A 57671-nucleotide genomic window follows, 5' to 3' on the forward strand; every position below is an offset into this window, starting at 1 on the left:
TTGGAAAATATCTCTGATTTATGGAATAGTGCCTTAAAAGAATTAGAAAAAAAGGTAAGCAAGCCAAGTTATGAAACCTGGTTAAAGTCAACAACTGCTCATAACTTAAAAAAAGATGTATTAACTATTACAGCTCCAAATGAATTCGCTCGTGACTGGCTAGAATCTCATTATTCGGAACTAATCTCCGAAACACTTTATGATTTAACAGGGGCAAAACTAGCTATTCGTTTTATCATTCCCCAAAGTCAGGCAGAAGAGGATATAGATCTCCCTTCTGTTAAGCAAAAACACGCACATGATGAGTCTAATCACTTACCACAGAGTATGTTAAACCCAAAATATACATTTGATACATTTGTTATTGGCTCTGGTAATCGATTTGCACATGCTGCTTCTTTAGCTGTAGCTGAGGCACCAGCTAAAGCCTATAATCCGCTCTTTATTTACGGGGGCGTTGGACTTGGAAAAACACATTTAATGCACGCAATTGGGCATTATGTAATTGAACACAACCCGAATGCAAAAGTTGTATATTTATCATCTGAAAAATTTACAAATGAATTTATTAACTCAATTCGTGATAATAAAGCTGTCGATTTTCGTAATAAATATCGTAATGTAGATGTCTTATTGATAGATGATATTCAATTTCTTGCTGGAAAAGAACAAACACAGGAAGAGTTTTTCCATACATTTAATGCGTTACATGAAGAAAGTAAACAAATTGTGATTTCAAGCGATAGACCACCAAAAGAAATCCCAACTTTAGAAGATCGCCTTCGTTCTCGCTTTGAATGGGGGTTAATTACGGACATTACGCCACCAGATTTAGAAACTAGAATCGCAATTTTACGTAAAAAAGCGAAAGCAGAAGGTCTTGATATACCAAATGAAGTTATGCTTTATATTGCAAATCAAATCGATTCAAATATTCGTGAACTAGAGGGTGCACTTATTCGAGTTGTAGCTTATTCATCTTTAATTAATAAAGATATGAATGCTGATTTAGCGGCTGAAGCGCTTAAAAATATTATTCCAAACTCTATACCTAGAATTATTTCTATTTCTGATATTCAAAAGGCTGTTGGGGGCGTCTATCAAGTAAAGTTAGAAGATTTCAAAGCAAAAAAACGGACAAAATCCGTTGCATTCCCTCGCCAAATTGCGATGTATTTATCACGTGAACTTACGGACTCATCTTTGCCAAAAATAGGTGAAGAATTTGGTGGCCGCGATCATACAACAGTAATCCATGCTCACGAAAAAATTTCGAAGCTATTAAAAACGGATACTCAATTACAAAAACACGTTGAAGAAGTTAAGGATATTTTAAAATAGTAGTAGCTGAATAGTGTGAATAACTTAGCTTATTTTACGCACAGTCTATCCACATGTAGATAGACTGTTTTTACATCTTTAAACAGGGTTATCCACATATCCACAAGCCCTATTACTATTACTACTACTTTTTTATCTTTATTAAATAAATAAAATCTTATACTTACCGGAGGTTTTTCGTTATGCGTTTTACAATACAAAAAGACTATCTTGTAAGAAGTGTACAAGATGTAATGAAGGCAGTTTCTTCTCGTACAACAATTCCAATTCTTACAGGGATTAAAGTTGTAGCAACTGAAGAAGGAGTTACTTTAACAGGTAGTGATGCAGACATCTCTATCGAATCATTTATCCCAGTCGAAGATGCTGGAAAAGAAATTGTGGAAATTGAACAATCAGGAAGTATTATTTTACAAGCAAAATATTTTAGTGAGATCGTAAAAAAATTACCTAAAGAAACTGTCGAAATTTCTGTGGAAAATCATTTTATGACAAAAATAAAATCTGGGAAATCAGAGTTCAACTTAAATGGTTTAGATGCTGCTGAATATCCGTTATTACCACAAATCGAAGAACATCATGTATTTAAGATTCCAACAGATTTACTAAAGCACATGATTCGTCAAACAGTATTTGCAGTTTCAAGTTCTGAAACAAGACCGATCTTGACAGGTGTAAACTGGAAGGTATATAACAGCGAGCTAACTTGCATTGCAACAGATAGTCATAGGCTAGCACTTCGTAAAGCGAAAATCGAAGGGTATAATATTACTGAGGAATTTCAATCAAATGTTGTTATTCCTGGTAAAAGCCTAAATGAATTAAGTAAAATTCTAGATGAGTCTGAAGAAATGGTAGATATCGTTATTACGGAGTATCAAGTATTATTCCGTACAAAACATTTATTATTCTTCTCAAGATTATTAGAAGGAAATTATCCAGATACAACGCGTTTAATTCCAGCTGAAAGTAAAACTGATATTTTTGTAAATACAAAAGAATTTTTACAAGCGATTGATCGTGCGTCGCTATTAGCAAGAGATGGTCGTAACAACGTTGTTAAATTATCAACATTAGAACAACAGATGTTAGAGATCTCTTCAAATGCACCAGAAATCGGAAAAGTAGTAGAAGAGGTTCAATGTGAAAATGTAGATGGAGAAGAATTAAAAATATCTTTTAGTGCAAAATATATGATGGACGCATTAAAAGCTCTAGATAGTACAGAAATTAAAGTTAGTTTTACTGGGGCGATGAGACCGTTCTTAATTCGTACAGTAAATGATAATTCCATTATCCAATTAATTTTACCAGTCCGTACTTACTAAGTAAGGATTAAGGGTTGCTAGTGTAAAGGTACTAGTGACCCTTATTTGATTTGTAGGGTATTACTTTCCTAATGCTAGTTTATTTAGTACAATGAAAGAATGAACACTTTCAGAAAGTGAGCGATTTTATGAAACTTATTAAGATTTCAACAGAATACATTACACTAGGACAATTTTTAAAGTTAGCTGATGTAATTGATACAGGTGGCGCTGTGAAATGGTTCTTACAAGAATATGAAGTATACGTGAATCAAGAACTTGAAAATAGAAGAGGCCGAAAGTTATATGCAAATGATATTGTTGAAATTCCGGGAAGCGGAACTTTCCAAGTTCAGGCATAAAGGGGGATCCCTTTGTTTATTACAGAAATACAATTAAAAAACTATCGCAATTATGAGCATTTGGAGCTTTCCTTTGAGGATAAAGTCAATGTAATTATTGGTGAAAATGCGCAAGGGAAAACGAATCTGATGGAAGCTATTTATGTATTGGCGATGGCTAAATCCCATAGAACTTCGAACGATCGTGAACTCATTCGTTGGGATGAGGATTATGGTAATATAAAAGGTAGATTACAAAGGCGAAATAGCTCATTATCCTTAGAATTAAATATTTCAAAAAAAGGTAAAAAGGCAAAGTTAAATCAGTTAGAACAACAAAAATTGAGCCAGTATATTGGTGAAATGAATGTTGTTATGTTTGCCCCAGAAGATTTAAATCTTGTAAAAGGAAGCCCTCAAGTACGAAGACGCTTTTTGGATATGGAACTTGGACAAATAGCTCCAGTCTATTTGTATGAATTAAGTCAATACCAAAAGGTACTCACGCAACGAAATCATTTACTTAAGAAGATGCAAGGGAATAGTAAAAATGAGGAAACGATGTTGGATGTATTTACACTTCAACTTATTGAGCATGGTGCAAAAATTTTGCGGAAACGTTTTGAATTTTTGCATTTACTACAAGAATGGGCTGCTCCAATTCATCGCGGAATTAGCAGGGGATTAGAGGAGTTAGAAATCGTTTATAAACCAAGTGTAGATGTATCAGAATCAATGGATTTGTCGAAAATAAAAGAAGTATACTATGAAAGTTTTCAATCTGTGAAACAACGTGAAATTTTCCGTGGTACAACTTTACTCGGTCCTCATCGTGATGATTTACAATTCTTCGTTAATAGTAAAAATGTTCAAGTCTTTGGTTCACAAGGACAACAACGAACAACCGCACTATCCCTGAAATTGGCTGAAATTGAATTGATATACTCAGAGGTTAAGGAATATCCAATCCTTTTACTAGATGATGTGTTATCAGAATTAGATGATTATCGCCAATCGCATCTGCTAAATACAATTCAAGGAAAAGTACAAACCTTTGTGACAACGACGAGTGTCGACGGAATTGAACACGAAACATTGAAAGAAGCGAAAACAATTCATGTAACGAACGGCACGGTAGATTGTGAAATAGACAGGAAATAATTTCTGTTTAAATGGAAAAGTAGGTGATCTTTGTGTCAATGGAACAAAAGCAAATGCAGGAAAATGCATATGATGAAAGTCAGATCCAGGTGTTAGAAGGGCTGGAAGCGGTTCGTAAGCGTCCTGGTATGTATATCGGTTCTACAAGTGGAAAAGGTCTTCATCACCTCGTATGGGAAATAGTTGATAACAGTATTGACGAAGCTTTAGCGGGATATTGTGATGAAATTAATGTCAGTATTGAAGAAGATAATAGTATTGTTGTAACAGATGATGGTCGTGGTATCCCTGTTGGTATTCAAGAGAAAATGGGACGTCCTGCTGTAGAAGTTATTATGACTGTACTCCATGCCGGTGGTAAATTTGGCGGTGGCGGTTATAAAGTCTCCGGTGGTTTGCATGGAGTAGGTGCATCTGTTGTAAATGCTTTATCAACAGAATTAGAGGTATTTGTACATCGAGATGGAAAAATACACTATCAAAAGTATGAACGTGGGATCCCGGCTGCGGATTTAAAAGTAATAGGTGAAACTGATCGTACAGGAACGATCACACGCTTTAAGCCAGATGCAGAAATTTTTACAGAGACGACAGAATACGAATTTGATACATTAGCTACTCGTATGCGTGAGTTGGCGTTTTTAAATCGTAATATTAAATTAACAATTGAAGATAAGCGTGAACATAAGCAAAAGAAAGAATTCCATTATGAAGGTGGAATTAAATCATATGTTGAACATTTAAATCGTTCAAAACAACCGATTCATGAAGAACCTGTATATGTTGACGGTTCAAAAGATGGGATTCAAGTTGAGGTTGCTCTTCAATATAACGAAGGCTATACAAATCATATTTATTCATTTACGAATAATATTCATACGTATGAAGGCGGTACACATGAGGTAGGTTTTAAGACTGCTCTAACACGTGTAATTAACGATTATGGTCGTAAAAATAATATTTTAAAAGATGCGGATAGTAATTTAACTGGTGAAGATGTTCGTGAAGGTTTAACAGCAATCGTGTCAATTAAGCATCCAAATCCACAATTTGAAGGACAAACAAAGACGAAACTTGGAAATAGTGAAGCGAGAACGATTACAGAGTCTGTATTCTCAGAGGCGTTTGAAAAGTTCTTACTAGAAAATCCCAATGTTGCACGTAAAATTATAGATAAAGGGACTATGGCAGCGCGTGCACGTGTAGCGGCTAAAAAGGCGCGTGAACTAACGCGCCGAAAGAGTGCTCTAGAAGTTTCAAGTTTACCAGGGAAGCTAGCTGATTGTTCTTCTAAAGATCCAGCAATTAGCGAAATTTATATCGTGGAGGGTGACTCTGCGGGCGGATCTGCAAAACAAGGACGCGATCGTCATTTCCAAGCGATTTTACCACTGAAGGGTAAAATTATTAACGTTGAAAAGGCACGTTTAGATAAGATTTTATCAAATGATGAAGTTCGTACAATTATTACAGCAATAGGTACAAATATTGGTGGGGATTTTGATATTGAAAAAGCTCGATATCATAAAGTTATTATTATGACAGATGCCGATGTTGATGGTGCGCATATTCGTACCCTATTATTAACGTTCTTCTATCGTTATATGCGTCAAATCATTGAGTGTGGTTATATATATATCGCACAGCCACCGTTGTTTAAAGTACAACAAGGTAAAAAAATTCAATATGCTTATAACAATAAAGAACTTGAAAAAATACTAGCTGAATTACCAGCTCAACCTAAGCCTGGGATTCAGCGTTATAAAGGTCTAGGGGAAATGAATCCAACTCAGCTGTGGGAGACGACAATGGACCCAGAAGTACGTTCATTACTTCAAGTTTCCCTTCAAGATGCAATTGAAGCGGATGAAACATTTGAAATTTTAATGGGTGATAAAGTAGAGCCGCGTCGTAACTTTATCCAAGAAAATGCAAAATACGTGAAAAACCTTGATATTTAAGTGAGTAATGACAGGAATCTAAGTATTCCTGTCTTCTACATATAAATCAATGTATGTGTAACGGAAATGTAAGAGGAGGTGCTCGTTGATGTCAGACAATCAACAACAAGCACGAATTCGAGAAATTAATATTAGTCATGAAATGCGTACCTCATTTTTAGATTACGCAATGAGTGTTATCGTGTCTCGTGCATTACCAGATGTTCGTGATGGATTAAAGCCGGTTCATCGTAGGGTTTTATATGCGATGAATGATTTAGGAATTACAGCTGATAAAGCATATAAGAAGTCGGCGCGTATTGTCGGCGAAGTAATTGGTAAGTATCACCCGCACGGTGATTCAGCTGTTTATGAAACAATGGTACGTATGGCGCAAGATTTTAGCCAACGTTACATGCTTGTTGATGGACATGGTAATTTCGGTTCTGTTGATGGAGATTCAGCGGCAGCAATGCGTTATACAGAAGCAAGAATGTCTAAGATTTCTATGGAATTAATACGCGATATTACAAAGAATACAATTGATTATCAAGATAACTATGATGGTTCTGAAAGAGAACCAGTTGTATTACCAGCGCGTTTCCCTAACTTATTAGTCAATGGTACGACGGGTATTGCGGTTGGTATGGCAACAAACATTCCACCGCATCAACTTGGAGAAGTAATTGATGGTGTGTTGGCATTAAGTCATAACCCTGATATCACTATCGCGGAATTAATGGAATATATTCCTGGACCAGACTTCCCAACATCAGGTTTAATCTTAGGGCGAAGTGGAATTCGAAGAGCTTACGAAACAGGTCGCGGTTCTATTATACTTCGTGCTAAAGTTGAAATTGAAGAAAGAGCAAATGGTAAACAAACTATTATCGTAACAGAACTACCTTATCAAGTTAATAAGGCGCGATTAATTGAAAAGATTGCAGAATTAGTTCGTGATAAGAAAATTGAAGGTATTACAGATTTACGTGATGAATCGGACCGAAATGGTATGCGTATCGTTATGGAAGTACGTCGTGATGCCAATGCCAATGTACTATTAAATAATCTATATAAACATACAGCACTTCAAACAAGTTTCGGTATTAATATGTTGTCTCTTGTAAATGGAGAGCCACAAGTCCTGAATTTAAAACAAAATCTATATTATTATTTAGAACATCAAAAGGTAGTAATTCGTAGACGTACTGCTTATGAATTAGAGAAAGCAGAAGCGCGTGCTCATATTTTAGAAGGATTACGAATTGCTTTAGATCATCTTGATGAAGTTATTACTTTAATCCGTAGTTCAAAAACAGCTGATATTGCAAAACAAGGTTTAATGGAACGTTTCGGCTTAAGTGAGAAACAAGCGCAAGCGATTTTAGATATGCGTTTGCAACGTTTAACCGGATTAGAGCGCGAAAAAATCGAACAAGAATATCAAGACTTAATGAAGATAATTGCGGAGTTAAAAGCAATCTTAGCAGACGAAGAAAAAGTTCTTGAAATTATTCGCGAGGAATTAGCTGAAGTAAAAGATCGTTTTAATGATAAGAGAAGAACGGAAATTACAATTGGCGGTATGGAAGCTATAGAGGATGAAGATTTAATCCCAGAACAAAATATCGCAATTACACTTACTCATAATGGTTATATTAAGAGGTTACCGGCTTCTACGTACAAAACACAGAACCGTGGGGGACGTGGTGTACAAGGAATGGGTACGAATGATGATGACTTTGTTGAACATCTATTAACAACGTCTACTCATGATCATATTTTATTCTTCACAAACAAGGGTAAAGTATACCGTACAAAAGGATATGAAATTCCAGAGTATAGTCGTACGGCAAAAGGCATACCAATTATTAATCTATTAGGGGTAGATAAGGGTGAGTGGATCAACGCTATTATTCCAATTCGTGAATTTGGTGACGACCAGTTCTTATTCTTTACAACGAAACAAGGTATTTCTAAGAGAACGCCGCTCTCATCATTTGCAAATATACGTACGAACGGTTTAATTGCAATTTCGCTTCGTGAAGAAGATGAATTAATTTCTGTACGTTTAACATCTGGTGATAAAGATATTATCGTAGGGACAAGCAACGGTATGTTGATTCGCTTCAATGAACAGGATGTACGTTCTATGGGCCGTAATGCAGCTGGTGTAAAAGCTATTACACTAGGCGAAGAGGACCAAGTAGTAGGTATGGAAATTGTTGAAGAGGATACGAATGTCTTAATCGTAACGAAGAACGGGTATGGTAAGCGTACGCCGGTTGAAGAGTATCGACTACAGAGTCGTGGTGGTAAAGGTCTGAAGACTTGTAACATTACAGACAAGAACGGTAAATTAGTAGCGGTTAAGTCTGTAACAGGTGAAGAAGACATTATGTTAATTACAGTAGCGGGTGTTATTATTCGTATGCCAGTTGATCAAATCTCTCAAATGGGGCGTAATACACAAGGTGTTCGTCTAATTCGATTAGGGGATGAGCAAGAGGTAGCGACAGTAGCAAAAGCACAAAAGGATGAAGAAGAAGAAGAAATTAGCGAAGAGGTTTCTTCTGAAGAATAAGAGTGGGGATTTCTCCCCCTCTTATTTTTTTATAATAATACTTGCATAGCAATAGTAAAGTGTATATAATAGGCAGAGTCAGCAAATGAGAGATACAAGTTATCGAAAAAAACTTGTTGACGAAAATAATATACTATGATATATTATGAAAGTCGCTGAAACGCGATGTTGAACTTTGAAAACTAAACGAAACAAACAACGTGAAACGTCAATTTTTATTTTTAGATGCTAGACAAACTAACTTTATTGGAGAGTTTGATCCTGGCTCAGGATGAACGCTGGCGGCGTGCCTAATACATGCAAGTCGAGCGAATGGATTAAGAGCTTGCTCTTATGAAGTTAGCGGCGGACGGGTGAGTAACACGTGGGTAACCTGCCCATAAGACTGGGATAACTCCGGGAAACCGGGGCTAATACCGGATAATATTTTGAACTGCATAGTTCGAAATTGAAAGGCGGCTTCGGCTGTCACTTATGGATGGACCCGCGTCGCATTAGCTAGTTGGTGAGGTAACGGCTCACCAAGGCAACGATGCGTAGCCGACCTGAGAGGGTGATCGGCCACACTGGGACTGAGACACGGCCCAGACTCCTACGGGAGGCAGCAGTAGGGAATCTTCCGCAATGGACGAAAGTCTGACGGAGCAACGCCGCGTGAGTGATGAAGGCTTTCGGGTCGTAAAACTCTGTTGTTAGGGAAGAACAAGTGCTAGTTGAATAAGCTGGCACCTTGACGGTACCTAACCAGAAAGCCACGGCTAACTACGTGCCAGCAGCCGCGGTAATACGTAGGTGGCAAGCGTTATCCGGAATTATTGGGCGTAAAGCGCGCGCAGGTGGTTTCTTAAGTCTGATGTGAAAGCCCACGGCTCAACCGTGGAGGGTCATTGGAAACTGGGAGACTTGAGTGCAGAAGAGGAAAGTGGAATTCCATGTGTAGCGGTGAAATGCGTAGAGATATGGAGGAACACCAGTGGCGAAGGCGACTTTCTGGTCTGTAACTGACACTGAGGCGCGAAAGCGTGGGGAGCAAACAGGATTAGATACCCTGGTAGTCCACGCCGTAAACGATGAGTGCTAAGTGTTAGAGGGTTTCCGCCCTTTAGTGCTGAAGTTAACGCATTAAGCACTCCGCCTGGGGAGTACGGCCGCAAGGCTGAAACTCAAAGGAATTGACGGGGGCCCGCACAAGCGGTGGAGCATGTGGTTTAATTCGAAGCAACGCGAAGAACCTTACCAGGTCTTGACATCCTCTGAAAACTCTAGAGATAGAGCTTCTCCTTCGGGAGCAGAGTGACAGGTGGTGCATGGTTGTCGTCAGCTCGTGTCGTGAGATGTTGGGTTAAGTCCCGCAACGAGCGCAACCCTTGATCTTAGTTGCCATCATTAAGTTGGGCACTCTAAGGTGACTGCCGGTGACAAACCGGAGGAAGGTGGGGATGACGTCAAATCATCATGCCCCTTATGACCTGGGCTACACACGTGCTACAATGGACGGTACAAAGAGCTGCAAGACCGCGAGGTGGAGCTAATCTCATAAAACCGTTCTCAGTTCGGATTGTAGGCTGCAACTCGCCTACATGAAGCTGGAATCGCTAGTAATCGCGGATCAGCATGCCGCGGTGAATACGTTCCCGGGCCTTGTACACACCGCCCGTCACACCACGAGAGTTTGTAACACCCGAAGTCGGTGGGGTAACCTTTATGGAGCCAGCCGCCTAAGGTGGGACAGATGATTGGGGTGAAGTCGTAACAAGGTAGCCGTATCGGAAGGTGCGGCTGGATCACCTCCTTTCTATGGAGAATTGATGAACACTGTTCGTCAATATAAGTTTCCGTGTTTCGTTTTCGTTTAGTTTTGAGAGTTCAATATAAGTATTGACTCTTAAATAGGAATATGATATAAATAAATTCCGCAATTTGTATGGGCCTATAGCTCAGCTGGTTAGAGCGCACGCCTGATAAGCGTGAGGTCGATGGTTCGAGTCCATTTAGGCCCACCATACATTTTACGGGGCCTTAGCTCAGCTGGGAGAGCGCCTGCCTTGCACGCAGGAGGTCAGCGGTTCGATCCCGCTAGGCTCCACCAAAAAGCTATTTTATATAGCAAATGGTATGTTCTTTGAAAACTAGATAACAGTGTAGCTCATATTTTTTTAATTTTAGTTTGGTTAAGTTAGAAAGGGCGCACGGTGGATGCCTTGACACTAGGAGTCGATGAAGGACGGGACTAACGCCGATATGCTTCGGGGAGCTGTAAGTAAGCTTTGATCCGAAGATTTCCGAATGGGGAAACCCACTATACGTAATGGTATGGTATCCTTACCTGAATACATAGGGTATGGAAGACAGACCCAGGGAACTGAAACATCTAAGTACCTGGAGGAAGAGAAAGCAAATGCGATTTCCTGAGTAGCGGCGAGCGAAACGGAATCTAGCCCAAACCAAGAGGCTTGCCTCTTGGGGTTGTAGGACATTCTATACGGAGTTACAAAGGAACGAGGTAGACGAAGCGACCTGGAAAGGTCCGTCACAGAGGGTAACAACCCCGTAGTCGAAACTTCGTTCTCTCTTGAATGTATCCTGAGTACGGCGGAACACGTGAAATTCCGTCGGAATCTGGGAGGACCATCTCCCAAGGCTAAATACTCCCTAGTGATCGATAGTGAACCAGTACCGTGAGGGAAAGGTGAAAAGCACCCCGGAAGGGGAGTGAAAGAGATCCTGAAACCGTGTGCCTACAAATAGTCAGAGCCCGTTAATGGGTGATGGCGTGCCTTTTGTAGAATGAACCGGCGAGTTACGATCCCGTGCGAGGTTAAGCTGAAGAGGCGGAGCCGCAGCGAAAGCGAGTCTGAATAGGGCGTTTAGTACGTGGTCGTAGACCCGAAACCAGGTGATCTACCCATGTCCAGGGTGAAGTTCAGGTAACACTGAATGGAGGCCCGAACCCACGCACGTTGAAAAGTGCGGGGATGAGGTGTGGGTAGCGGAGAAATTCCAATCGAACCTGGAGATAGCTGGTTCTCCCCGAAATAGCTTTAGGGCTAGCCTTAAGTGTAAGAGTCTTGGAGGTAGAGCACTGATTGAACTAGGGGTCCTCATCGGATTACCGAATTCAGTCAAACTCCGAATGCCAATGACTTATCCTTAGGAGTCAGACTGCGAGTGATAAGATCCGTAGTCAAGAGGGAAACAGCCCAGATCGCCAGCTAAGGTCCCAAAGTGTGTATTAAGTGGAAAAGGATGTGGAGTTGCTTAGACAACTAGGATGTTGGCTCAGAAGCAGCCACCATTTAAAGAGTGCGTAATAGCTCACTAGTCGAGTGACTCTGCGCCGAAAATGTACCGGGGCTAAATACACCACCGAAGCTGCGAATTGATACCAATGGTATCAGTGGTAGGGGAGCGTTCTAAGTGCAGTGAAGTCAGACCGGAAGGACTGGTGGAGCGCTTAGAAGTGAGAATGCCGGTATGAGTAGCGAAAGACGGGTGAGAATCCCGTCCACCGAATGCCTAAGGTTTCCTGAGGAAGGCTCGTCCGCTCAGGGTTAGTCAGGACCTAAGCCGAGGCCGACAGGCGTAGGCGATGGACAACAGGTTGATATTCCTGTACCACCTCTTTATCGTTTGAGCAATGGAGGGACGCAGAAGGATAGAAGAAGCGTGCGATTGGTTGTGCACGTCCAAGCAGTTAGGCTGATAAGTAGGCAAATCCGCTTATCGTGAAGGCTGAGCTGTGATGGGGAAGCTCCTTATGGAGCGAAGTCTTTGATTCCCCGCTGCCAAGAAAAGCTTCTAGCGAGATAAAAGGTGCCTGTACCGCAAACCGACACAGGTAGGCGAGGAGAGAATCCTAAGGTGTGCGAGAGAACTCTGGTTAAGGAACTCGGCAAAATGACCCCGTAACTTCGGGAGAAGGGGTGCTTTCTTAACGGAAAGCCGCAGTGAATAGGCCCAAGCGACTGTTTAGCAAAAACACAGGTCTCTGCGAAGCCGTAAGGCGAAGTATAGGGGCTGACACCTGCCCGGTGCTGGAAGGTTAAGGAGAGGGGTTAGCGTAAGCGAAGCTCTGAACTGAAGCCCCAGTAAACGGCGGCCGTAACTATAACGGTCCTAAGGTAGCGAAATTCCTTGTCGGGTAAGTTCCGACCCGCACGAAAGGTGTAACGATTTGGGCACTGTCTCAACCAGAGACTCGGTGAAATTATAGTACCTGTGAAGATGCAGGTTACCCGCGACAGGACGGAAAGACCCCGTGGAGCTTTACTGTAGCCTGATATTGAATTTTGGTACAGTTTGTACAGGATAGGCGGGAGCCATTGAAACCGGAGCGCTAGCTTCGGTGGAGGCGCTGGTGGGATACCGCCCTGACTGTATTGAAATTCTAACCTACGGGTCTTATCGACCCGGGAGACAGTGTCAGGTGGGCAGTTTGACTGGGGCGGTCGCCTCCTAAAGTGTAACGGAGGCGCCCAAAGGTTCCCTCAGAATGGTTGGAAATCATTCGTAGAGTGCAAAGGCATAAGGGAGCTTGACTGCGAGACCTACAAGTCGAGCAGGGACGAAAGTCGGGCTTAGTGATCCGGTGGTTCCGCATGGAAGGGCCATCGCTCAACGGATAAAAGCTACCCCGGGGATAACAGGCTTATCTCCCCCAAGAGTCCACATCGACGGGGAGGTTTGGCACCTCGATGTCGGCTCATCGCATCCTGGGGCTGTAGTCGGTCCCAAGGGTTGGGCTGTTCGCCCATTAAAGCGGTACGCGAGCTGGGTTCAGAACGTCGTGAGACAGTTCGGTCCCTATCCGTCGTGGGCGCAGGAAATTTGAGAGGAGCTGTCCTTAGTACGAGAGGACCGGGATGGACGCACCGCTGGTGTACCAGTTGTTCTGCCAAGGGCATAGCTGGGTAGCTATGTGCGGAAGGGATAAGTGCTGAAAGCATCTAAGCATGAAGCCCCCCTCAAGATGAGATTTCCCATAGCGTAAGCTAGTAAGATCCCTGAAAGATGATCAGGTTGATAGGTTCGAGGTGGAAGCATGGTGACATGTGGAGCTGACGAATACTAATAGATCGAGGACTTAACCATATAATATGAAGCAAATGTTATCTAGTTTTGAAGGAATATGCCTTCATAGTTTGGTGATGATGGCAGAGAGGTCACACCCGTTCCCATACCGAACACGGAAGTTAAGCTCTCTAGCGCCGATGGTAGTTGGGACCTTGTCCCTGTGAGAGTAGGACGTCGCCAAGCAAGATAAAAACACAAGTCTTTTGACTTGTGTTTTTTTATTTCCCATGAAATAGGCCCGGTTCTGTTAGTAAAAATGTTGAAATATAGTAAGGGATTTTTTGAGCAGAAATATTGAGAAACTGATAAATAAATGGATAATCTTCAGAGCCATAGCTTCCAAGTAAGTCATACCACCAATCTGTTTCGTACCTAGAAATCATGCTTAAATTATAGAGCAATAAATAGTGAACAAGGAGCTCAGGCAACACTGGTTTAGAGTTTCTAGGTTCGGTTGTAAGTGGTAAATAATAAGTGTCAGTAAGATGCTCGTAGTATAAAGGTGTACTATACATAGGATTCCATGATTGAATAGGTGCCGAAAAAAACAAATTTAATTCATTATTTTTCTCAGGTACGTGTTGTATTGATAAATGCTTACAAGTTGTTTCGATGTAACGAGAAAATCGCTCTTTAGTCATATGTAATCGATCTAATATATTGACTGAAAAGGAGAGCTCATTTTTATTTGTTGAATCGATCTTATATAAAGTTGATACTTTTTGACTATAGCGCAACAAATTTTGTAATTCAGGAATATTCCCCATTAGCTCTAACATATTAAACTTCTCCGCTTCTAAGTGTTTCATGTGAAACAGTTGTTCTGCAACGTGAGTAAACAATCCGTTTTTCTGTATTTTCACCTCATCTTCTAAAAATTGATACCCCTGTTTTTTTCGTTTACGAGTTGTAACGCCATGAGCTAAAACAGTAGTTGATTCTGGGTAGTTAGGATCAATAGTTAACAAGCAAGCTTTAAACAGTTGGCTAATTCCATAAAATAACAACATTGGCTGAATCGAAAAGGGGGCCACCTTATATAATTCATAATAATTTTTCCCGTGTTCTAAGTAGTAAATAAAGGGATAACAGTTTTCAAAACTTTTTTTTTCAGCATCTTGTATGGAGGATTTTTCATAACAACGGGCAAGATAACGTTGTACATTTTGAGATGAAAAAAAGAAACTTAATTGCTGCCAAGTGCAATGTGTTTGATGCATATATTACGCTCCTTTTATTGTCTAAAAATTCTAACATATATATACGTCCTTGACAGTATTTTAACCAATTGATAAGCTACTAATAATAATTTCTGGTATCATGGGGGGAACAATTATGTGGGAATCTAAATTTGTTAAAGAAGGTTTGACTTTTGATGATGTATTACTTGTACCAGCGAGGTCAGATATATTACCAAGAGAAGTAAGTGTTAAAACAGTTTTATCTGAAAGCTTACAGCTAAACATCCCGTTAATTAGTGCAGGAATGGATACAGTAACAGAAGCTGACATGGCTATTGCAATGGCTCGCCAAGGCGGTTTAGGAATTATTCATAAGAATATGTCTATTGAGCAACAGGCAGAGCAAGTTGATAAAGTAAAGCGCTCTGAAAGCGGCGTTATTTCAGATCCTTTCTTCTTAACTCCAGAACATCAAGTATATGATGCAGAACATCTTATGGGAAAATATCGTATCTCAGGTGTACCAGTTGTAAATAATTTAGATGAGCGAAAATTAGTTGGTATTATTACAAATCGTGATATGCGTTTCATCCAAGACTACTCAATCAAAATTTCTGACGTAATGACAAAAGAACAGTTAATTACAGCTCCAGTTGGTACTACACTGGAAGAAGCTGAAAAGATCCTACAAAAGTATAAAATTGAAAAGCTCCCTCTTGTTGATAATAACGGTGTATTACAAGGGCTTATTACAATAAAAGATATTGAAAAAGTAATTGAATTCCCAAACTCTGCTAAAGATAAGCAAGGACGCTTATTAGTTGGAGCAGCTGTTGGTGTAACGGCTGATGCTATGCTTCGTATCGATGCATTAGTAAAAGCTAGCGTAGATGCAATTGTACTTGATACAGCTCATGGGCATTCTAAAGGTGTTATTGAAAAGGTAAAAGAAGTTCGTGCGAAATATCCAGCACTAAATATTATCGCTGGAAATGTTGCTACAGCTGAAGCAACGAAAGCATTAATTGAGGCTGGTGCAAACGTAGTTAAAGTTGGTATTGGACCAGGTTCTATTTGTACAACGCGTGTTGTAGCTGGTGTTGGTGTACCACAATTAACAGCAGTGTATGATTGTGCAACAGAAGCTCGTAAACACGGTATTCCAGTTATTGCTGATGGCGGTGTTAAGTACTCTGGTGATATGGTTAAAGCTTTAGCAGCAGGAGCACACGTTGTTATGCTAGGTAGTATGTTTGCTGGTGTTGCTGAAAGCCCTGGAGAAACTGAAATTTACCAAGGTCGCCAATTTAAAGTATATCGTGGTATGGGTTCTGTTGGAGCGATGGAAAAAGGAAGTAAAGATCGTTACTTCCAAGAAGGAAACAAAAAACTTGTTCCTGAAGGTATTGAAGGACGCGTACCATATAAAGGACCTTTAGCAGATACAGTTCATCAATTAGTTGGTGGATTACGTGCAGGTATGGGATATTGCGGAGCACAGAATTTAGAATTCTTACGTGAGAATGCACAGTTCATTCGTATGTCAGGTGCAGGTTTACGTGAAAGCCATCCTCATCACGTACAGATTACAAAAGAGGCTCCAAACTACTCATTATAATGTCTTATATACAAATAGACAGAGATTTGATATCTCTGTCTATTTTTTTTTGATTATGTTAGAATAACGGTTATGTGAGTACATAGATATTGGGGGTAGCAAAAGTGAAAGGTATGTTTTGCAAAAGATTCATTGCGTTGGTAACAGTGCTTACAATAGCTTGTAGCATGCTTGTACCATATAGCAATGCATCAGCAGAAACAGGAGCCGCTTTAAACATTGAAGCAGGTGCGGCAATTTTAGTAGAAGCGAATTCTGGGAAGATTTTATATCAAAAAAATGCAGATGAGTTATTATCAATTGCTAGTATGACAAAAATGATGAGTGAATACCTAGTGAACGAGGCTATTGCGAAAGGGAAACTAAAATGGGATCAAAAAGTTAAGGTTTCCGAATATGCGTATAACATTTCGCAAGATCGTTCATTATCGAACGTGCCTCTACGAAATGGTGAATCTTATACAGTAAAAGAGCTATACGAAGCAATGGCAATTTATTCTGCTAATGGTGCAACGATAGCGTTAGCTGAAGCAGTTGCTGGAAAAGAAGTAGACTTTGTAAAAATGATGAATGATAAATCGAAAGAGTTTGGATTAAAAAATTATAAGTTTGTAAATTCTACGGGCTTAACGAACAAAGATTTAAAAGGACACCATCCTGAAGGGACAACTCCAGATGAAGAAAATAAAATGTCTGCGAGAGATGTAGCAATTTTAGCACAACGTCTTATTCAAGATTTCCCTAAAACATTAGACATAGCAAAAATTTCAAAAAAAGTATTCCGTGAAGGTACTCCGGATCGGATCGAAATGCCTAACTGGAACTGGATGTTAAAAGGGTTAATTAAGGAATACGAAGGCGTAGATGGTCTGAAAACAGGATCAACTCCAGAAGCAGGAGATTGTTTCACTGGTACGATTGAAAGAAATGGTATGCGTTTCATTTCTGTAGTTATTAAAACAAAATCTCACACGGCAAGATTTGATGAGACAAAGAAATTATATGATTATGGCTTTGCTAACTTTGAAATGAAGAAAATGTACGAAAAAGGTTCTTCGGTCAAAGGAAAAGAAACAGTAAGAGTTGAAAATGCGAAAGATAAAGATGTAGCAGTTCAAACGAAGCAAGCTGTTTCACTTCCTGTGCCAAAGGGAAGTAAAGACGTTTATAAAACAGAATTTAAAGAAGGAAATAAGGGACAAGAAGCACCTATGAAAAAGGGAGTTGCACTTGGCCAAATGGTTGTAACGTCTAAAGATAGTAATGATCCCGGATTTTTATCAGGAAAATCATTACAAGTAGACCTTATAACAAAATCTGAAGTAGAAGAGGCAGGCTGGTTCACACGTTCTATGCGCGGAATTGGTTCTTTCTTTAGTGGTATGTGGAATAGTGCTGTTGATACAGTAAAAGGTTGGTTTTAAAAGCTCCTCATTGTAGGAGCTTTTTCTTATTCCTATTTTTCATACCGACTTTATGAAAAAGTAGTGGACAAGCATCAGATAGTTAGTGGTAGAATGTAAGAGTATTCTTAATTTTCTTCTTTAACGGGGGAAAGCAATTCACCTAGGGGGGTTTTTGTACATGACAAATGTAACAGGGACAGAACGTGTAAAACGTGGAATGGCAGAAATGCAAAAGGGCGGCGTTATTATGGACGTAGTTAACGCCGAGCAAGCAAGGATTGCAGAAGAGGCAGGTGCAGTTGCTGTTATGGCATTAGAGCGTGTACCTGCAGATATTCGTGCAGCAGGTGGCGTTTCTCGTATGGCAGATCCAACAATTGTTGAAGAAGTTATGGGTGCTGTATCAATTCCGGTTATGGCAAAATGCCGTATCGGTCACCTTGTAGAAGCACGTGTATTAGAATCATTAGGGGTAGACTATATCGATGAGAGTGAAGTATTAACTCCTGCTGATGAAGTATACCATTTAAATAAACGTGATTACACAGTTCCGTTTGTATGTGGTTGCCGCGATATCGGAGAAGCTGCACGTCGTATTGCAGAAGGTGCATCTATGCTTCGTACAAAAGGTGAACCAGGAACAGGAAACATTGTAGAGGCAGTGCGTCATATGCGCCAAGTCAATGCAGAAATCCGTCAAGTTGCAAATCTACGTGAAGATGAGTTAATGACATATGCAAAAAATACTGGTGCTCCTTATGAAGTACTACTTGAAATTAAACGCCTTGGTCGCCTACCAGTTGTAAACTTTGCAGCAGGTGGTGTAGCAACACCAGCAGATGCAGCGTTAATGATGCAACTTGGTGCTGATGGTGTATTTGTTGGATCTGGTATTTTCAAATCAGAGAACCCAGAGAAATTTGCACGTGCAATCGTTGAAGCAACGACTCATTATGAAGATTACGAACTAATTGCAAGCCTTTCTAAAGGATTAGGTAATGCAATGAAAGGTGTCGAAATTTCAACGTTATTACCAGAACAACGCATGCAAGAGCGCGGATGGTAATTAAAGGAGATCTTTAAAATGGTGAAAATCGGTGTGCTAGGTCTTCAAGGTGCAGTTCGTGAGCATGTGAAATCAGTTGAGGCAAGTGGTGCAGAAGCTGTTGTTGTAAAGCGTATAGAACAACTTGAAGAGATTGATGGTCTTATTTTACCAGGCGGTGAAAGTACAACAATGCGCCGTCTTATTGACAAATATGCTTTCATGGAGCCTCTTCGTACATTTGCGAAGTCTGGTAAACCAATGTTTGGTACATGTGCAGGTATGATTCTTCTTGCGAAAACACTTATTGGTTATGAAGAAGCACATATTGGTGCTATGGATATTACGGTTGAGCGCAATGCGTTCGGACGCCAAAAGGATAGTTTTGAAGCTGCACTTTCAATGAAAGGTGTGGGAGAGGACTTTATTGGTGTATTTATCCGTGCTCCGTATGTTGTAAATGTAGCTGATGATGTTGAAGTACTTTCTACACATGGAGATCGAATGGTAGCAGTAAGACAAAATCAGTTTTTAGCTGCGTCATTCCATCCAGAATTAACGGATGATCATCGTGTGACAGCATACTTTGTAGAAATGGTAAAAGAAGCGAAAATGAAAAAAGTTGTATAAGTAACTTGCAACTTGTATAAGATTATAGTAAATTGATGATAACAATTTTATAAAATAAGCGTGTTGATAGGAAGTAGTAACAAATGTTGTTTCTTATAGAGAGTCGATGGTTGGTGGAAATCGATAGAAACAGTTTGTGAATCCATCCTGGAATGGAATGTGGAATATCTTTTGATTAGTAAGCATTCCCGGTGAAGAGCCGTTATTTCTACTTGAGAGGAAAGTAGTAATGCTTTCAACTAGGGTGGCAACGCGGGTTAACTCCCGTCCCTTTATATAGGGACGGGAGTTTTTTGTGTTTTATGAAATAAAAGGAGGAGTATATAATGCTTGATATTAAATTTTTACGTACAAATTTTGAAGAAGTAAAGGCAAAATTACAGCATAGAGGCGAAGATTTAACTGATTTTGGTCGCTTTGAAGAACTGGATACGAGAAGAAGAGAGTTACTTGTTCAAACAGAGGAACTAAAAAGTAAACGTAACGAAGTATCTCAACAAATCTCTGTATTGAAGCGTGAAAAGAAAGATGCGGAAGCTCTAATTCTAGAAATGCGTGAAGTTGGGGAGAAAGTAAAAGATCTTGATAATGAACTTCGTACAGTTGAAGAAGACTTAGAAAGATTAATGTTATCTATTCCGAATATCCCTCATGAATCTGCTCCAGTTGGCGAAACAGAGGATGATAATGTAGTAGCGCGTACTTGGGGAGAAGTGAAAGAATTTACTTATGAACCAAAACCACATTGGGATCTTGCTACTGATTTAGGGATTTTAGATTTTGAACGTGCTGGGAAAGTAACAGGAAGCCGATTTGTATTTTACAAAGGTGCTGGTGCAAGATTAGAGCGTGCTTTAATTAGCTTTATGCTTGATCTTCATACTGACGAGCATGGATATGAAGAAGTATTACCTCCGTATATGGTAAACCGTGCAAGTATGACAGGAACAGGACAACTTCCGAAGTTTGAAGAAGATGCATTCCGTATTGAAAGTGAGGATTACTTCTTAATTCCAACAGCTGAAGTACCTGTAACGAATATGCATCGTGATGAGATTTTAAGTAAAGAGCAATTGCCTATACGATATGCGGCATTTAGCTCATGTTTCCGTTCTGAAGCAGGTTCAGCTGGTCGTGATACACGTGGTTTAATCCGTCAGCATCAGTTTAATAAAGTGGAGCTTGTGAAGTTCGTAAAACCAGAAGATTCTTATGAAGAGTTAGAAAAATTAACAAATGATGCAGAACGCGTGTTACAATTATTAGAGTTGCCATATCGCGTTATGAGCATGTGCACAGGAGATTTAGGATTTACAGCAGCGAAGAAATACGATATTGAAGTATGGATTCCAAGCTATGGCACATATCGTGAAATTTCTTCTTGTAGTAATTTTGAGGCCTTCCAAGCGAGACGTGCGAATATCCGTTTCCGCCGTGAGCCAAATGGTAAACCGGAACATGTTCATACACTAAATGGATCTGGTCTTGCAATTGGACGTACAGTGGCAGCTATTTTAGAGAACTACCAACAAGAAGATGGTACAATTATAATTCCAGAAGTTCTTCGCCCTTATATGGGAGGAAAAACAGTTATTAAATAAGTTAAAACATTCATCGGTATGAGTGATTGGTAATTATGGGCGTTGTCAGCGGTGTCATAAAGGAGAGGGAAAGTAAAATTTTCCTTTCCTCATAATTTATTATAGTAGGGTTGACTAACTGTTTTTCTTTTGATATTATATTTGATGTCAATATGGAGGTATACCCAAGTCTGGCTGAAGGGATCGGTCTTGAAAACCGACAGGCGGCGAGAGTCGCGCGGGGGTTCGAATCCCTCTACCTCCTCCAGATATAATTGACAACAGCGCATATAAGTGGAGATTGGAGAACTCGTTACCAACACGTAACGAGTTTTTATTTTAAAACCAATCGTAAAGTATGATATAAGGATATAGTGTCCTTATTACACACTCATATTCCGATGATTATCTTCATAGATATGAAAGGAGTTAACATGGATCTTATTATACAAACGTTTCCTTTAGATGGAAAAACTTTATATTATGTACAATGTCCTGTCTGTAAGAACAATAGAATTTTAAACAGTGGTGCAAATGTGTCGCGCATTATAAGTGATGATACATTCCGTAAACTTTGTGGTTGCACTTGTGATGTGAAACAGGTTGCAAAAAAAGTAGAGGTGCCAAAAGAAGCTGAAAAACCAGCTGTGCAAAAAGAAGTAACTCCAAAACGTACAGGGAAATTACTAACAGCAGTAATTAATGGGAAAGAAATGACCGTTAAAGAGATTGCTGAAACATATGATATTAGTACGAGTACTGTTCGTCAGCGTATTAATGCTGGAAAGCCAGAGAGTGAAATTATTGCTCCAACGAAAAAGAAAAAGTAATTTCATAGGAAAACCCGTGCATATGCACGGGTTTTTTATTTTACAAGTTTACGTGTTTGTTTTAAAAAATGTCCAATTTTTTTAATGATTGGTTCGATTGAATCGCCATCTTTTAAAATATCGTATTCATTAATGTTTAATCGTAAAATAGGGCATGAATTAAAGTTATTAATCCAGTTATCGTAACGTCCATGCATCTCTTTCCAATACTCAATTGGTGTTTGCTGCTCCATTGGACGTCCTCGTTCTTGAATACGATCGACAATATCATCAAACGAACCTTCTAGGTAAATTAATAAGTCTGGATGAGGGAAGTAAGGAGTCATGACCATAGCATCAAATAAACCTTTGTATGTTTCATAATCAGTTTCAGTCATTGTACCTTTTTCGTGATGCATCTTTGCGAAAATACCAGTGTCCTCATAGATAGAACGGTCTTGAACAAAACCGCCACCATATTCGAAAATTCTTTTTTGTTCTTTAAATCGTTCTGCTAAAAAGTACACTTGTAAGTGAAAGCTCCAGCGTGTGAAATCAGCATAGAACTTGTCCAAATATGGGTTGGAATCTACTTTTTCAAAAGATGTACGATAACCTAAAGCGTTAGCTAATGCAGTTGTCATAGTGGATTTACCGACACCTACTGTTCCAGCAATAGTGATAACTGCATCATTTGGTATATCATATTTTTGCCTTAAATTCATTGTTATTTCGACTCCTTCAAGAGAGTATTTTGAAGAGCGGATAAGATGACATTTAAATCATCAGGATTTCTTACAAAATCCATATCGTCTCCATTAAATTTCAATACTGGAATATCTGGATGGTCCTTTTTGAAAGCATCCATTGCTGTTTCGTAATCTTTTGTAAGCTGTAGTAAGTAATTTGGATCCATATTTTTTTCGAATTCTCTTCCGCGCATCGCAATTCGTTTTTGTAATGTTTCTAGGCTCGCTGTTAAATAAACGATGACATTTGGTACAGGCATATCTTGCGTAAGAATGCGATAAATTTGCATGTACTTGTCATATTGAGAATCTTTTAATGTACGGGATGCAAAAATTAAATTTTTAAATATATGATAATCTGCTACTACAGGCTTCCTTTGATTTAAATACTTTATGTTAATATCCTCTAGTTGTTTGTATCTATTACAAAGAAAGAACATCTCTGTTTGAAAACTCCATTCGTCGATGTCTTCATAAAATTTTCCTAAAAAAGGATTTTCATCAACAATCTCTTTTAGTAAGTGGAGTTGCATGTGAGTTGAAAGTTCCTTCGCAAGTGAAGTTTTTCCAACACCAATTGGTCCTTCAACCGTGATAAATGGTACTCCGGTCACGCTGTTTCCTCCTTTCAATCAGTGATTTACCGTGACTACTAAAAACACAAAACAGAATTATTGTAGCACAAGAGGGGAGCCAGCGGACTAATTTGATATAAAAAGTTAGAAAATAGATATGTATTAATTAAATTTTATTTGGGATGACGGTACAATATTTGCCTTTAATGTGGCCTCCATTATTTTTAAAGCATGTTCATTATCTTGCTCGTTATTAGAAGCGATGCAATCCCGTGGTACATAAAGTGTATAATTTCTCATATGGGCATCATTAGCTGTAAAAAGGATGCATATGTTCCCGGCAATTCCTGTTAAAATGAGATTTTCGATTTTTAAATATCCTAATAAAGAATTCAAAGGTGTTTCATAAAAAGCAGAGTAATGTGGTTTAATAAAAATGTAATCGTCAGTATGCGGAGCAATGGCCTCGATAATATTTTTACTATACTTATTTGTACAATGAGTAATAAGTTGATTAATATCAGATCTCCAAAGTTGATAGTGATCATTGACATAAATTATTGGATAGCCCAATGATTTCATGGTGTCCTTTAATTGTAGAATGGGGTTCTTTATAATTTCACATTTCTGTGCCAGGATGGGTCCGTGGGAGAATTGAAAATCATTAATCATATCGATAATGAGTAAGGCAGTATTTTTCATATGTAATTCCCTCTCTTTCTTCTTTAGGTTGGATTGAATTTGCAAAAGTTATCCCACCTGCAAGAAATGAAAAAGTGTATTTTATTTTTGGTGAAAGGACTATATTATGGAGCGAGATATATATTTTATGCAGTTAGCAATAGAGGAAGCAAAGAAGGCAGAGGCAATACAAGAAGTACCAATTGGTGCTGTAATTGTGCTAGATGGTGAAGTGATTAGTGTCGCGCATAACTTAAGAGAAACTGAACAGAGATCAATAGCTCACGCCGAGCTCTTAGCTATTGATGAAGCTTGCAAAAAATTAGGGACATGGCGTTTAGAAGATGCAACGTTATATGTAACATTAGAACCTTGTCCAATGTGTGCAGGGGGAATTGTTTTATCGCGTGTAAAACGGGTTGTATATGGAGCGAGCGATCCAAAAGGTGGATGTGCAGGTACATTGATGAATCTTTTAACTGATGAGCGTTTTAATCATCAGTGTGAAGTAGTGGCTGGTGTACTTGAAGAGGAATGTGGTACGTTGTTAACGATTTTTTTTAGGGAGCTTCGTAAGAAAAGAAAAGAAGCGAAAAAACTAGAGAAAAGTAATGATAACTAACGTATTTGCATTTTGTAAAAAAACAAGTTATACTGATAATGCCTTATCCAAGGCAACCGAATATTGGTTTTAACTTTGCCGTGCTAAGCGGGGAGGTAGCGGTGCCCTATACTCGCAATCCGCTCTAGCGAGGCTGAATCCCTTCTCGAGGTTATGCTGCTGTAAGGTCTGCCTTAAGTAAGTGGTGTTGACGTTTGGGTCCTGCGCAACGGGACCCCGTGAACCTTGTCAGGTCCGGAAGGAAGCAGCAATAAGCGGGTTTTCTCGTGTGCCGCAGGAGTGCCTGAACCGAGCTAACTGCTTGAGTAACGCTTATGGTACGTAATCGACAGAAGGTGCACGGCAGTTATATATGTATACAAAACTCACCTTAATATAAAGGTGAGTTTTTTGTATGGAAAATAACTTTTGGAATCTATAAACAGAATGGGTTATAATAAATGAGATAATAACCTTTGAGGGAGGCCGTATTTTCGTGTCATACCAAGCGTTATACCGAACATGGAGACCGCAAAAATTCGAAGATGTAGTCGGTCAAAAGCACGTGACAAAAACGTTGCAAAATGCCCTTCTTCAAGAGAAAGCTTCACATGCTTATTTGTTTTCTGGTCCGAGGGGAACAGGGAAAACGACAATTGCAAAAGTATTTGCAAAGGCAATTAACTGTGAACACGCCCCGGTAGCTGAACCTTGTAATGAATGTCCTTCTTGTTTAGGAATTACACAAGGATCTATTTCAGATGTATTAGAAATTGATGCGGCTTCAAATAACGGTGTAGATGAAATTCGAGATATAAGAGATAAAGTAAAATATGCTCCAAGTGCTGTAGGATATAAAGTATACATTATTGATGAAGTTCACATGCTTTCTATGGGTGCCTTTAATGCGCTTTTGAAAACTTTAGAAGAGCCGCCAGGGCATGTTATTTTTATTCTGGCGACAACAGAACCGCATAAGATTCCAGCTACAATTATTTCACGTTGTCAGCGTTTTGAGTTTCGAAAGATATCAGTAAATGATATCGTTGAGAGGTTATCGACAGTCGTGACAAATGAGGGTACGCAAGTAGAAGCTGAAGCATTACAAATCGTAGCGCGTGCCGCTGAAGGTGGTATGCGTGATGCGCTCAGTCTTATCGATCAAGCTATTTCTTATAGTGATGAGAAGGTGACGAGCGAAGATGTTTTAGCTGTAACGGGATCTGTATCTCAGCGATATTTAGGTGACCTGGTAGAATGTATACGTGAAAATGATGTATCAAGAGCGTTACGTATTATAGATGAGATGATGAGTAAAGGGAAAGATCCAGTTCGCTTTATGGAGGATTTCATTTACTACTATCGTGATATGCTTTTATATCAAACTTCACCACAATTAGAACATATGTTGGAACGGGTAATTGTAGATGATCAATTCCGTACGTTAAGTGAAGAAATGCAACCGGAAGTAATCTATGAAATTATTCATACCCTTAGTAAGGGACAACAGGAGATGAAGTGGACAAACCATCCAAGAATATTCTTGGAAGTTGTTATGGTGCAACTGTGTCAGCAGTTTATGATGCAAGCAAACGGCGCAGATCGTTTACAAGCGATTATGAACAGGATGCAGCAACTGGAGAAAGAGTTAGAGCAAGTTAAAAAGAATGGCGTGCCAGCTGGTATGCAGCAGGAAGTAAGAGAGACGCGGGCAACACCAAAACCGGTACGAACAGGAAGTATGAAAATTCCTGTTGGACGTGTGAATGAAGTGTTAAAGCAAGCGAAGCGTCAAGATTTAGAACAGTTAAAAGCTGTATGGGGCGAATTGTTAGGAAGGCTCAAGTCACATAACAAAGTAGCATTTGCTGTTTTATTAGAAAATAGTGAACCAGTTGCGGCTTCGGATGATACCTATGTGTTAGCATTTCAATATGAGATTCATTGCAAAATGGCTAGTGAAAATCGAGAAGCGATGGATACATTGGAACAAACTCTTTTTGAATTGTTAAGTAAAAGGTTAAATATGATTGCTATCCCAAAAAGTGAATGGGGTAAAATTCGTGAAGACTTTTTACAACGCGAAGGCGGGGATTCTGAAGAAAGCCCAGAACAAAAAGAAGATCCTCTTATAGAAGAGGCTGTAAAATTAGTAGGGCCAGAACTTATTGAAATAAAAGAGTAATAATAATGAGGAGGAATTAATTATGATGCGTGGCGGAATGGGAAATATGAATAATATGATGAAACAAATGCAAAAGATGCAAAAAGACATGGCGAAGGCACAAGAAGAGCTTGGCGAAAAAACAGTTGAAGGTACAGCTGGTGGCGGAATGGTTACTGTTATCACAAATGGCCATAAGCAAGTTCTTGAAGTGAAAATTAAAGAAGAAGTTGTAGATCCAGAAGATATTGAAATGTTACAAGACTTAGTATTAGCTGCAACGAATGATGCACTTAAAAAGGTTGATGAACTTTCAAACTCTACAATGGGCAAATTTACAAAAGGCATGAACTTACCAGGTGGAATGTTCTAGGAGGATATTGATATATGCATTATCCAGAACCGATATCAAAATTAATCGATAGTTTTATGAAGTTGCCAGGAATCGGACCGAAAACAGCGGTTCGATTGGCATTTTTCGTGTTAGATATGAAAGAGGATGATGTACTAGGTTTTGCAAAAGCACTTGTGAATGCGAAGCGAGATTTAGCGTATTGTTCTATATGCGGGCATATCACTGACCGCGATCCTTGTTATATTTGTGACGATTCGCATAGAGATCAATCGGTTGTTTGTGTAGTACAAGAGCCGAAAGATGTAATTGCGATGGAAAAAATGAAAGAATATCAAGGTGTATATCATGTTTTGCGTGGTGCCATTTCTCCAATGGAGGGAATTGGACCAGAGGATATTAATATCCCGCAGTTATTAAAGAGACTACAAGATGAAACAGTACAAGAAGTGATATTAGCAACAAACCCTAATATTGAAGGGGAAGCTACAGCGATGTACATATCCCGCCTCTTAAAGCCAACAGGAATTAAAGTAACTCGTATTGCACATGGTCTGCCAGTTGGTGGAGATTTAGAATATGCAGATGAAGTAACGCTATCAAAAGCTTTAGAAGGCCGTAGAGAAATATAAGAGGAGAAGGGAAAATGTTCTTTCAAAAAAAGGGTAAGTTGCGTAAAGAGTATGACGATAAGTTAATTGTATTATTAGAAAAGGTAAAGAATGAATGGCTACGTCAGAAGAGACTGGTTGAACAAAGTGTTGAGCCGTCTCAAGATGTACTTTGTTCTTTAAAAATAGCAGAGGCGAAATATTTTTTCTTGTTAAAAGAAGCGAAACGTCGTCCGGTGAAAATGGAACAATGGTAAAAGGTCCTGCTTTTTAAAGCGGGGCCTTTTGCTTTTTATCGATTTACTTGTGAGTAACAGGGCTACTTTATTTTTGGGGTATAAAGAGGAGAAAGAAAAGGCGGGAATGGAATTAGTTGTATCTAATTGTTAGTGCTTAGAAGAAATATTACTGATTAAAGGTTATAAAGATGAAGTGATAGGAGTTATGTTATAGATGTTCTTTTTTATTGTCTTGTCCCATACAAATGGATATGTATAGGTCATTCATAAGGAGGAAAAAATGAATTCTACAATTATTATTATTGGCATTCTTGCTTTGGTTTTTATTTTTCTTATTTTTGGTGTTTCTGCTAAACCAATACGTTTTATAGGGAAAGCACTCTTTCATGTCACCTTAGGTATAGCGTTACTGTTCATTGTGAATGTTGCAGGGACATATTTTGATTTTCATATTCCAATTAACATAGGCACAGCTACAGTATCAAGTTTATTAGGGGTGCCAGGTGTTGCTGCAATAGTGATTATTAAGTTATATATAATGCCAAGATAAATTTATTTTGGCATTTTTTAAAAAAGCGTTGACTTATCGATTAGTAATATGATAAATTAATAAGCGTCGTCAGGAACGAAAGAAAAAAGTTGTTGACAGATTCAAGTCGAAATGTTAAATTATAAAAGTCGCTGAAACGTGACATTGAACTTTGAAAACTAAACGAAACAAACAACGTGAAACGTCAATTTTTATTTTTAGATGCTAGACAAACTAACTTTATTGGAGAGTTTGATCCTGGCTCAGGATGAACGCTGGCGGCGTGCCTAATACATGCAAGTCGAGCGAATGGATTAAGAGCTTGCTCTTATGAAGTTAGCGGCGGACGGGTGAGTAACACGTGGGTAACCTGCCCATAAGACTGGGATAACTCCGGGAAACCGGGGCTAATACCGGATAATATTTTGAACTGCATAGTTCGAAATTGAAAGGCGGCTTCGGCTGTCACTTATGGATGGACCCGCGTCGCATTAGCTAGTTGGTGAGGTAACGGCTCACCAAGGCAACGATGCGTAGCCGACCTGAGAGGGTGATCGGCCACACTGGGACTGAGACACGGCCCAGACTCCTACGGGAGGCAGCAGTAGGGAATCTTCCGCAATGGACGAAAGTCTGACGGAGCAACGCCGCGTGAGTGATGAAGGCTTTCGGGTCGTAAAACTCTGTTGTTAGGGAAGAACAAGTGCTAGTTGAATAAGCTGGCACCTTGACGGTACCTAACCAGAAAGCCACGGCTAACTACGTGCCAGCAGCCGCGGTAATACGTAGGTGGCAAGCGTTATCCGGAATTATTGGGCGTAAAGCGCGCGCAGGTGGTTTCTTAAGTCTGATGTGAAAGCCCACGGCTCAACCGTGGAGGGTCATTGGAAACTGGGAGACTTGAGTGCAGAAGAGGAAAGTGGAATTCCATGTGTAGCGGTGAAATGCGTAGAGATATGGAGGAACACCAGTGGCGAAGGCGACTTTCTGGTCTGTAACTGACACTGAGGCGCGAAAGCGTGGGGAGCAAACAGGATTAGATACCCTGGTAGTCCACGCCGTAAACGATGAGTGCTAAGTGTTAGAGGGTTTCCGCCCTTTAGTGCTGAAGTTAACGCATTAAGCACTCCGCCTGGGGAGTACGGCCGCAAGGCTGAAACTCAAAGGAATTGACGGGGGCCCGCACAAGCGGTGGAGCATGTGGTTTAATTCGAAGCAACGCGAAGAACCTTACCAGGTCTTGACATCCTCTGAAAACTCTAGAGATAGAGCTTCTCCTTCGGGAGCAGAGTGACAGGTGGTGCATGGTTGTCGTCAGCTCGTGTCGTGAGATGTTGGGTTAAGTCCCGCAACGAGCGCAACCCTTGATCTTAGTTGCCATCATTAAGTTGGGCACTCTAAGGTGACTGCCGGTGACAAACCGGAGGAAGGTGGGGATGACGTCAAATCATCATGCCCCTTATGACCTGGGCTACACACGTGCTACAATGGACGGTACAAAGAGCTGCAAGACCGCGAGGTGGAGCTAATCTCATAAAACCGTTCTCAGTTCGGATTGTAGGCTGCAACTCGCCTACATGAAGCTGGAATCGCTAGTAATCGCGGATCAGCATGCCGCGGTGAATACGTTCCCGGGCCTTGTACACACCGCCCGTCACACCACGAGAGTTTGTAACACCCGAAGTCGGTGGGGTAACCTTTATGGAGCCAGCCGCCTAAGGTGGGACAGATGATTGGGGTGAAGTCGTAACAAGGTAGCCGTATCGGAAGGTGCGGCTGGATCACCTCCTTTCTATGGAGAATTGATGAACACTGTTCGTCAATATAAGTTTCCGTGTTTCGTTTTCGTTTAGTTTTGAGAGTTCAATATAAGTATTGACTCTTAAATAGGAATATGATATAAATAAATTCCGCAATTTGTATGGGCCTATAGCTCAGCTGGTTAGAGCGCACGCCTGATAAGCGTGAGGTCGATGGTTCGAGTCCATTTAGGCCCACCATACATTTTACGGGGCCTTAGCTCAGCTGGGAGAGCGCCTGCCTTGCACGCAGGAGGTCAGCGGTTCGATCCCGCTAGGCTCCACCAAAAAGCTATTTTATATAGCAAATGGTATGTTCTTTGAAAACTAGATAACAGTGTAGCTCATATTTTTTTAATTTTAGTTTGGTTAAGTTAGAAAGGGCGCACGGTGGATGCCTTGACACTAGGAGTCGATGAAGGACGGGACTAACGCCGATATGCTTCGGGGAGCTGTAAGTAAGCTTTGATCCGAAGATTTCCGAATGGGGAAACCCACTATACGTAATGGTATGGTATCCTTACCTGAATACATAGGGTATGGAAGACAGACCCAGGGAACTGAAACATCTAAGTACCTGGAGGAAGAGAAAGCAAATGCGATTTCCTGAGTAGCGGCGAGCGAAACGGAATCTAGCCCAAACCAAGAGGCTTGCCTCTTGGGGTTGTAGGACATTCTATACGGAGTTACAAAGGAACGAGGTAGACGAAGCGACCTGGAAAGGTCCGTCACAGAGGGTAACAACCCCGTAGTCGAAACTTCGTTCTCTCTTGAATGTATCCTGAGTACGGCGGAACACGTGAAATTCCGTCGGAATCTGGGAGGACCATCTCCCAAGGCTAAATACTCCCTAGTGATCGATAGTGAACCAGTACCGTGAGGGAAAGGTGAAAAGCACCCCGGAAGGGGAGTGAAAGAGATCCTGAAACCGTGTGCCTACAAATAGTCAGAGCCCGTTAATGGGTGATGGCGTGCCTTTTGTAGAATGAACCGGCGAGTTACGATCCCGTGCGAGGTTAAGCTGAAGAGGCGGAGCCGCAGCGAAAGCGAGTCTGAATAGGGCGTTTAGTACGTGGTCGTAGACCCGAAACCAGGTGATCTACCCATGTCCAGGGTGAAGTTCAGGTAACACTGAATGGAGGCCCGAACCCACGCACGTTGAAAAGTGCGGGGATGAGGTGTGGGTAGCGGAGAAATTCCAATCGAACCTGGAGATAGCTGGTTCTCCCCGAAATAGCTTTAGGGCTAGCCTTAAGTGTAAGAGTCTTGGAGGTAGAGCACTGATTGAACTAGGGGTCCTCATCGGATTACCGAATTCAGTCAAACTCCGAATGCCAATGACTTATCCTTAGGAGTCAGACTGCGAGTGATAAGATCCGTAGTCAAGAGGGAAACAGCCCAGATCGCCAGCTAAGGTCCCAAAGTGTGTATTAAGTGGAAAAGGATGTGGAGTTGCTTAGACAACTAGGATGTTGGCTCAGAAGCAGCCACCATTTAAAGAGTGCGTAATAGCTCACTAGTCGAGTGACTCTGCGCCGAAAATGTACCGGGGCTAAATACACCACCGAAGCTGCGAATTGATACCAATGGTATCAGTGGTAGGGGAGCGTTCTAAGTGCAGTGAAGTCAGACCGGAAGGACTGGTGGAGCGCTTAGAAGTGAGAATGCCGGTATGAGTAGCGAAAGACGGGTGAGAATCCCGTCCACCGAATGCCTAAGGTTTCCTGAGGAAGGCTCGTCCGCTCAGGGTTAGTCAGGACCTAAGCCGAGGCCGACAGGCGTAGGCGATGGACAACAGGTTGATATTCCTGTACCACCTCTTTATCGTTTGAGCAATGGAGGGACGCAGAAGGATAGAAGAAGCGTGCGATTGGTTGTGCACGTCCAAGCAGTTAGGCTGATAAGTAGGCAAATCCGCTTATCGTGAAGGCTGAGCTGTGATGGGGAAGCTCCTTATGGAGCGAAGTCTTTGATTCCCCGCTGCCAAGAAAAGCTTCTAGCGAGATAAAAGGTGCCTGTACCGCAAACCGACACAGGTAGGCGAGGAGAGAATCCTAAGGTGTGCGAGAGAACTCTGGTTAAGGAACTCGGCAAAATGACCCCGTAACTTCGGGAGAAGGGGTGCTTTCTTAACGGAAAGCCGCAGTGAATAGGCCCAAGCGACTGTTTAGCAAAAACACAGGTCTCTGCGAAGCCGTAAGGCGAAGTATAGGGGCTGACACCTGCCCGGTGCTGGAAGGTTAAGGAGAGGGGTTAGCGTAAGCGAAGCTCTGAACTGAAGCCCCAGTAAACGGCGGCCGTAACTATAACGGTCCTAAGGTAGCGAAATTCCTTGTCGGGTAAGTTCCGACCCGCACGAAAGGTGTAACGATTTGGGCACTGTCTCAACCAGAGACTCGGTGAAATTATAGTACCTGTGAAGATGCAGGTTACCCGCGACAGGACGGAAAGACCCCGTGGAGCTTTACTGTAGCCTGATATTGAATTTTGGTACAGTTTGTACAGGATAGGCGGGAGCCATTGAAACCGGAGCGCTAGCTTCGGTGGAGGCGCTGGTGGGATACCGCCCTGACTGTATTGAAATTCTAACCTACGGGTCTTATCGACCCGGGAGACAGTGTCAGGTGGGCAGTTTGACTGGGGCGGTCGCCTCCTAAAGTGTAACGGAGGCGCCCAAAGGTTCCCTCAGAATGGTTGGAAATCATTCGTAGAGTGCAAAGGCATAAGGGAGCTTGACTGCGAGACCTACAAGTCGAGCAGGGACGAAAGTCGGGCTTAGTGATCCGGTGGTTCCGCATGGAAGGGCCATCGCTCAACGGATAAAAGCTACCCCGGGGATAACAGGCTTATCTCCCCCAAGAGTCCACATCGACGGGGAGGTTTGGCACCTCGATGTCGGCTCATCGCATCCTGGGGCTGTAGTCGGTCCCAAGGGTTGGGCTGTTCGCCCATTAAAGCGGTACGCGAGCTGGGTTCAGAACGTCGTGAGACAGTTCGGTCCCTATCCGTCGTGGGCGCAGGAAATTTGAGAGGAGCTGTCCTTAGTACGAGAGGACCGGGATGGACGCACCGCTGGTGTACCAGTTGTTCTGCCAAGGGCATAGCTGGGTAGCTATGTGCGGAAGGGATAAGTGCTGAAAGCATCTAAGCATGAAGCCCCCCTCAAGATGAGATTTCCCATAGCGTAAGCTAGTAAGATCCCTGAAAGATGATCAGGTTGATAGGTTCGAGGTGGAAGCATGGTGACATGTGGAGCTGACGAATACTAATAGATCGAGGACTTAACCATATAATATGAAGCAAATGTTATCTAGTTTTGAAGGAATATGCCTTCATAGTTTGGTGATGATGGCAGAGAGGTCACACCCGTTCCCATACCGAACACGGAAGTTAAGCTCTCTAGCGCCGATGGTAGTTGGGACCTTGTCCCTGTGAGAGTAGGACGTCGCCAAGCAAGATAAAAACACAAGTCTTTTGACTTGTGTTTTTTTGTTTTTAAACAGTACACGAAAGAAGTAAAGGGAATACATAAGTAATACAAACACGTTGCCCAAGAGTAAATCATATTATATAAGAAATTGATGTATATTTTCCGGAAATTTGTTAAGGAATAGAGGTATATAATATGTTTACTTAAAAAGGGAGGAAAGATTATGAAATTACCAAGTGAAATTTGCATCGTTTGTGAGACAAAAAGAGAAGAAGGAATATATGTATATAATAATTTAATATGTTACGAGTGCGAAAGAAATCTGGTGAATACTGAGACAAATGACCCGAAGTATATACATTATTTAAAACAACTGCGAAAATTAGAAGTATCATATTTTTAAATAGGCATTATGCCTATTATTTTTTTTGCACTAATATCTGTATAATAGATACAGAATGAATAATAAGGAAGAGATGTATATGAATCAAAATCGTATGCCTTTATATGAGGCGTTAATGGAATTTAAAGAAAGGCGACTACTATCTTTTCATGTTCCAGGTCATAAGAATGGTTTAAACTTCCCTCAGAAAGCTTCAGGGGGGTTTAAGGACATATTATCGATTGATGTAACAGAGTTAACAGGATTAGATGATTTACATAGTCCATTTGAATGTATAGATGAAGCACAGCAATTATTAGCTGAAGTATATGGCGTGCACAAAAGTTATTTTTTAATTAATGGTTCAACAGTTGGAAATTTAGCAATGATTTTGTCTTGCTGCGGCGAACATGATATTGTCCTCGTACAAAGAAATTGTCATAAATCAATCATTAATGGTTTGAAATTAGCAGGGGCTAATCCGGTCTTTTTAAACCCATGGATTGATGAAGTATATGACGTACCAGTAGGTGTTCATGATGACATTATTAAGGAGGCAATTACAAAGTATCCAAATGCAAAAGCACTTATTTTAACACATCCTAATTACTATGGTATGGGAATTGATTTAGAGGTAAGTATCGCTTACGCACATGCACATAAAATTCCTGTTCTAGTAGATGAAGCCCATGGGGCACATTTTTGTATAGGGGACCCCTTCCCGAAGTCAGCATTAGTTTATGGTGCGGATATTGTGGTTCATTCCGCACATAAAACATTACCTGCGATGACAATGGGATCTTATTTACATATAAATAGCCGTTTGGTGAGCGAAGAAAAAGTTTCCTCCTATTTAAGTATGCTACAATCTAGTAGCCCATCGTATCCAATTATGGCTTCTCTTGATATAGCACGCTTTGCAATAGCAGTTATAAAGGAAGAGGGCCATGATGAAATCGTTGAGTTTTTACGCCGATTTAAAGAAGGATTGCGATCTATCCCACAAATAGCCATCTTGCAATATCCATCGCAAGATGAATTAAAGGTTACGGTGCAAACTCGCTGTCAGTTATCGGGATATGAATTACAGTCTGTATTTGAAAAGGTCGGTATATATACGGAAATGGCAGATCCATATAACGTCCTATTTATATTACCGTTACAAGTAAATGAGGGGTATATGAAAGCTATAGAGATAATTCGAGTAGCTTTGCAGCAATATAAGGTAAAAGACAAGACAGCATCAATTCGTTATACTTATAAAGGGGAAATTTCCCCTTTACCGTATACGTATAAACAATTAGAGAGATACGAAACGAAGCTAGTATCTCTAGAAGAAGCCGTTGGTATGATAGCGGCAGAAATGGTGATTCCGTATCCACCTGGAATTCCATTGATCATGTATGGAGAGAGAATTACTCAAGAACATACAAAGCAAATTACTCATTTAGAGAAAACAGGGGCTCGTTTTCAAGGTAGTACGAAATATATGAACGTGTATGATATAGAAAGTAGGTTTTAGGATGAAGGGATTATTTGTAACAATTGAAGGACCAGAAGGTTCGGGTAAAACAACATTAATTAAAAGTTTATTACCATATTTTGAGCAAAAGGCACAAAAGGTAATGGCGACCAGGGAACCGGGTGGTATTGCAATTTCTGAAGATATTAGAACAATTTTACATAAACAAGAGTATACGATGATGGAGGCACGTACAGAGGCGCTCTTATATGCTGCTGCACGTAGACAACATTTAGTGGAAAAAGTTATGCCGGCACTTGAGGAAAACTATCTTGTACTATGTGATCGTTTTATAGATAGCTCTTTAGCGTATCAAGGGTATGCAAGAGGCTTAGGTATGGATAAAGTATTTGAAATTAATCGTTTCGCAACGGAAGATTGTATGCCTAGTTTAACAATCTATTTAGATATTGAGCCAGAGGTAGGTTTAGCACGAATTGAAAAAGATGCAGGACGTGAAGTAAATCGACTAGATATGGAAGATATCTCTTTCCATAAACGTGTGCGTGAAGGGTATTTACAAGTTGTAGAGCGTTTTTCTAATCGTATTGTATTAGTAAATGCTGATCAACCAATGAAAAAACTTATAGAAGAAGTTGTTCAGATTATAGAAGATAAATTGTTATAATAGAAGGAAAGAATGAAATAAGTGAGGTATGCAGTATGATAAATACGTGGGAGCAGCTTTCTGCTATACAGCCCATCGGTGTCAAAATGTTGATGAATAGCATTGCAAAAGAGCGTATATCCCACGCTTACTTGTTAGAGGGAGGGAAAGGGACTGGGAAGTTCGCCACAGCAATTCAAATGGCAAAAAGTTTCCTCTGTTCACAAAGAAATGGTGTAGAGCCTTGTCATGTATGTACGAATTGTCGCCGAATTGATTCAGGTAACTACCCAAACTTACATATTGTAAAACCAGATGGATTATCTATTAAAAAACAGCAAATTCACGATTTACAAGAAGAGTTTTCAAAAACAGGATTAGAAGCAAATAAAAAAGTATATATTATCGAGCATGCAGATCGTATGACAGCAAATGCAGCGAATACGCTTTTAAAGTTTTTAGAAGAACCAAGTAGTGATACAACAGCTATTTTACTTACTGAACAAAGTCATCAGATTTTAAATACAATTTTATCTCGTTGTCAAGTTGTTACGTTTAGACCGTTGCCTACAGAATCTTTAATTAAGAGATTAGAGGAAGAAGGTATTACAGTTTCTTTATCTACACTTGCTGCGCAGCTTACAAACAGTTTTGAAGAAGCTTTATTAATGTGTAATGATGAATGGTTTGCACAAGCGAGAGCTTTAGTGATAAAATTATGTGAAGCGCTCGAAAAAGATAAGGCCTCTATTTTTTTTGTACAAGAAAAATGGGGGAAGCACTTTGGAGAGAAAGAACAATTACAGCAAGGCTTAGATATGTTACTCCTTATTTATAAGGATTTATTATATGTTCAACTTGGAGAAGAGGATCGTCTTGTTTTTCATGAGCAGAAAGAGATGTTTGAATCCTTTTCTTATGCTCAGAAGCGCATTGTATCAGCTCTCTTTAATATATTAGAGGCAAAAAATAGAATCAACGCTAATGTAAATGCGCAGCTTGTGTTCGAACAGTTAGTGTTGCGGTTGCAGGAGGGATGACCGTTTTGTATGATGTAGTAGGTGTTCGCTTTAAGAAGGCCGGGAAGGTATATTACTTTGATCCAAATCAGTTCGATATCTCGGAAAATGAGTTTGTAATTGTAGAAACGGTAAGAGGTATTGAATACGGAAAAGTAGTTATTACCAAAAAGCAAGTTGATGAAAACGACGTTGTATTACCGCTTAAAAAAGTTATTCGTATTGCAAATGAAAATGATCGTACCATTGTTGAAGAGAATAGGCATGCTGCGAAAGAAGCATATCAAGTTTGTCAACAAAAGGTAGGAGAACATAATCTTGATATGAAGCTTGTAGATGTAGAGTATACGTTCGATCGTAATAAGATTATTTTTTACTTTACTGCGGATGGTCGGATTGATTTCCGGGAACTAGTGAAAGACTTAGCGGCAATTTTTAGGACAAGAATTGAGCTGAGACAGATCGGCGTTCGTGACGAAGCAAAAATGCTTGGTGGTATTGGTCCATGTGGTCGTATGCTTTGTTGTTCTACTTTTTTAGGAGATTTTGAACCTGTATCCATTAAAATGGCAAAGGATCAAAATTTATCATTAAATCCTGCAAAAATCTCTGGTTTATGTGGTCGCTTAATGTGTTGCTTAAAATATGAGAATGATGAATATGAGGCGGCAAAGGAACAACTTCCTGATTTAGATCAACGTATACAAACACCGCATGGTACTGGCCGTGTTATCGGATTAAATATTTTAGAAAGATTAATTCAAGTGGAGCTAGTAGACAAGGAACGGATAGTAGAATATACGTTAGATGAATTAATTAATAAAGGGGTCGTTTCGAGTCAAACCACAGATTAATGAGGTGGGTGCTTGTGGAGAAAAAGGATATTTTTGCATCGGTTTCTAGTATGGAAGAGCAAATTGGACATTTATACAAACAGTTGGGAGAATTAAAACAACATCTTGCAGAATTATTGGAAGAAAACCAACATATAAAAATGGAAAATGAAAATTTGCGACATCGTTTTGAAGAAGTGCAGAACAAGGAAAAACAAAAAACTCAAAAACGCAAAGAAATGAAGGCGAAGACAGATATTGGTGAAGGCTACGATAACCTAGCAAGACTATATCAAGAAGGTTTTCATATTTGTAATCTACATTATGGAAGTGTACGTAAAGAGGGAGATTGTTTATTCTGTCTGTCATTTTTAAATAAAAAGTGAGATTACCTTTCCAATATAATTGGAAAGGTAATTTTTTATACATGAGAGTAGAATGAAATTTATTTTCACATTAATAGAGGATGAAATAGGGTAGGTTAAGTGTAAGAAAGGGAGCAATATATGAATTTATATGAAGATGAGCGTTTAGATTATTTATTAGCGCAAGATATGAAGATTGTACAAAGTCCATCAGTATTTAATTTTTCTTTGGATGCTGTTTTACTTGCAAATTTTGCTTGGGTGCCAATTCAAAAAGGTAATTTACTTGATTTGTGTACAGGTAACGCAGTTATCCCTCTTTTATTAAGTACAAGAACAAAAGGGAAAATTACAGGTGTAGAAATTCAAGAGCGCTTATATGATATGGGAATAAGAAGCGTTCAATGCAATAATTTAGAAGAAAGAATTCATTTAATCCATGGAGATTTGAAAGATATGCCGGAGAAACTTGGACGTCATCAATATGATGTTGTAACATGTAATCCTCCTTATTTTCAAACACCACAAACTTCTGAGAAGAATATCAATGAACATTTAGCGATAGCTCGTCATGAAATTATGTGCACATTAGAGGATGTTGTATATGCAAGTAGCCAGTTAGTGAAACAGGGTGGGAAAGTAGCATTTGTACATCGTCCAGGTCGTTTGCTCGACATCGTCACATTAATGCGTAAATACAAAATCGAACCGAAACGTGTGCGATTTGTTTATCCTAAGGCTGGTAAAGAAGCGAATACATTGTTAATTGAAGGAATTAAGGATGGGAATGCAGATTTAAAAATCTTACCACCTCTTTTTGTATATGAAGAAAACAACGAATATACAAAGGAGCTTCGTTCAATTTTATATGGAGAAGAATAAGCATTGTTTTTATGTGGTGGAGTGTTCTGATGGAAGTTATTATGCTGGATATACAAATCATATAGAAAAACGGATTCAGACCCATAATAGTGGAAAAGGTGCTAGATATACACGTGCTAGGCTTCCAGTTGTTTTGAAATATGTAGAGGATCATGAGGATAAACGAACGGCTATGCAAGCTGAATATCACTTTAAACAGTTAACGAGGAAACAAAAAGAAGAATATATGCAAAAAGGAGAACGCTATGTGGCAGCAAAAAAGCTTTCAGCAAAATGAAAAGGGAGTTTTATATTTAGTACCGACTCCAATCGGAAATTTAGAGGATATGACATTTCGTGCAATCCGAATTTTAAAAGAGGCAGACATTATTGCTGCGGAAGATACAAGGCAAACGAAGAAACTTTGTAATTACTTTGAAATTGAAACACCAGTTATGAGTTATCATGAGCATAATAAAGGAGTAAGTGGACGGAAAATTTTAGATAAGTTAGAAGAAGGTAAGACTGTAGCCATTGTGAGCGATGCTGGTATGCCATGTATTTCAGATCCTGGTTATGATATCGTTGTAGAGGCTGTAGCAGAACAATATCATGTTATTCCGCTTCCTGGGGCAAATGCGGCTCTTACAGCATTAATTGCATCAGGACTTGAGACAAAACATTTTTATTTCTATGGTTTCCTGCAAAGAAATAAAAAGGGACGCAAGCTTGAATTAGAAAAACTACGCTATATTCCAACTACAATGATGTTTTACGAGGCACCGCATCGTTTAGATGACACCTTAATCTCTATGCAAGAAGTATTAGGAAATAGGGAAATCGTATTATGTCGTGAGCTAACGAAAAAATTTGAAGAGTTTATTCGTGGAACAATTGAAGAAGCAATTGAGTGGACGAAGCAAAATGAAGTTCGTGGTGAGTTTTGTATTTTAGTAGCAGGTTCAACAGAAGAAGCTGTTCCAGAAGAACAATGGTGGGAAGCTATTTCAGTATATAATCACATTGAACATTATATAAATGAAAAAGGTATGAATTCAAAAGAAGCGATAAAAACAGTCGCTAAAGACCGAGATTTGTCGAAACGAGACGTATATCAAATCTATCATGTTGATAAAAAATAAGCTTCTCATAATTGAGAAGCTTATTTTGCTGTTTCGATATAATCTTGAAGTTCGTTTAAGACTTGTTCAGCGCCTTCTTTGCTTAAGATAATTTTACCTTCAGCTAAAGATAGGTTACCATCAGATACTTCACCAGTTACTTGGCAAGTCATGTTTGGTTTATATTTCTTTAAGATGATTTTCTCGTCATCAACATAGATTTCAAGAGCATCCTTTTCTGCAATACCTAAAGTACGGCGTAATTCGATTGGAATTACTACACGACCTAATTCATCAACTTTACGAACGATACCAGTAGATTTCATAATTCTTTTCCTCCTAAATAAATAGTTTATAAGTTTCGAGTCTATTTTTTGATTCGTCATTTTTCGACAAAATACCCTATGGACATATGATACCAATCATTTACATTTCCGTCAATTCTTAAATTCTATATTTTTAAAAAAGATTTATAGATTTTTATACTTCTTATATATAATAGAATGTGAGTCATTTCTATAATTGTTTCGTATTATTTTTATAATGTTTATACCTTTTGGAAAAAAATATTGTATATTTTTTTGAATATGAGTAATAGATGATAAAGATATCGAGCATTAACTCGTTTTTATATGTGAGTTTTTGATATACTGTTTATAAATACATATGAGGTTATTCGGGAGGTCCAAAACGATGAAAGAGGAAAATAAGTCCTTTTATATTACTACCCCAATTTATTATCCAAGTGGAAAGTTACACATTGGACATGCTTATACGACGGTAGCAGGAGATGCGATGGCACGATATAAGCGTATGCAAGGATACAATGTTCATTATTTAACAGGAACTGATGAGCATGGACAGAAGATCCAAAAGAAAGCAGAAGAACTAAATGTTACACCACAAGCATATGTGAATAACATTGTATCAGGGATTAAAGAACTTTGGGAGAAGATGGATATCTCTTATGATGATTTTATTCGTACAACTGAAGATCGTCATAAAGATGTTGTTGAGAAAATCTTCAAGCAGCTAGTAGATCAAGGTGATATTTATCTTGATGAATATGAAGGTTGGTATTCTGTACAAGATGAAACATTCTATACAGCGCATCAATTAGTAGATCCAATTATGGAAGGTGACAAAGTAGTTGGTGGAAAAAGCCCAGATAGTGGTCACGCTGTAGAACTTGTTCGCGAAGAATCGTATTTCTTTAGAATGGGTAAATATGTAGACCGACTATTAAAGTTCTATGAAGATAACCCTCATTTCATCCAGCCGGAGTCCCGTAAAAATGAAATGATTAATAACTTCATTAAACCAGGATTAGAAGATTTAGCTGTTTCTCGTACTTCATTTGACTGGGGAGTTCGTGTTCCAGGTAACCCCAAACACGTTATTTACGTATGGGTAGACGCGTTGTCTAATTACATTACTGCATTAGGATATGGAACAGAAAATGAAGAGAAGTATAAAAAATTCTGGCCAGCAGATGTCCATTTAGTTGGGAAAGAAATCGTTCGTTTCCATACAATTTATTGGCCAATTATTTTAATGGCTTTAGATTTACCACTTCCGAAGAAAGTCTTTGCTCATGGCTGGATTTTAATGAAGGATGGAAAAATGAGTAAGTCAAAAGGAAACGTAGTAGATCCAGTTACACTAATTGATCGTTACGGATTAGATGCATTGCGTTACTACTTACTTCGCGAAGTTCCATTTGGATCTGATGGAGTATTCACACCAGAAGGATTTGTTGAACGAATCAACTTTGATTTAGCGAATGATTTAGGTAACTTATTAAATCGTACAGTAGCTATGATTGATAAATACTTTAACGGGGAAATCCCTGCATTTAAAGCAAATGTAACTGAGTTCGATGAAACGCTAGTGACATTTGCCCAAGATACATTGAAAAAAGTAGAAGAGGCAATGGAGAATATGGAGTTCTCTGTAGCGTTAAGTTCTATTTGGCAATTAGTTAGCCGTACGAACAAATATATTGATGAAACGCAGCCATGGGTATTAGCGAAGGATGAGAATGATCGTGAAAAACTTGCGTCTGTAATGGCCCACTTAGCTGAGGTACTTCGTCAAACAGGTATTATGCTTATGCCATTCCTAACAGTAGCACCAAGTAAGATGTTTGCTCAACTTGGCCTTACTGAAGAGGCGCATAAATCTTGGGAAAGCCTATCTACAATTGGATGTATCCCAGCTGGAACAAAAGTAGAAAAAGGAAACCCTATTTTCCCTCGTTTGGAAATGGAAGTAGAAGTGGGGTATATTAAAGAACAAATGCAAGGTTCTGCTCCTAAAGTAGAAGAGAAAAAAGCAGAAGAACCAAAGGCAGAAGAAATTACAATTGATGATTTCTTTAAAGTAGAATTACGAGTAGCTGAAGTAATATCTGCTGAACCTGTGAAAAAAGCAGATAAGTTGTTAAAAATTCAGCTTGATTTAGGTACAGAGAAGCGTCAAGTGGTTTCTGGTATTGCTAAATTCTATTCCCCAGAAGAACTAAAAGGTAAAAAGGTTATTTGTGTAACGAATTTAAAACCTGTAAAATTACGTGGTGAATTATCACAAGGTATGATTTTAGCAGGTGAAGAGAATGGCGTATTGTCATTAGCATCAATTGACCAAAATTTACCAAACGGTACAAAAATCAAGTAATTGAGACAAGAAAAGAGATGTTTCACGTGTAACATTGGTGAAGCGTCTTTTTTCTTTTTACATCCCCTTTTTTTGCATTAAAATTGTAGTATTGTTATCGTTTAGTTAGAAAGAGCGTAGTTTTCTATGAGAGAATTGATTTCAATATAAAAGGAGTTATTTATTATGTTGTTTGATACACATTCACATTTAAATGCAGAGCAATTTGAAGAAGATTTACCGGAAGTTATCGCGAGGATGAAAGAAGCGGGAGTTACCTATACAGTTGTTGTTGGATTTGATGAAGTAACGATAAAGAAAGCCATTGAATTAGCAGAGGCCTATGATTTTATTTACGCTGCAGTTGGATGGCATCCCGTTGATGCAATCGACATGAATGAAGAACATTTAGCTTGGTTAGAAGAATTAGCTGCCCACCCTAAAGTAGTTGCAATTGGAGAAATGGGATTAGATTATCACTGGGATAAGTCTCCAAAAGAAATACAGAAGGAAGTATTCCGTAAACAAATTGCATTAGCGAAAAAGGTGAAATTACCGATTATTATACATAATCGCGATGCAACTCAAGATATTGTTGATATCCTAGAGGAAGAGAATGCAGCTGAAGTAGGAGGCATTATGCATTGCTTTAGCGGTAGTGTAGAAGTAGCGCAGCGATGTGTCGATATGAACTTTTTAATTTCATTAGGTGGGCCAGTAACATTTAAAAATGCCAAGAAACCGAAAGAAGTTGCTATGGAGATTCCGTTAGAAAAATTATTGATAGAGACAGATTGTCCATATTTAACACCACATCCATTTCGAGGGAAACGAAATGAACCGAGTTATGTAAAACTGGTAGCAGAAGAAATTGCGAATTTAAAAGGAATTTCTTATGACGAAGTAGCACAAATAACAACAAAGAATGCCAAAGCCTTATTTGGTGTTGAATAAAAAAGAATGGGGAGTCCCATTCTTTTTTTGTTTTTTGAGAAGAGAGATAATAGAAATGATAAGAACCCACTATTTACTCATAACATAAGTTTAGAAATATTGCGGATAAATTAAGATGGAGATAGAAGTGTTACAATAAGGATAGTGAACAAAGATTTTTCTCTTCTACTTTTTAAAATGTAAGATTGGGAAAATAATAATGGAAAAGTCGTCATTTTTTTGTTTTACTAAGTAGAGATGAAACGAGTGTGGAGGCAAGTATGAAAATTAAAGAGATTATCGTTGTAGAAGGTAAAGATGATACAGTTGCGATTAAACGTGCTGTTGATGGAGATACAATCGAAACGAACGGTTCAGCAATCGGTGATCATGTTATTGAGCAAGTTAAATTAGCGCAGCAAAAACGAGGCGTTATTATTTTCACAGATCCAGATTATCCTGGAGAGCGTATTCGAAAGATTATTTCTGACAAGGTTCCTGGATGTAAGCATGCTTTTTTACCGAAGGAAGAAGCACTTGCGAAAAGGAAGAAAGGCGTTGGAATCGAACATGCTTCTAATGAGTCGATTCGCCGTGCTTTAGAGAATATACATGAAGAAATGGAAGCTTACACAAGTGAAATTAGTTGGAGTGATCTAGTCGATGCGGGCTTAGTGGGCGGAGAAATGGCAAAGAGTCGCAGAGAAAGAGTGGGTAAGCTATTAAAGATTGGTTATACAAACGCAAAACAGTTACATAAACGTTTACAAATGTTTCAAGTTTCAAAGGAATCATTTGCAGAAGCTTATAAGCAAGTAATACAGGAGGAAAAAAAATGAAGGATATCGCAACACCAAATCGTACGAAAGACATTGTTGAAAAGTATGGATTTTCATTCAAAAAAAGTTTAGGACAAAATTTTTTAATTGATACAAATGTATTAAATCGTATCGTTGATCACGCAGAAATCGGTTCAGAAAGTGGCGCAATTGAAATTGGACCAGGTATCGGTGCGTTAACAGAGCAATTGGCGAAGCGTGCTAAAAAAGTAGTGGCTTTTGAAATTGATCAGAGATTATTACCAATTTTAGACGAGACGTTAGCTCCATATAGCAACGTTACAGTTATAAATAAAGATGTACTAAAAGCAGATGTACATGAAGTGTTTAGTGAGCAATTTGAAGAAGGGCAAGATGTAATGGTAGTAGCTAACTTACCATACTATATTACAACGCCAATTTTATTTAAATTGCTTGAAGAAAAATTACCGGTTCGTGGATTTGTTGTTATGATGCAAAAAGAAGTTGGGGATCGTTTAGCTGCTAAACCAGGAACGAAAGAGTATGGTTCTTTATCAATTGCCATTCAGTATTATACAGAGGTAGAAACAGTTATGACTGTACCGCGTACAGTGTTTGTGCCACAACCAAATGTTGATTCTGCGATTATCCGTCTTCTAAAGCGTCCTAAACCAGTTGTAGAAGTGACAGATGAAACTTTCTTCTTTGAAGTAGTACGAGCAAGTTTCGCACAGCGTCGTAAAACTTTAATGAATAACTTATCAAATAATTTAAATGGTTTCCCGAAAGATAAAGAGCTGTTGGATCGAATTTTAACAGAGGTAGGAATTGATCCGAAGCGAAGAGGCGAAACGCTATCTATCGAAGAGTTTGCAACATTAAGTAATGCATTAATTCTTCATAAATTGTCATAAGAATATGAAAGGGACAGTTCAACTTGAGCTGTCCCTTTTGTCACCTTTCCTTTCCTAAATTCATACTTTAAAAACAGGTAAGATGGCCTAACGAGTTTGGAGGTAGGAGAATGGCTTTACATGTTGGAGAATTAGTTGAACGATATTCTCATAATAGGGATATTCTTTTTCGTATTATAGAAATAAAAGGCGATATGGCAATATTATTTGGAGAGGAAATTAGACTTGTGGCGGATGCACCACTTGCAGATTTAGTTAGTATAGATCAACGAGAACATAAAAATAGAGTGAAGCGTGAAAAAGAAACGATGGAGCGTACTTACCGGTTGTTTCAGCAAGATTACGTGTTGATGAAACAAAGACATGAACATAATTCAACTGGTGGATATACAAGTGAAGTGAATTATTTTCAAATGCCAGGGCGTGTATTGCATATAGATGGAGATCCTTTATATTTGCGCAAGTGCTTAGATTTATATAATAAAATAGGCGTTCCTGTTCAAGGTATTCATTGTAAGGAAACGGAGATGCATGAAAAGGTAGTAGACTTAATAGATCATTTTCGCCCAGACATTTTAGTTATTACAGGACATGATGCCTATACAAAGTCAAAAGGAGTTATGGGAGATTTGGCAGCATATAGACATTCTAGACATTTTGTACAGGCTGTTCGAGAAGTGCGGAAAAAGTATCCATCATTAGATCAACTCGTTATTTTTGCTGGGGCTTGTCAATCACACTTTGAGGCGTTGATTCGAGCAGGTGCTAATTTTGCTAGTTCACCGTCTAGAATTAATATTCATGCGCTAGATCCGGTATATGTAGTTGGCAAAGTTAGTTTCACCTCATTTATGGAAAGAGTCAATGTATGGGACGTTGTGCGTAATACAATTACTGGTGAAAAGGGACTAGGCGGAATTGAAACAAGAGGGATTTTACGAACGGGATTACCTTTTCAACATTATGATGAATGAGCAAGGTACATACGTATCTTGCTTTTTTATGTGGAAATGATTTAAATGAATCTGGATAAAAAGCGACAAGAATGTGCAGACTATACAATGATACTTGTACAATATAGTATTTCTTCTATCTATTCGAACGCATGATGCTTTTATAATAATATTGTCTGTAAATTGCGGTTAATAATTGGGATAGATATATCGTGTTTTAAGTGTTCAATCTAAATTACAGCGAGGTGTAGCAAGGTATATGTCAAAACGTTTAGATGAAATTAAAAGCGAATTAGATCACCATCTTGGACAGCGACTTGTATTAAAGGCGAATAGTGGAAGAAGAAAAACTGTGGAGCAATCGGGTGTACTTGCAGAAACGTATCGTTCGGTGTTTGTTGTACAGTTAGATCAGCAAGAAGATGCATTGCAACGTGTATCTTATAGTTATGCAGATGTTTTAACAGAGACAGTAGAGTTAACATTTTACGATGAACCTCATAATGAAGCATTTTATAATTAATGTGTTGTTTGTTACATATATTCCCATAAATGAAAAGCTATATTATTTTGCATACTAATTATACCGTAGCAAAATAAGGAGGGACTCTGCATTGAGTAGACGAAGAGGAGTCATGTCAAATCAATTTAAAGAAGAGCTTGCAAAAGAGCTTGGCTTTTATGATGTTGTTCAGAAAGAAGGATGGGGCGGAATTCGTGCGAAAGATGCTGGTAATATGGTGAAACGTGCTATAGAAATTGCAGAACAGCAATTAATGAAACAAAACCAGTAGTTGTAAGATACTTTCTATGCTGCGGTAGCCGAGGAGAGATTCCTCGGCTTTTTGCACGCTAAAAGGTGCCATCATTTGACATAAGTAGTTTCATTCTGAATGCTTTTCGTTATAATTAGGGAAGTGTCATCGTCTTACTATAAATTTGTGGTAAAATAAACGATAAAAGATTGAGTACATAGAGTGGGTGAATAGATTGAAGCTACTAGTGAAAGCACCAGCAAAGATTAATCTGTCGTTAGATGTACTGGGAAAAAGACAAGATGGATATCATGAAGTGAAAATGATTATGACAACAATCGACTTAGCAGATCGTTTAGAGCTAATGGAATTAGCAGAAGATCGTATTGAAATTTTGTCTCATAATCGGTATGTCCCAGACGACCAACGCAACTTAGCTTATCAAGCAGCGAAATTATTAAAAGAGAAGTTTAATGTGAAAAAAGGTGTATCTATTACTATTGAAAAAACGATTCCAGTAGCAGCTGGATTAGCAGGTGGAAGTAGTGATGCAGCAGCGACATTACGTGGCCTTAATAGGTTATGGGATTTAGGGCTTACAATTAAGGAATTAGCAGAGCTTGGCGCAGAAATTGGATCAGATGTATCGTTCTGTGTATATGGCGGAACTGCAATTGCCACTGGAAGAGGAGAGAAAATTGAACATATAAAGACTCCACCTTCCTGTTGGGTTATTTTAGCAAAGCCCCACATTGGTGTATCTACTGCTGATGTGTATGGGAATTTAAAATTAAATCGTGTTACACATCCAAATGTAGATAAAATGGTTGAAGTCATTAATGACGGGGACTATAAAGGGATTTGTGATACTGTTGGTAACGTTTTAGAAGATGTGACGTTTGTGATGCATCCTGAGGTTGCACGTATTAAGGCGCAGATGAAACGATTTGGTGCGGATGCCGTATTAATGAGTGGAAGTGGCCCAACTGTATTTGGTCTTGTACACCATGATTCGCGAATGCATCGTATATATAACGGTTTAAAAGGATTTTGCGAACAAGTATATGCAGTTCGTTTATTAGGAGAGCGAGAAACGCTTGAATAAAGACGTATAATACGGTATGATTTGTTTAGAATATTCGTGATTTGAGGTGAGAGTATGAAAATTAGACGAAGTACAAGATTGGTCGATATGACTTATTACTTGCTACAAAATCCTCGTCAGCTAGTTTCTCTCACTTTTTTTGCTGAAAGGTATCAATCGGCTAAATCTTCCATTAGTGAAGATCTAGTTATTATTAAGCAAACGTTTGAACAACAAGGGGTCGGCACATTGCAAACGATACCAGGAGCAGCAGGAGGAGTGAAATATATTCCCTATATAAGTGAAGAAGAGGCAAATCTGATTATTAATGAGCTTTGTAGCTTATTTGAAAACCCAGACCGTATTTTGCCTGGCGGTTACTTATATATGACGGATCTTTTAAGTAATCCTCGCCAGATTAATGGCGCAGGTCGTTTATTTGCTTCTGTTTTTGCTAGGCAACCAATTGATGCGGTTATGACGGTAGCGACAAAAGGAATTCCGCTTGCTTATGCAGTAGCGAACTACTTAGATGTACCGGTAGTAATTGCGAGAAAAGATAATAAGGTAACAGAAGGACCCACTGTTAGTATTAACTATGTATCAGGTTCCTCTAAGCGAATCCAAACGATGACTTTAGCAAAGCGTAGCCTTCCAGAAGGATCCAATGTTTTAATTATTGATGACTTTATGAAAGCTGGCGGAACCATTCAGGGCATGATGAGCATGCTAGAAGAGTTTAAAGCTAATGTTGTTGGAATTGGCGTATTAGTAGAGTCTACGGATATTGAAGAAAGACTTATTAATAACTTTGTATCATTAATTCGTCTGTCAGAAGTTGATGTGAAAGAAAAAGCGATTCAAGTGGAAAAGGGAAATTATTCACTTGCACCATTTGATAAAGGGCTTGTAGAGGCTGAGTAAAAAGGTAAAGCAGATAGCTTTACCTTTTTTTATTCCTATTTATAAATTACAAAATAGATGGACAAACTGCCTTTGGTACACTATTTTTAAAGAGTAAAAATAAATAATAAAAGGGTGAAAAGTATGAAAGTTGTTCAAACAAGCAAAGCACCACAGGCAATCGGACCATATTCACAAGGGATTATTGTGAATAATATGTTCTATAGTTCAGGACAAATTCCGTTAACGGCAAGTGGAGAACTTGTAACAGGAGATGTAACAGTACAAACAGAGCAAGTATTTGAAAATTTACAAGCGGTATTAGCAGAAGCAGGTGCTTCATTTGATACAGTGGTAAAAACAACAGTATTCTTAAAGGATATGGATGATTTTAATGCTGTTAATGAAGTATACGGTTCTTATTTCTCTACTCATAAACCAGCGCGTTCTTGTGTACAAGTGGCAAAATTACCGAAAGATGTTTCTGTTGAAATCGAAGTAATTGCCCTAGTTAAGTAACTCTTTGTAAGCGATAACCTCTACTAATCCTTATATTCAACTAACTTAAAAATTTTTATCTTAAAAATTTTTAAAAAATTAAAGGGAAAATAGAAATTTTGTGGAATTTATACAAATATATCGCTTATTTAGAAAAGGGTGGTGAACACAAGATGGAAGTGACTGACGTAAGATTACGCCGCGTAAACACAGAAGGCCGCATGAGAGCAATTGCCTCTATTACTCTAGACCATGAATTTGTTGTTCATGATATTCGTGTAATTGATGGTAATAATGGATTATTTGTAGCAATGCCAAGTAAACGTACTCCAGATGGAGAATTCCGTGACATTGCACATCCAATTAATTCTAATACACGCTCTAAAATTCAAGATGCGGTTTTAACAGAGTATCACCGTTTAGGCGAGTTAGAAGAGGTTGAGTTTGAAGAAGCAGGCGCTTCGTAAAATTCGAATGAAAAGGGCTTTTGAAAGAAAGTCTTATAATTTTGTAGCAAACTCCTGTAAGCATTTACAGGAGTTTGTTTTTTTTTTGAATAATACACGTTTCTAATTGTAAAATTCATATTTTGAAAAAATAAAGATGAAAAACTTCTAATTTTTTCAAAATCATTTAAAATAGTATAGCTTATTCCTTAAAAAAGATACTAAAGAGTAAAACATCTTATAAGAATTATGGTAAAATTTAATAGTTATAATGTGTTTCTTGAAATATATGATGATTTAGGATAATATCGTTAATGGATAAATAGGTTGCGATGGAGGGTCTATATGTCAAACAGATTTGCAGTGATTCTAGCTGCAGGTAAAGGCACACGTATGAAGTCCAAGCTATACAAAGTGCTGCATCCTGTATGTGGAAAACCAATGGTACAACATGTAGTCAATGAAGTATCTCAATTAGGATTGCAGAAACTTGTAACAGTCGTTGGACATGGTGCTGAAAAGGTACAAGAACAGCTAGGAAACGTAAGTGAGTTTGCATTACAAGCAGAACAACTTGGTACAGCTCATGCTGTCGATCAAGCTGCAAGTGTACTTGCAAATGAAGAAGGAACAACTTTAGTTATTTGTGGTGATACACCCCTAATAACTGCTGAAACGATGGAAGCATTGCTTCAGCAACACGAAGAAGCGGGAGCAATGGCGACGGTACTAACAGCGTACATAGAAGAGCCTGCTGGATATGGCCGTATCGTTCGTAATGAGAATGGTCATGTTGAAAAGATTGTTGAGCATAAGGATGCAAATGAAAAAGAATTAGCTATTAAAGAAATCAATACAGGTACGTATTGTTTTGATAATAAAGCTTTATTTGCTTCACTTTCTAAAGTTTCAAATGATAATGTACAGGGCGAATATTACCTTCCGGACGTTATTGAAATTTTAAAAAATGAAGGTCATATTGTATCAGCTTATCAAACAGAGCACTTCGATGAAACGTTAGGTGTTAACGACAGAGTCGCTCTATCGCAAGCGGAAATTATTATGAAAAATCGTATCAACCGAAAGAACATGGTAAATGGTGTTACAATTATTGATCCAAGTAACACATACATTTCTGCGGATGCAATTATTGGTAGTGATACAGTTCTTCACCCAGGAACGGTTATTGAGGGGAACACTGTAATTGGTTCTGATTGTGAAATTGGACCGCATACAGTAATTCGCGATAGTGAAATTGGAGATCGTACGGTAATTCGTCAATCTACTGTACATGACAGCAAACTTGGTACAGAAGTATCAGTTGGTCCATTTGCACATATTCGCCCAGATTCAGTTATTGGAGATGAAGTGCGCGTTGGAAACTTCGTAGAAATCAAAAAAACTGTTTTTGGTAATAGAAGTAAAGCTTCACACTTAAGTTATATCGGGGATGCACAAGTTGGAGAAGACGTGAATCTTGGTTGTGGTTCAATTACGGTGAACTACGACGGCAAGAATAAATTTAAAACTGTAATTGGTAACGGGGTATTTATTGGATGTAATTCAAACCTTGTTGCTCCTGTAACAGTTGAAGATGGTGCTTATGTGGCAGCAGGCTCTACAATAACAGAGAATGTTCCATCAAAAGCATTATCAGTAGCACGTGCACGTCAAGTTAACAAAGAAGACTATGTTGATCAATTGCTGAATAAGAAAAAATCATAATGTGGAGGGTTAATCTAGATGTCGACTCAATATCTAAATTCTAATTTGAAAGTATTCTCTTTAAACTCTAATAAGGAACTTGCTGAGCAAATCGCAAAGCATATTGGAGTAGGACTAGGAAAATGTTCTGTTGATCGTTTTAGTGATGGAGAAGTTCAAATTAACATTGAAGAAAGTATCCGTGGTTGCGATGTATTCATTATTCAATCTACAAGCTTCCCAGTAAACGAACATATCATGGAATTGCTTATTATGATTGATGCATTGAAACGTGCATCTGCAAAAACAATTAATATTGTTATTCCTTACTATGGTTATGCGCGTCAAGACCGTAAAGCGCGTTCTCGTGAACCAATTACATCGAAACTTGTAGCAAACTTGCTTGAAACAGCAGGTGCAACTCGTGTAATCACTCTAGATTTACATGCTCCACAAATTCAAGGATTCTTTGATATCCCGATCGACCACTTAATGGGTGTACCGATTCTTTCAGATTACTTTGAAGCAAAAGGCCTTAAAGATATCGTAATCGTATCTCCTGATCACGGTGGTGTAACGCGTGCTAGAAAAATGGCGGATCGCCTAAAAGCGCCAATCGCTATTATTGATAAGCGTCGTCCTCGTCCGAATGTATCGGAGGTAATGAACATTATCGGTAACATCGAAGGCAAAACAGCAATTTTAATTGATGACATCATTGATACAGCTGGTACAATTACATTAGCGGCAAACGCTCTTGTTGAGAACGGTGCTTCTGAAGTATATGCTTGCTGTACACACCCAGTATTATCTGGCCCAGCAATTGAGCGTATTCAAAATTCGAATATTAAAGAGTTAGTTGTAACGAACTCTATCGTATTACCAGAAGAGAAGAAAATTGATAAAGTACATGAACTTTCAGTTGCTCCATTAATCGGAGAAGCAATCATTCGTGTATACGAAGAAGAATCTGTAAGTGTATTATTCAATTAATTGGATAGAATGAGACGTAACCAAGCTTGGTTACGTCTTTTCGTATCGAAAAAAGAAAGTAGTGGTACAAGAATGAAATTAATAGTAGGACTTGGGAACCCAGGTAGAGAATATGAATTAACAAGGCATAATATTGGATTTATGGCGATCGATGAACTTGCAAAGCGTTGGAGTATTTCTTTGAATGAGCAAAAGTTTAAAGGAGTATTTGGTGCAGGCTTTGTTAATGGGGAAAAAGTAATCTTACTAAAGCCACTTACATATATGAATTTATCTGGGGAAAGTATCCGTCCGCTCATGGATTATTATAAAATTGATGTTGAGGACTTCATTGTTATGTACGATGATTTAGATATTCCTGTAGGTAAGTTACGCCTTCGCATGAAAGGTAGTGCGGGTGGACATAATGGTGTGAAATCAACAATTTCACATTTAGGAACACAAGAATTTCAACGTATACGTATGGGAATCGATCGTCCGAAAAATGGGATGAAAGTAGTGGATTACGTATTAGGACGTTTTACATCTGAAGAAATATCTGGCGTTAATCAATCCATTGAAAATGCAGCAGATGCATGTGAGGAATGGTTAAATAAACCTTTTCTCCAAATCATGAATACTTTTAATAGTTAAGCGCACAATCTGGAATATTTTATTTTGTTTTATCCCATACTAGTAGCAATTGGATATTTAGGAGGCTAGTATGGAAGGTTATTATTACTGTAGACATTGCGGAAGTAATGTGGGCTCCATTATCGCAGAAAAAGTATATAGCGACGTTTTGTTTCAACTAACAGAGCAAGAAGTAGTGGATATGATTCATTTTCATGAGAATGGAAATATATATATAAAAACGATTTGTGAATCGTGTCAAGAAACACTCGCATCTTATCCTGAGTATTATGAATATGAAAAATTTCTGCAATAAAATGTTGTCGCTTTGGCATGTCCAAAGCATTTTTCTGTTTTCTTTTTCCAAAATATTTGCATAAAATATAGTAACTTGCTCTTTATGTTGAGAGGAGTTTTGAAAATGATAGGTTTATTAGAGCAATTTTATAAAAATGAAGAAATACAATCGGTTATTAATGGGCTAGAAAATGGGTTGAAAGAACAACTTGTATCGGGTATGGCAACATCCTCTCGTTCATTATTAATGGCAGCTTTATATAAAAAAACAAAGCAATCACAGCTTATTGTGACGCACAATTTATACCAAGCACAAAAAATACATGAAGATTTAGTGGCGTTACTTGGTGAAAAAGATGTTTGGCTATATCCGGTAAATGAATTGATAGCATCGGAAGTTGGTGTTGCAAGTCCAGAATTGAAGGCGCAGCGTATTGAAGTGTTAAATCGCTTAGCTGCGGGAGAGAATGGGATTATTGTAGCGCCAGTTGCAGGGCTGCGTAGGTTTTTACCAATAAAAGAATTATGGAAGCAAAGGCAAATTGAAATCAATCTAGGGCAAGAGATTGATTTAGATGCACTCTTGCATACCTTACATCACATTGGCTACGAGCGTAAGTCGATGGTAGAAGCCCCAGGAGAGTTTAGTTTGCGCGGGGGAATATTAGATATTTACCCATTAACTGAAGAATTACCATTTCGTATTGAATTCTTTGATACACAGGTTGATTCTATTCGATTATTTGATGTGGAAGAACAGCGCTCTCAAGATAAAAGGGAAAGTGTTCGGTTTGGTCCGGCAACAGAGTTTTTATTTTCACAGGAAGAATTGAAATCGGGAATTAAGCATCTTGAAGAAGGTTTGACTAAGACGATGCAAAAGCTTTCCGATGATAAATTAAAGACTGCTGTGCTTGAGACGGTTAGTCATGAAATTGAAATGTTGAAAAACGGGCAAAGTATAGAACAAATGTTTAAATATTTATCTATTTTCTATAAAGAACCTGCTAGTCTGATAGATTATTTACCAGAAAACGGTGTTGTAATTTTAGATGAGATTTCCCGTATTCAAGAAACAGCATCACATCTTGAAACAGAAGAAGCGGAATGGTATATCTCACTTCTTGGCGAAGGGACAATTATTCAGGATTTATCTTTCTCTCACTCATTTGAGGAGTTTCTTCATAATAAAAAAAGAAGTTTTGTATATTTAACGTTATTCTTACGCCATATAACACACACACATCCTCAAAATATTGTGAATGTGACATGTAAAACGATGCAAGATTTCCACGGACAGATGCAGTTGTTAAAAACTGAAATTGATAGATGGAATGAAGGGCATTTTACGACCGTTGTGCTTGGAACAGATGATGAACGTGTAAAAAAACTACAACATATTTTAAGTGATTATGATATTGATGCAGACATTGTAGAGGCCACAGATGTCTTATTGCCTGGAAGGTTACAAATTGCTGTAGGTGATTTACATGCAGGCTTTGAAATGCCGATGCAAAAGTTTGTTGTCATTACTGAAAAAGAGCTTTTTCATAAGAAGGTTAAAAAATCACAACGTAAGCAAAAGTTATCTAACGCTGAACGTATTAAAAGTTATTCGGAATTAAAAGTTGGAGACCATGTAGTTCATGTAAATCATGGTATAGGTAAATTTTTAGGTATTGAGACATTAGAGATTAATGGTGTTCATAAAGATTATTTAAATATTAAATATCAAGGTAATGATAAGTTATACGTTCCAATTGAACAAATTGATCAAGTGCAAAAATACGTAGGGTCTGAAGGTAAGGATCCAAAAGTTTATAAATTAGGCGGAAATGATTGGAAGAAGGTCAAAACGAAAGTTGAAAAATCTGTACAAGACATTGCAGATGACCTAATTAAATTATATGCCGAGCGTGAAGCCTCGAAAGGTTATGCATATACACCAGATACGGCAGAACAACAGGAATTTGAATCTTCTTTCCCATATCAAGAGACAGAGGATCAATTACGTTCTATTGAAGAGATTAAGAAAGATATGGAACGCGGACGTCCGATGGATAGGCTTCTTTGTGGCGACGTAGGATATGGAAAGACTGAAGTAGCTATTCGTGCGGCATTTAAAGCAATTATGGATGAAAAACAAGTTGCGATTTTAGTACCGACAACAATCCTTGCACAACAACACTATGAAACAATTCGAGAGCGTTTTCAAGATTATCCGATTAATATAGGGTTACTAAGTAGATTCCGCACACGAAAACAACAAAATGAAACGATTAAAGGTTTAAAAGATGGAACGGTAGATATTGTAATCGGAACGCATCGTATTCTATCTAAAGATGTTACGTATAAAGATTTAGGACTTCTCATTATTGATGAAGAACAAAGATTCGGCGTTACACATAAAGAAAAAATTAAACAATTGAAAGCAAATGTTGACGTGTTAACATTAACGGCAACTCCGATTCCACGTACACTTCATATGTCTATGCTTGGTGTGCGCGATTTATCTGTTATTGAGACACCACCAGAGAATCGTTTCCCAGTACAAACATATGTAGTAGAGTATAATCCAGCGTTAATGCGAGAAGCGATAGAGCGAGAGTTGGCAAGAGGCGGTCAAATTTACTTCCTATATAACCGTGTGGAGGATATTGAAAGAAAAGCAGATGAAATTTCGATGTTAGTTCCAGATGCTCGTGTAACATACGCACATGGGAAAATGAATGAAGGTGAATTAGAGTCTGTTATGCTATCGTTTTTAGAAGGGCAGCATGATGTTCTTGTAAGTACAACAATTATCGAGACGGGTGTAGATATTCCGAATGTAAATACATTAATTGTATTTGATGCAGATCGTATGGGATTATCGCAGTTGTATCAGCTTCGTGGGCGTGTTGGACGTTCTAATCGCGTCGCGTATGCCTACTTTGCATACAAACGTGATAAAGTGTTATCGGAAGTTGCAGAGAGGCGTCTGCAGGCAATTAAAGAGTTTACAGAGCTTGGATCTGGTTTCAAAATTGCGATGAGAGACTTATCAATTCGTGGTGCGGGTAATCTGTTAGGGGCAGAACAACATGGATTTATTGATTCTGTCGGATTTGATCTATATTCTCAAATGTTAAAAGATGCAATTGAGCAACGTAGAGGAACAGATGGAGTTGAAAATACCGTTAATGTTGAAATTGATTTAGAAGTAGATGCATATTTACCGGATGCGTATATTTCAGATAGTAAACAAAAAATTATGATGTATAAACAATTTAGAGGTATTTCTGCAATTGAAGATATTGAAGAGTTGCAGGAAGAGATGATCGACAGATTTGGTGATTACCCACAAGAAGTTGGTTATTTATTACAAATTGCAAACATTAAAGTGTTGGCGATGAAAGAACAAATTGAGTTAATTAAGCAAAATAAGTTTGAAGTAACATTCCTGTTTTCTGAACAAGCGAGCCAAAATATAGATGGTGGAAAATTATTCATGCTAGGAAGTAGTTTTGGTCGTATGATCGGTCTTGGTATGGAGGGGTCACAATTGAAAATTGTGATGAAAACGAATGGATTAGAGACATCGAAATGGTTAACAATTGCTGAAAATTTATTAAAAGGCTTACCAGATGTAAAAAAAGAAGTAATAAATGCCTAATATAAGATAAAAA

Annotated in this window: 48 protein-coding genes, 5 tRNA genes, 6 rRNA genes, 1 other RNA gene and 1 other annotated feature; of the genes, 55 read left to right on the forward strand and 5 right to left on the reverse strand. The window is 38.8% G+C overall.

All coding sequences use genetic code 11. From position 1 onward, the window contains the following. The 11 genes from dnaA (at position 1) to rrf (EXW56_RS00055) (ending at position 13930) form a co-directional block, all read left to right on the forward strand. Positions 1-1341 carry a chromosomal replication initiator protein DnaA gene (gene dnaA / locus EXW56_RS00005; protein WP_002016481.1) on the forward strand — a complete coding sequence of 447 codons (1341 nt, stop codon included), beginning with the start codon at positions 1-3 and terminating at the stop codon, positions 1339-1341. Between the two features lie 182 nt (positions 1342-1523). After that, entirely contained in the window at positions 1524-2669 is a 1146-nt protein-coding gene (gene dnaN, locus EXW56_RS00010) for a DNA polymerase III subunit beta (RefSeq protein ID WP_002113238.1), read from the forward strand. A 128-nt stretch (positions 2670-2797) separates the two neighbouring features. Next, positions 2798-3010, forward strand: coding sequence for a S4 domain-containing protein YaaA (gene yaaA / locus EXW56_RS00015; RefSeq protein ID WP_002016484.1), 213 nt, complete (start codon positions 2798-2800; stop codon positions 3008-3010). A gap of 12 nt (positions 3011-3022) precedes the next feature. Continuing rightward, positions 3023-4150: a DNA replication/repair protein RecF gene (gene recF, locus EXW56_RS00020; RefSeq protein WP_002113239.1), complete on the forward strand. Its 1128-nt coding sequence runs from the start codon at positions 3023-3025 to the stop codon at positions 4148-4150. A 38-nt stretch (positions 4151-4188) separates the two neighbouring features. Then, on the forward strand, positions 4189-6111 hold the full coding sequence (gene gyrB / locus EXW56_RS00025; protein WP_033714071.1) for a DNA topoisomerase (ATP-hydrolyzing) subunit B: 1923 nt from the start codon (positions 4189-4191) through the stop codon (positions 6109-6111). An 88-nt stretch (positions 6112-6199) separates the two neighbouring features. After that, on the forward strand, positions 6200-8674 hold the full coding sequence (gyrA, locus tag EXW56_RS00030; RefSeq protein ID WP_002113241.1) for a DNA gyrase subunit A: 2475 nt from the start codon (positions 6200-6202) through the stop codon (positions 8672-8674). 243 nt (positions 8675-8917) lie between these two features. Continuing rightward, a 16S ribosomal RNA gene (locus EXW56_RS00035) occupies positions 8918-10469 on the forward strand. A 131-nt stretch (positions 10470-10600) separates the two neighbouring features. Next, positions 10601-10677: transfer RNA gene (locus tag EXW56_RS00040), tRNA-Ile, on the forward strand. 10 nt (positions 10678-10687) lie between these two features. Beyond that, a tRNA-Ala gene (locus EXW56_RS00045) sits at positions 10688-10763 on the forward strand. 80 nt (positions 10764-10843) lie between these two features. Further along, positions 10844-13765 (forward strand): 23S ribosomal RNA (locus tag EXW56_RS00050). A gap of 49 nt (positions 13766-13814) precedes the next feature. Beyond that, a 5S ribosomal RNA gene (gene rrf / locus EXW56_RS00055) occupies positions 13815-13930 on the forward strand. Together the 16S, 23S and 5S rRNA genes with 2 tRNA genes alongside form the textbook arrangement of a ribosomal RNA operon. A gap of 35 nt (positions 13931-13965) precedes the next feature. On the opposite strand, the gene EXW56_RS00060 is transcribed toward rrf (EXW56_RS00055), so the two are convergent. After that, positions 13966-14967, reverse strand: a complete 1002-nt coding sequence (locus tag EXW56_RS00060) for a YaaC family protein (RefSeq protein WP_002107265.1) — start codon at positions 14965-14967, stop codon at positions 13966-13968. Between the two features lie 115 nt (positions 14968-15082). On the opposite strand from EXW56_RS00060, the gene guaB reads away from it, so the two are divergent. The 7 genes from guaB (at position 15083) to EXW56_RS00095 (ending at position 22037) form a co-directional block, all read left to right on the forward strand. Beyond that, positions 15083-16546, forward strand: a complete 1464-nt coding sequence (gene guaB / locus EXW56_RS00065) for an IMP dehydrogenase (RefSeq protein WP_002107266.1) — start codon at positions 15083-15085, stop codon at positions 16544-16546. A 113-nt stretch (positions 16547-16659) separates the two neighbouring features. Next, complete coding sequence (locus tag EXW56_RS00070; RefSeq protein WP_141558742.1) at positions 16660-17970, forward strand: D-alanyl-D-alanine carboxypeptidase family protein; 1311 nt, start codon at positions 16660-16662, stop codon at positions 17968-17970. A 160-nt stretch (positions 17971-18130) separates the two neighbouring features. Beyond that, complete coding sequence (pdxS, locus tag EXW56_RS00075) at positions 18131-19018, forward strand: pyridoxal 5'-phosphate synthase lyase subunit PdxS (protein WP_002107268.1); 888 nt, start codon at positions 18131-18133, stop codon at positions 19016-19018. 18 nt (positions 19019-19036) lie between these two features. Beyond that, positions 19037-19627 carry a pyridoxal 5'-phosphate synthase glutaminase subunit PdxT gene (gene pdxT, locus EXW56_RS00080; protein WP_002107269.1) on the forward strand — a complete coding sequence of 197 codons (591 nt, stop codon included), beginning with the start codon at positions 19037-19039 and terminating at the stop codon, positions 19625-19627. Between the two features lie 54 nt (positions 19628-19681). Then, positions 19682-19902, forward strand: a binding site (T-box leader). Between the two features lie 51 nt (positions 19903-19953). After that, positions 19954-21228, forward strand: a complete 1275-nt coding sequence (gene serS, locus EXW56_RS00085) for a serine--tRNA ligase (RefSeq protein ID WP_002107270.1) — start codon at positions 19954-19956, stop codon at positions 21226-21228. A 154-nt stretch (positions 21229-21382) separates the two neighbouring features. Next, positions 21383-21475 (forward strand) — tRNA-Ser (locus EXW56_RS00090). Positions 21476-21641: 166 nt separating this feature from the next. After that, positions 21642-22037, forward strand: a complete 396-nt coding sequence (locus EXW56_RS00095) for a sigma factor-like helix-turn-helix DNA-binding protein (RefSeq protein ID WP_002107271.1) — start codon at positions 21642-21644, stop codon at positions 22035-22037. A 35-nt stretch (positions 22038-22072) separates the two neighbouring features. Here EXW56_RS00095 and EXW56_RS00100 read toward each other — a convergent pair whose 3' ends face one another. From EXW56_RS00100 to EXW56_RS00110, 3 genes are all read right to left on the reverse strand, one after another. Next, positions 22073-22741, reverse strand: a complete 669-nt coding sequence (locus EXW56_RS00100; protein WP_002107272.1) for a deoxynucleoside kinase — start codon at positions 22739-22741, stop codon at positions 22073-22075. A 2-nt stretch (positions 22742-22743) separates the two neighbouring features. Then, a complete protein-coding gene (locus tag EXW56_RS00105; RefSeq protein WP_002009621.1) occupies positions 22744-23379 on the reverse strand; it encodes a deoxynucleoside kinase in 636 nt (211 codons plus the stop codon). Positions 23380-23502: 123 nt separating this feature from the next. Then, on the reverse strand, positions 23503-24042 hold the full coding sequence (locus tag EXW56_RS00110; protein WP_002107274.1) for a cysteine hydrolase family protein: 540 nt from the start codon (positions 24040-24042) through the stop codon (positions 23503-23505). Between the two features lie 106 nt (positions 24043-24148). Between EXW56_RS00110 and tadA the strand changes: the two genes are divergently transcribed. The 21 genes from tadA to rsmI all read left to right on the forward strand — a co-directional run bounded on the left by tadA (position 24149) and on the right by rsmI (position 40477). Next, entirely contained in the window at positions 24149-24643 is a 495-nt protein-coding gene (gene tadA, locus EXW56_RS00115; RefSeq protein WP_002107275.1) for a tRNA adenosine(34) deaminase TadA, read from the forward strand. A 78-nt stretch (positions 24644-24721) separates the two neighbouring features. Beyond that, positions 24722-24986: signal recognition particle sRNA large type (gene ffs, locus EXW56_RS00120), an RNA gene on the forward strand. A gap of 132 nt (positions 24987-25118) precedes the next feature. Continuing rightward, positions 25119-26807 (forward strand): DNA polymerase III subunit gamma/tau, encoded by a 1689-nt coding sequence (dnaX, locus tag EXW56_RS00125; protein WP_215597118.1) that lies wholly within the window; start codon positions 25119-25121, stop codon positions 26805-26807. A 25-nt stretch (positions 26808-26832) separates the two neighbouring features. After that, the gene (locus EXW56_RS00130) at positions 26833-27159 is read left to right on the forward strand and encodes a YbaB/EbfC family nucleoid-associated protein (RefSeq protein WP_171902539.1); all 327 of its coding nucleotides are present in this window, start codon (positions 26833-26835) and stop codon (positions 27157-27159) included. Positions 27160-27173: 14 nt separating this feature from the next. Next, on the forward strand, positions 27174-27770 hold the full coding sequence (gene recR / locus EXW56_RS00135; RefSeq protein ID WP_002107278.1) for a recombination protein RecR: 597 nt from the start codon (positions 27174-27176) through the stop codon (positions 27768-27770). A 14-nt stretch (positions 27771-27784) separates the two neighbouring features. Continuing rightward, positions 27785-28006 carry a YaaL family protein gene (locus tag EXW56_RS00140; RefSeq protein WP_002009631.1) on the forward strand — a complete coding sequence of 74 codons (222 nt, stop codon included), beginning with the start codon at positions 27785-27787 and terminating at the stop codon, positions 28004-28006. Positions 28007-28268: 262 nt separating this feature from the next. Beyond that, positions 28269-28538 (forward strand): pro-sigmaK processing inhibitor BofA family protein, encoded by a 270-nt coding sequence (locus tag EXW56_RS00145; RefSeq protein WP_002107279.1) that lies wholly within the window; start codon positions 28269-28271, stop codon positions 28536-28538. Positions 28539-28757: 219 nt separating this feature from the next. Further along, positions 28758-30309, forward strand: a 16S ribosomal RNA gene (locus EXW56_RS00150). Positions 30310-30440: 131 nt separating this feature from the next. Beyond that, positions 30441-30517, forward strand: a tRNA-Ile gene (locus EXW56_RS00155). 10 nt (positions 30518-30527) lie between these two features. Continuing rightward, positions 30528-30603, forward strand: a tRNA-Ala gene (locus tag EXW56_RS00160). Positions 30604-30683: 80 nt separating this feature from the next. Continuing rightward, positions 30684-33605 (forward strand): 23S ribosomal RNA (locus EXW56_RS00165). Positions 33606-33654: 49 nt separating this feature from the next. Then, positions 33655-33770, forward strand: a 5S ribosomal RNA gene (gene rrf, locus EXW56_RS00170). Positions 33771-33969: 199 nt separating this feature from the next. Next, positions 33970-34149 carry a sigma factor G inhibitor Gin gene (locus EXW56_RS00175; RefSeq protein WP_002107281.1) on the forward strand — a complete coding sequence of 60 codons (180 nt, stop codon included), beginning with the start codon at positions 33970-33972 and terminating at the stop codon, positions 34147-34149. Between the two features lie 79 nt (positions 34150-34228). After that, positions 34229-35650: an aminotransferase class I/II-fold pyridoxal phosphate-dependent enzyme gene (locus EXW56_RS00180; protein WP_215597119.1), complete on the forward strand. Its 1422-nt coding sequence runs from the start codon at positions 34229-34231 to the stop codon at positions 35648-35650. Between the two features lies 1 nt (position 35651). Beyond that, positions 35652-36278, forward strand: a complete 627-nt coding sequence (gene tmk / locus EXW56_RS00185; protein WP_002107283.1) for a dTMP kinase — start codon at positions 35652-35654, stop codon at positions 36276-36278. 35 nt (positions 36279-36313) lie between these two features. Further along, positions 36314-37297 (forward strand): DNA polymerase III subunit delta', encoded by a 984-nt coding sequence (holB, locus tag EXW56_RS00190; RefSeq protein ID WP_002009636.1) that lies wholly within the window; start codon positions 36314-36316, stop codon positions 37295-37297. 5 nt (positions 37298-37302) lie between these two features. Continuing rightward, positions 37303-38130 carry a PSP1 domain-containing protein gene (locus EXW56_RS00195; protein WP_002107285.1) on the forward strand — a complete coding sequence of 276 codons (828 nt, stop codon included), beginning with the start codon at positions 37303-37305 and terminating at the stop codon, positions 38128-38130. A 14-nt stretch (positions 38131-38144) separates the two neighbouring features. After that, the gene (gene yabA, locus EXW56_RS00200) at positions 38145-38495 is read left to right on the forward strand and encodes a DNA replication initiation control protein YabA (RefSeq protein WP_002009639.1); all 351 of its coding nucleotides are present in this window, start codon (positions 38145-38147) and stop codon (positions 38493-38495) included. Positions 38496-38615: 120 nt separating this feature from the next. Continuing rightward, a complete protein-coding gene (locus EXW56_RS00205; protein WP_002107286.1) occupies positions 38616-39356 on the forward strand; it encodes a tRNA1(Val) (adenine(37)-N6)-methyltransferase in 741 nt (246 codons plus the stop codon). After that, a complete protein-coding gene (locus tag EXW56_RS00210) occupies positions 39343-39633 on the forward strand; it encodes a GIY-YIG nuclease family protein (protein WP_002124512.1) in 291 nt (96 codons plus the stop codon). The genes EXW56_RS00205 and EXW56_RS00210 overlap by 14 nt, the downstream gene beginning before the upstream one ends. Further along, a complete protein-coding gene (gene rsmI, locus EXW56_RS00215; protein ID WP_002107288.1) occupies positions 39602-40477 on the forward strand; it encodes a 16S rRNA (cytidine(1402)-2'-O)-methyltransferase in 876 nt (291 codons plus the stop codon). Before EXW56_RS00210 ends, rsmI begins: the two co-directional genes overlap by 32 nt. Before the next feature lie 20 nt (positions 40478-40497). On the opposite strand, the gene EXW56_RS00220 is transcribed toward rsmI, so the two are convergent. Continuing rightward, positions 40498-40782 carry a transition state genes transcriptional regulator AbrB gene (locus tag EXW56_RS00220; protein WP_000843037.1) on the reverse strand — a complete coding sequence of 95 codons (285 nt, stop codon included), beginning with the start codon at positions 40780-40782 and terminating at the stop codon, positions 40498-40500. 367 nt (positions 40783-41149) lie between these two features. On the opposite strand from EXW56_RS00220, the gene metG reads away from it, so the two are divergent. The 16 genes from metG (at position 41150) to mfd (ending at position 57658) form a co-directional block, all read left to right on the forward strand. Beyond that, complete coding sequence (gene metG / locus EXW56_RS00225; RefSeq protein WP_252197277.1) at positions 41150-43132, forward strand: methionine--tRNA ligase; 1983 nt, start codon at positions 41150-41152, stop codon at positions 43130-43132. 165 nt (positions 43133-43297) lie between these two features. Then, positions 43298-44065: a TatD family hydrolase gene (locus EXW56_RS00230; protein ID WP_002107291.1), complete on the forward strand. Its 768-nt coding sequence runs from the start codon at positions 43298-43300 to the stop codon at positions 44063-44065. 260 nt (positions 44066-44325) lie between these two features. Then, entirely contained in the window at positions 44326-44883 is a 558-nt protein-coding gene (rnmV, locus tag EXW56_RS00235) for a ribonuclease M5 (protein WP_002107292.1), read from the forward strand. Then, positions 44880-45758, forward strand: a complete 879-nt coding sequence (gene rsmA, locus EXW56_RS00240; protein WP_002091590.1) for a 16S rRNA (adenine(1518)-N(6)/adenine(1519)-N(6))-dimethyltransferase RsmA — start codon at positions 44880-44882, stop codon at positions 45756-45758. The genes rnmV and rsmA overlap by 4 nt, the downstream gene beginning before the upstream one ends. A gap of 110 nt (positions 45759-45868) precedes the next feature. After that, positions 45869-46732: a sporulation peptidase YabG gene (gene yabG, locus EXW56_RS00245; RefSeq protein ID WP_002107293.1), complete on the forward strand. Its 864-nt coding sequence runs from the start codon at positions 45869-45871 to the stop codon at positions 46730-46732. A gap of 238 nt (positions 46733-46970) precedes the next feature. Further along, on the forward strand, positions 46971-47234 hold the full coding sequence (gene veg / locus EXW56_RS00250; RefSeq protein WP_002107294.1) for a biofilm formation stimulator Veg: 264 nt from the start codon (positions 46971-46973) through the stop codon (positions 47232-47234). A 91-nt stretch (positions 47235-47325) separates the two neighbouring features. Beyond that, complete coding sequence (gene sspF / locus EXW56_RS00255) at positions 47326-47505, forward strand: acid-soluble spore protein SspF (protein ID WP_001985066.1); 180 nt, start codon at positions 47326-47328, stop codon at positions 47503-47505. A gap of 196 nt (positions 47506-47701) precedes the next feature. Further along, positions 47702-48571, forward strand: coding sequence for a 4-(cytidine 5'-diphospho)-2-C-methyl-D-erythritol kinase (gene ispE, locus EXW56_RS00260; protein ID WP_141558735.1), 870 nt, complete (start codon positions 47702-47704; stop codon positions 48569-48571). A gap of 54 nt (positions 48572-48625) precedes the next feature. Further along, a complete protein-coding gene (gene purR / locus EXW56_RS00265; protein ID WP_002107297.1) occupies positions 48626-49474 on the forward strand; it encodes a pur operon repressor in 849 nt (282 codons plus the stop codon). A gap of 123 nt (positions 49475-49597) precedes the next feature. Further along, on the forward strand, positions 49598-49972 hold the full coding sequence (locus tag EXW56_RS00270; RefSeq protein ID WP_000869819.1) for a RidA family protein: 375 nt from the start codon (positions 49598-49600) through the stop codon (positions 49970-49972). A gap of 152 nt (positions 49973-50124) precedes the next feature. Then, positions 50125-50418, forward strand: a complete 294-nt coding sequence (spoVG, locus tag EXW56_RS00275; protein ID WP_000454042.1) for a septation regulator SpoVG — start codon at positions 50125-50127, stop codon at positions 50416-50418. Between the two features lie 324 nt (positions 50419-50742). Next, complete coding sequence (glmU, locus tag EXW56_RS00280) at positions 50743-52122, forward strand: bifunctional UDP-N-acetylglucosamine diphosphorylase/glucosamine-1-phosphate N-acetyltransferase GlmU (RefSeq protein ID WP_002091584.1); 1380 nt, start codon at positions 50743-50745, stop codon at positions 52120-52122. 18 nt (positions 52123-52140) lie between these two features. Further along, positions 52141-53094, forward strand: coding sequence for a ribose-phosphate diphosphokinase (locus tag EXW56_RS00285; RefSeq protein ID WP_002091580.1), 954 nt, complete (start codon positions 52141-52143; stop codon positions 53092-53094). 72 nt (positions 53095-53166) lie between these two features. Further along, on the forward strand, positions 53167-53727 hold the full coding sequence (gene pth, locus EXW56_RS00290) for an aminoacyl-tRNA hydrolase (protein ID WP_002144538.1): 561 nt from the start codon (positions 53167-53169) through the stop codon (positions 53725-53727). Positions 53728-53797: 70 nt separating this feature from the next. Beyond that, positions 53798-54022: an anti-sigma-F factor Fin family protein gene (locus tag EXW56_RS00295; protein WP_002091576.1), complete on the forward strand. Its 225-nt coding sequence runs from the start codon at positions 53798-53800 to the stop codon at positions 54020-54022. Between the two features lie 105 nt (positions 54023-54127). Beyond that, a complete protein-coding gene (gene mfd / locus EXW56_RS00300; protein ID WP_002107298.1) occupies positions 54128-57658 on the forward strand; it encodes a transcription-repair coupling factor in 3531 nt (1176 codons plus the stop codon). The last annotated feature ends 13 nt before the right edge of the window (positions 57659-57671 follow it).

Origin of the sequence: Bacillus mycoides, from assembly GCF_018742245.1 — a bacterium.
GTDB lineage: Bacteria > Bacillota > Bacilli > Bacillales > Bacillaceae_G > Bacillus_A > Bacillus_A cereus_U.

Coding starts and splice junctions, on each gene's coding strand:
- rnmV (WP_002107292.1), top strand. CDS start 44,326: ATGAAAATTAAAGAGATTATCGTTGTAGAAGGTAAAGATGATACAGTT.
- metG (WP_252197277.1), top strand. CDS start 41,150: ATGAAAGAGGAAAATAAGTCCTTTTATATTACTACCCCAATTTATTAT.
- spoVG (WP_000454042.1), top strand. CDS start 50,125: ATGGAAGTGACTGACGTAAGATTACGCCGCGTAAACACAGAAGGCCGC.
- EXW56_RS00140 (WP_002009631.1), top strand. CDS start 27,785: ATGTTCTTTCAAAAAAAGGGTAAGTTGCGTAAAGAGTATGACGATAAG.
- EXW56_RS00220 (WP_000843037.1), bottom strand. CDS start 40,782: ATGAAATCTACTGGTATCGTTCGTAAAGTTGATGAATTAGGTCGTGTA.
- EXW56_RS00205 (WP_002107286.1), top strand. CDS start 38,616: ATGAATTTATATGAAGATGAGCGTTTAGATTATTTATTAGCGCAAGAT.
- serS (WP_002107270.1), top strand. CDS start 19,954: ATGCTTGATATTAAATTTTTACGTACAAATTTTGAAGAAGTAAAGGCA.
- dnaN (WP_002113238.1), top strand. CDS start 1,524: ATGCGTTTTACAATACAAAAAGACTATCTTGTAAGAAGTGTACAAGAT.
- yabG (WP_002107293.1), top strand. CDS start 45,869: ATGGCTTTACATGTTGGAGAATTAGTTGAACGATATTCTCATAATAGG.
- EXW56_RS00145 (WP_002107279.1), top strand. CDS start 28,269: ATGAATTCTACAATTATTATTATTGGCATTCTTGCTTTGGTTTTTATT.
- EXW56_RS00180 (WP_215597119.1), top strand. CDS start 34,229: ATGAATCAAAATCGTATGCCTTTATATGAGGCGTTAATGGAATTTAAA.
- EXW56_RS00285 (WP_002091580.1), top strand. CDS start 52,141: ATGTCGACTCAATATCTAAATTCTAATTTGAAAGTATTCTCTTTAAAC.
- guaB (WP_002107266.1), top strand. CDS start 15,083: ATGTGGGAATCTAAATTTGTTAAAGAAGGTTTGACTTTTGATGATGTA.
- EXW56_RS00130 (WP_171902539.1), top strand. CDS start 26,833: ATGCGTGGCGGAATGGGAAATATGAATAATATGATGAAACAAATGCAA.
- EXW56_RS00175 (WP_002107281.1), top strand. CDS start 33,970: ATGAAATTACCAAGTGAAATTTGCATCGTTTGTGAGACAAAAAGAGAA.
- pdxT (WP_002107269.1), top strand. CDS start 19,037: ATGGTGAAAATCGGTGTGCTAGGTCTTCAAGGTGCAGTTCGTGAGCAT.
- EXW56_RS00100 (WP_002107272.1), bottom strand. CDS start 22,741: ATGAATTTAAGGCAAAAATATGATATACCAAATGATGCAGTTATCACT.
- gyrA (WP_002113241.1), top strand. CDS start 6,200: ATGTCAGACAATCAACAACAAGCACGAATTCGAGAAATTAATATTAGT.
- EXW56_RS00230 (WP_002107291.1), top strand. CDS start 43,298: ATGTTGTTTGATACACATTCACATTTAAATGCAGAGCAATTTGAAGAA.
- EXW56_RS00060 (WP_002107265.1), bottom strand. CDS start 14,967: ATGCATCAAACACATTGCACTTGGCAGCAATTAAGTTTCTTTTTTTCA.
- EXW56_RS00295 (WP_002091576.1), top strand. CDS start 53,798: ATGGAAGGTTATTATTACTGTAGACATTGCGGAAGTAATGTGGGCTCC.
- yaaA (WP_002016484.1), top strand. CDS start 2,798: ATGAAACTTATTAAGATTTCAACAGAATACATTACACTAGGACAATTT.
- EXW56_RS00110 (WP_002107274.1), bottom strand. CDS start 24,042: ATGAAAAATACTGCCTTACTCATTATCGATATGATTAATGATTTTCAA.
- EXW56_RS00070 (WP_141558742.1), top strand. CDS start 16,660: ATGTTTTGCAAAAGATTCATTGCGTTGGTAACAGTGCTTACAATAGCT.
- EXW56_RS00095 (WP_002107271.1), top strand. CDS start 21,642: ATGGATCTTATTATACAAACGTTTCCTTTAGATGGAAAAACTTTATAT.
- pth (WP_002144538.1), top strand. CDS start 53,167: ATGAAATTAATAGTAGGACTTGGGAACCCAGGTAGAGAATATGAATTA.
- tmk (WP_002107283.1), top strand. CDS start 35,652: ATGAAGGGATTATTTGTAACAATTGAAGGACCAGAAGGTTCGGGTAAA.
- tadA (WP_002107275.1), top strand. CDS start 24,149: ATGGAGCGAGATATATATTTTATGCAGTTAGCAATAGAGGAAGCAAAG.
- holB (WP_002009636.1), top strand. CDS start 36,314: ATGATAAATACGTGGGAGCAGCTTTCTGCTATACAGCCCATCGGTGTC.
- purR (WP_002107297.1), top strand. CDS start 48,626: ATGAAAATTAGACGAAGTACAAGATTGGTCGATATGACTTATTACTTG.
- EXW56_RS00270 (WP_000869819.1), top strand. CDS start 49,598: ATGAAAGTTGTTCAAACAAGCAAAGCACCACAGGCAATCGGACCATAT.
- mfd (WP_002107298.1), top strand. CDS start 54,128: ATGATAGGTTTATTAGAGCAATTTTATAAAAATGAAGAAATACAATCG.
- rsmI (WP_002107288.1), top strand. CDS start 39,602: ATGTGGCAGCAAAAAAGCTTTCAGCAAAATGAAAAGGGAGTTTTATAT.
- pdxS (WP_002107268.1), top strand. CDS start 18,131: ATGACAAATGTAACAGGGACAGAACGTGTAAAACGTGGAATGGCAGAA.
- veg (WP_002107294.1), top strand. CDS start 46,971: ATGTCAAAACGTTTAGATGAAATTAAAAGCGAATTAGATCACCATCTT.
- glmU (WP_002091584.1), top strand. CDS start 50,743: ATGTCAAACAGATTTGCAGTGATTCTAGCTGCAGGTAAAGGCACACGT.
- gyrB (WP_033714071.1), top strand. CDS start 4,189: ATGGAACAAAAGCAAATGCAGGAAAATGCATATGATGAAAGTCAGATC.
- recR (WP_002107278.1), top strand. CDS start 27,174: ATGCATTATCCAGAACCGATATCAAAATTAATCGATAGTTTTATGAAG.
- rsmA (WP_002091590.1), top strand. CDS start 44,880: ATGAAGGATATCGCAACACCAAATCGTACGAAAGACATTGTTGAAAAG.
- EXW56_RS00210 (WP_002124512.1), top strand. CDS start 39,343: ATGGAGAAGAATAAGCATTGTTTTTATGTGGTGGAGTGTTCTGATGGA.